This window comes from Stenotrophomonas sp. FR010 (assembly GCF_047520755.2).
GTDB classification, from domain to species: domain Bacteria; phylum Pseudomonadota; class Gammaproteobacteria; order Xanthomonadales; family Xanthomonadaceae; genus Stenotrophomonas; species Stenotrophomonas sepilia.
The window spans coordinates 1-54,118 of record NZ_JAXBQT020000029.1; the positions used below are offsets into that span (position 1 = coordinate 1).

The 54,118-nt window shown below is 67.0% G+C and carries 42 protein-coding genes and 1 riboswitch; of the genes, 26 read left to right on the forward strand and 16 right to left on the reverse strand.

Annotated features, from left to right (window positions below):
* Positions 1–56: 56 nt before the first annotated feature.
* Positions 57–1,640, reverse strand: a complete 1,584-nt coding sequence (prpR, locus tag ACM0PK_RS19505; protein ID WP_414607777.1) for a propionate catabolism operon regulatory protein PrpR — start codon at positions 1,638–1,640, stop codon at positions 57–59.
* Between the two features lie 154 nt (positions 1,641–1,794).
* Here prpR and prpB point away from each other — a divergent pair, with 154 nt between their 5' ends.
* The 9 genes from prpB to pbpC all read left to right on the forward strand — a co-directional run bounded on the left by prpB (position 1,795) and on the right by pbpC (position 17,554).
* Positions 1,795–2,688, forward strand: a complete 894-nt coding sequence (gene prpB, locus ACM0PK_RS19510; protein ID WP_088496824.1) for a methylisocitrate lyase — start codon at positions 1,795–1,797, stop codon at positions 2,686–2,688.
* A gap of 35 nt (positions 2,689–2,723) precedes the next feature.
* On the forward strand, positions 2,724–3,881 hold the full coding sequence (gene prpC / locus ACM0PK_RS19515) for a bifunctional 2-methylcitrate synthase/citrate synthase (RefSeq protein ID WP_005418357.1): 1,158 nt from the start codon (positions 2,724–2,726) through the stop codon (positions 3,879–3,881).
* 97 nt (positions 3,882–3,978) lie between these two features.
* Positions 3,979–6,597 carry a Fe/S-dependent 2-methylisocitrate dehydratase AcnD gene (acnD, locus tag ACM0PK_RS19520; protein WP_414607778.1) on the forward strand — a complete coding sequence of 873 codons (2,619 nt, stop codon included), beginning with the start codon at positions 3,979–3,981 and terminating at the stop codon, positions 6,595–6,597.
* A 100-nt stretch (positions 6,598–6,697) separates the two neighbouring features.
* The gene (locus ACM0PK_RS19525; RefSeq protein WP_111202038.1) at positions 6,698–6,955 is read left to right on the forward strand and encodes a type II toxin-antitoxin system ParD family antitoxin; all 258 of its coding nucleotides are present in this window, start codon (positions 6,698–6,700) and stop codon (positions 6,953–6,955) included.
* A complete protein-coding gene (locus ACM0PK_RS19530; RefSeq protein ID WP_111202037.1) occupies positions 6,942–7,268 on the forward strand; it encodes a type II toxin-antitoxin system RelE/ParE family toxin in 327 nt (108 codons plus the stop codon). Before ACM0PK_RS19525 ends, ACM0PK_RS19530 begins: the two co-directional genes overlap by 14 nt.
* A gap of 23 nt (positions 7,269–7,291) precedes the next feature.
* Positions 7,292–8,470 carry a 2-methylaconitate cis-trans isomerase PrpF gene (prpF, locus tag ACM0PK_RS19535; RefSeq protein ID WP_111202041.1) on the forward strand — a complete coding sequence of 393 codons (1,179 nt, stop codon included), beginning with the start codon at positions 7,292–7,294 and terminating at the stop codon, positions 8,468–8,470.
* A gap of 124 nt (positions 8,471–8,594) precedes the next feature.
* The gene (locus ACM0PK_RS19540; RefSeq protein WP_414607779.1) at positions 8,595–10,055 is read left to right on the forward strand and encodes a bifunctional 2-methylcitrate dehydratase/aconitate hydratase; all 1,461 of its coding nucleotides are present in this window, start codon (positions 8,595–8,597) and stop codon (positions 10,053–10,055) included.
* A gap of 160 nt (positions 10,056–10,215) precedes the next feature.
* Entirely contained in the window at positions 10,216–15,123 is a 4,908-nt protein-coding gene (locus ACM0PK_RS19545; RefSeq protein ID WP_414607780.1) for an alpha-2-macroglobulin family protein, read from the forward strand.
* A gap of 49 nt (positions 15,124–15,172) precedes the next feature.
* On the forward strand, positions 15,173–17,554 hold the full coding sequence (gene pbpC, locus ACM0PK_RS19550; RefSeq protein ID WP_414607781.1) for a penicillin-binding protein 1C: 2,382 nt from the start codon (positions 15,173–15,175) through the stop codon (positions 17,552–17,554).
* Positions 17,555–17,674: 120 nt separating this feature from the next.
* On the opposite strand, the gene ACM0PK_RS19555 is transcribed toward pbpC, so the two are convergent.
* Both ACM0PK_RS19555 and ACM0PK_RS19560 read right to left on the reverse strand, forming a co-directional pair.
* On the reverse strand, positions 17,675–18,250 hold the full coding sequence (locus ACM0PK_RS19555) for a ferritin-like domain-containing protein (RefSeq protein WP_061478851.1): 576 nt from the start codon (positions 18,248–18,250) through the stop codon (positions 17,675–17,677).
* Between the two features lie 29 nt (positions 18,251–18,279).
* Entirely contained in the window at positions 18,280–18,762 is a 483-nt protein-coding gene (locus tag ACM0PK_RS19560) for a peroxiredoxin (RefSeq protein ID WP_049413449.1), read from the reverse strand.
* Between the two features lie 262 nt (positions 18,763–19,024).
* Between ACM0PK_RS19560 and ACM0PK_RS19565 the strand changes: the two genes are divergently transcribed.
* Positions 19,025–19,912: a DnaJ C-terminal domain-containing protein gene (locus ACM0PK_RS19565; RefSeq protein WP_061478849.1), complete on the forward strand. Its 888-nt coding sequence runs from the start codon at positions 19,025–19,027 to the stop codon at positions 19,910–19,912.
* Positions 19,913–19,992: 80 nt separating this feature from the next.
* Here the strand turns inward: ACM0PK_RS19565 and pilH are convergent, their stop codons facing one another.
* Positions 19,993–20,364, reverse strand: coding sequence for a twitching motility response regulator PilH (gene pilH / locus ACM0PK_RS19570; RefSeq protein WP_005410644.1), 372 nt, complete (start codon positions 20,362–20,364; stop codon positions 19,993–19,995).
* Positions 20,365–20,452: 88 nt separating this feature from the next.
* The gene (locus tag ACM0PK_RS19575; protein WP_414607782.1) at positions 20,453–21,448 is read right to left on the reverse strand and encodes a YhdH/YhfP family quinone oxidoreductase; all 996 of its coding nucleotides are present in this window, start codon (positions 21,446–21,448) and stop codon (positions 20,453–20,455) included.
* A 153-nt stretch (positions 21,449–21,601) separates the two neighbouring features.
* Between ACM0PK_RS19575 and hflK the strand changes: the two genes are divergently transcribed.
* The 5 genes from hflK (at position 21,602) to ACM0PK_RS19600 (ending at position 26,259) form a co-directional block, all read left to right on the forward strand.
* The gene (gene hflK, locus ACM0PK_RS19580; RefSeq protein ID WP_005418335.1) at positions 21,602–22,735 is read left to right on the forward strand and encodes an FtsH protease activity modulator HflK; all 1,134 of its coding nucleotides are present in this window, start codon (positions 21,602–21,604) and stop codon (positions 22,733–22,735) included.
* Positions 22,732–23,595 (forward strand): protease modulator HflC, encoded by an 864-nt coding sequence (hflC, locus tag ACM0PK_RS19585; RefSeq protein WP_005414169.1) that lies wholly within the window; start codon positions 22,732–22,734, stop codon positions 23,593–23,595. Before hflK ends, hflC begins: the two co-directional genes overlap by 4 nt.
* 67 nt (positions 23,596–23,662) lie before the next feature.
* On the forward strand, positions 23,663–23,848 hold the full coding sequence (locus ACM0PK_RS19590) for a DUF2065 domain-containing protein (RefSeq protein WP_005410640.1): 186 nt from the start codon (positions 23,663–23,665) through the stop codon (positions 23,846–23,848).
* 317 nt (positions 23,849–24,165) lie between these two features.
* Positions 24,166–25,458 carry an adenylosuccinate synthase gene (locus ACM0PK_RS19595; RefSeq protein ID WP_005418326.1) on the forward strand — a complete coding sequence of 431 codons (1,293 nt, stop codon included), beginning with the start codon at positions 24,166–24,168 and terminating at the stop codon, positions 25,456–25,458.
* A gap of 132 nt (positions 25,459–25,590) precedes the next feature.
* Positions 25,591–26,259, forward strand: a complete 669-nt coding sequence (locus tag ACM0PK_RS19600; RefSeq protein ID WP_065178223.1) for a hypothetical protein — start codon at positions 25,591–25,593, stop codon at positions 26,257–26,259.
* Here the strand turns inward: ACM0PK_RS19600 and ACM0PK_RS19605 are convergent.
* Together ACM0PK_RS19605 and ACM0PK_RS19610 are read right to left on the reverse strand one after the other, a co-directional pair.
* Positions 26,189–26,869 (reverse strand): M23 family metallopeptidase, encoded by a 681-nt coding sequence (locus tag ACM0PK_RS19605; RefSeq protein WP_414607783.1) that lies wholly within the window; start codon positions 26,867–26,869, stop codon positions 26,189–26,191. The genes ACM0PK_RS19600 and ACM0PK_RS19605 overlap by 71 nt on opposite strands.
* A gap of 4 nt (positions 26,870–26,873) precedes the next feature.
* Positions 26,874–27,836 (reverse strand): L,D-transpeptidase family protein, encoded by a 963-nt coding sequence (locus tag ACM0PK_RS19610; protein WP_414607784.1) that lies wholly within the window; start codon positions 27,834–27,836, stop codon positions 26,874–26,876.
* A gap of 233 nt (positions 27,837–28,069) precedes the next feature.
* On the opposite strand from ACM0PK_RS19610, the gene ACM0PK_RS19615 reads away from it, so the two are divergent.
* The gene (locus ACM0PK_RS19615; RefSeq protein ID WP_414607785.1) at positions 28,070–30,196 is read left to right on the forward strand and encodes a methyl-accepting chemotaxis protein; all 2,127 of its coding nucleotides are present in this window, start codon (positions 28,070–28,072) and stop codon (positions 30,194–30,196) included.
* An 88-nt stretch (positions 30,197–30,284) separates the two neighbouring features.
* On the opposite strand, the gene ACM0PK_RS19620 is transcribed toward ACM0PK_RS19615, so the two are convergent.
* Together ACM0PK_RS19620 and ACM0PK_RS19625 are read right to left on the reverse strand one after the other, a co-directional pair.
* Positions 30,285–30,575 (reverse strand): hypothetical protein, encoded by a 291-nt coding sequence (locus ACM0PK_RS19620; RefSeq protein ID WP_032954416.1) that lies wholly within the window; start codon positions 30,573–30,575, stop codon positions 30,285–30,287.
* Between the two features lie 14 nt (positions 30,576–30,589).
* Positions 30,590–31,093 (reverse strand): hypothetical protein, encoded by a 504-nt coding sequence (locus tag ACM0PK_RS19625; RefSeq protein ID WP_414607786.1) that lies wholly within the window; start codon positions 31,091–31,093, stop codon positions 30,590–30,592.
* 176 nt (positions 31,094–31,269) lie between these two features.
* Between ACM0PK_RS19625 and ACM0PK_RS19630 the strand changes: the two genes are divergently transcribed.
* Positions 31,270–32,010 (forward strand): alpha/beta fold hydrolase, encoded by a 741-nt coding sequence (locus ACM0PK_RS19630; protein ID WP_414607787.1) that lies wholly within the window; start codon positions 31,270–31,272, stop codon positions 32,008–32,010.
* Positions 32,011–32,019: 9 nt separating this feature from the next.
* Here the strand turns inward: ACM0PK_RS19630 and ACM0PK_RS19635 are convergent, their stop codons facing one another.
* Both ACM0PK_RS19635 and ACM0PK_RS19640 read right to left on the reverse strand, forming a co-directional pair.
* Positions 32,020–32,481 (reverse strand): hypothetical protein, encoded by a 462-nt coding sequence (locus ACM0PK_RS19635; RefSeq protein ID WP_414607788.1) that lies wholly within the window; start codon positions 32,479–32,481, stop codon positions 32,020–32,022.
* Between the two features lie 22 nt (positions 32,482–32,503).
* On the reverse strand, positions 32,504–34,585 hold the full coding sequence (locus ACM0PK_RS19640; RefSeq protein ID WP_414607789.1) for a catalase: 2,082 nt from the start codon (positions 34,583–34,585) through the stop codon (positions 32,504–32,506).
* Positions 34,586–34,698: 113 nt separating this feature from the next.
* On the opposite strand from ACM0PK_RS19640, the gene ACM0PK_RS19645 reads away from it, so the two are divergent.
* The 3 genes from ACM0PK_RS19645 (at position 34,699) to ACM0PK_RS19655 (ending at position 37,468) form a co-directional block, all read left to right on the forward strand.
* Positions 34,699–35,421: an AraC family transcriptional regulator gene (locus tag ACM0PK_RS19645; RefSeq protein WP_414607790.1), complete on the forward strand. Its 723-nt coding sequence runs from the start codon at positions 34,699–34,701 to the stop codon at positions 35,419–35,421.
* An 82-nt stretch (positions 35,422–35,503) separates the two neighbouring features.
* Positions 35,504–36,871, forward strand: coding sequence for an amino acid permease (locus ACM0PK_RS19650; RefSeq protein ID WP_061478840.1), 1,368 nt, complete (start codon positions 35,504–35,506; stop codon positions 36,869–36,871).
* Between the two features lie 186 nt (positions 36,872–37,057).
* Complete coding sequence (locus ACM0PK_RS19655) at positions 37,058–37,468, forward strand: VOC family protein (protein ID WP_005418291.1); 411 nt, start codon at positions 37,058–37,060, stop codon at positions 37,466–37,468.
* 93 nt (positions 37,469–37,561) lie between these two features.
* Here ACM0PK_RS19655 and gcvP read toward each other — a convergent pair whose 3' ends face one another.
* Positions 37,562–40,429, reverse strand: a complete 2,868-nt coding sequence (gene gcvP, locus ACM0PK_RS19660; RefSeq protein ID WP_353761153.1) for an aminomethyl-transferring glycine dehydrogenase — start codon at positions 40,427–40,429, stop codon at positions 37,562–37,564.
* Between the two features lie 62 nt (positions 40,430–40,491).
* Positions 40,492–40,594: riboswitch (glycine riboswitch) on the reverse strand.
* A gap of 298 nt (positions 40,595–40,892) precedes the next feature.
* Between gcvP and ACM0PK_RS19665 the strand changes: the two genes are divergently transcribed.
* From ACM0PK_RS19665 to ACM0PK_RS19675, 3 genes are all read left to right on the forward strand, one after another.
* Entirely contained in the window at positions 40,893–42,119 is a 1,227-nt protein-coding gene (locus tag ACM0PK_RS19665) for a multidrug effflux MFS transporter (RefSeq protein ID WP_353761152.1), read from the forward strand.
* Positions 42,120–42,260: 141 nt separating this feature from the next.
* Positions 42,261–43,157: a siderophore-interacting protein gene (locus tag ACM0PK_RS19670; RefSeq protein ID WP_414607791.1), complete on the forward strand. Its 897-nt coding sequence runs from the start codon at positions 42,261–42,263 to the stop codon at positions 43,155–43,157.
* A 68-nt stretch (positions 43,158–43,225) separates the two neighbouring features.
* Positions 43,226–43,618: a hypothetical protein gene (locus tag ACM0PK_RS19675; protein ID WP_005418286.1), complete on the forward strand. Its 393-nt coding sequence runs from the start codon at positions 43,226–43,228 to the stop codon at positions 43,616–43,618.
* 82 nt (positions 43,619–43,700) lie between these two features.
* Here ACM0PK_RS19675 and ACM0PK_RS19680 read toward each other — a convergent pair whose 3' ends face one another.
* From ACM0PK_RS19680 to ACM0PK_RS19695, 4 genes are all read right to left on the reverse strand, one after another.
* Complete coding sequence (locus tag ACM0PK_RS19680; protein ID WP_088496823.1) at positions 43,701–45,665, reverse strand: M2 family metallopeptidase; 1,965 nt, start codon at positions 45,663–45,665, stop codon at positions 43,701–43,703.
* A gap of 603 nt (positions 45,666–46,268) precedes the next feature.
* Positions 46,269–47,918 (reverse strand): phosphoethanolamine transferase, encoded by a 1,650-nt coding sequence (locus tag ACM0PK_RS19685; protein ID WP_072169174.1) that lies wholly within the window; start codon positions 47,916–47,918, stop codon positions 46,269–46,271.
* The gene (locus ACM0PK_RS19690; protein ID WP_072169173.1) at positions 47,915–48,682 is read right to left on the reverse strand and encodes a phosphatase PAP2 family protein; all 768 of its coding nucleotides are present in this window, start codon (positions 48,680–48,682) and stop codon (positions 47,915–47,917) included. The genes ACM0PK_RS19685 and ACM0PK_RS19690 overlap by 4 nt, the downstream gene beginning before the upstream one ends.
* Before the next feature lie 113 nt (positions 48,683–48,795).
* Positions 48,796–50,499 (reverse strand): ArnT family glycosyltransferase, encoded by a 1,704-nt coding sequence (locus tag ACM0PK_RS19695; protein WP_414608063.1) that lies wholly within the window; start codon positions 50,497–50,499, stop codon positions 48,796–48,798.
* 132 nt (positions 50,500–50,631) lie between these two features.
* On the opposite strand from ACM0PK_RS19695, the gene ACM0PK_RS19700 reads away from it, so the two are divergent.
* From ACM0PK_RS19700 to ACM0PK_RS19710, 3 genes are all read left to right on the forward strand, one after another.
* A complete protein-coding gene (locus ACM0PK_RS19700) occupies positions 50,632–51,345 on the forward strand; it encodes a response regulator transcription factor (protein WP_072169171.1) in 714 nt (237 codons plus the stop codon).
* Positions 51,332–52,618: a sensor histidine kinase gene (locus ACM0PK_RS19705; protein ID WP_088497636.1), complete on the forward strand. Its 1,287-nt coding sequence runs from the start codon at positions 51,332–51,334 to the stop codon at positions 52,616–52,618. The genes ACM0PK_RS19700 and ACM0PK_RS19705 overlap by 14 nt, the downstream gene beginning before the upstream one ends.
* Positions 52,619–52,738: 120 nt before the next feature.
* Positions 52,739–53,989 (forward strand): DUF819 family protein, encoded by a 1,251-nt coding sequence (locus ACM0PK_RS19710; RefSeq protein ID WP_072169169.1) that lies wholly within the window; start codon positions 52,739–52,741, stop codon positions 53,987–53,989.
* The last annotated feature ends 129 nt before the right edge of the window (positions 53,990–54,118 follow it).

Here is a 54,118-nt window from a genome sequence, read left to right on the forward strand (position 1 = left end):
GCCGAGCCCATGCTCGGCTGTTGTCCCTGCAGAAGCAGCCGAGCATGGGCTCGGCTCTACAGACCCTCCGCGCGTAGCCAGCGCCACAGCGTGGTGCGGGATACCCCCAACGCCTGTGCCATCCCCTCACGGTCATTGCGGTGATCCTGCAACAGCGTTTCCAACTGCGCGCGCGGCGGACGCTTGCCGTTGCTTTCCAGCGGCAACATGGTGGCGCTTTCTTTCACCAGTTCGGGCGCGAGCTGCAGCAGGCGCGCTGCATCGATCAATCCTTCCCCAGGCTGCCAGTGGATGCGTAGTCGATCCACCAGATTGCGCAGTTCGCGCACGTTCCCGGGCCACTCGGCGGCGGTCAACATTGCCATCGCAGCTTCGTCCAATGGCGCGTCGATGCCACGCAGCTGGCGGAAGAAGTGCTGTGCCAGCAGCGGGATGTCACTGCGCCGCGCACGCAGCGGGGGCAGGGCGATGCGTAGTGCGGCCAGCCGGTAATACAGGTCGCGACGGAAGCCGCCGGTCGCCGCGTGCTGTTCCAGCGACTTCAGGGTGGCGGCCACCACGCGCAGGTCCACTGCGGTCGGTTCGGTAGCGCCGACACGCAGCACCTCGCGTTCTTCCAGCACGCGCAGCAGGCGGGTCTGCAACGGCAGCGGCAGTTCGCCGATCTCATCCAGGAACAACGTACCGCCATCGGCGGCCTCGACCAGGCCCACGCGACCACCGCGCCGTGCACCAGTGAAGGCACCATCGCTGTAGCCAAACAGTTCGGCTTCCAGCAGTGATTCGCTGATGGCGCCGCAGTTCAGCGCCACGAAGCGCCCGCGACGGCCGCTGGCGGCGTGCAGTTGACGCGCTACCAGTTCCTTGCCGGTGCCGGTTTCGCCGGTGACCAGCACCGTGCTGTCGTGCGGTGCGTAGAGCGCGATTTGAGCGCGTACCTGCGCCATCGCGTCGCTGTCGCCGAGCAGTTCGTGCGCGTCGCTGCGTACTGTCGGGCGCCGGCGCAGGGGCGGCCGGCTGCCCGTGGAGCGGGCCAGGGTCTGGGTCAGTTCGAGGGCGTGTTCGAACGCCTGCCGTACCGAATCGGCGGAGTACAGCAGCACGCCGGGCAGGCCGGCCTGCTCGGCATGGTCGATGGCCATGCCGGTGCCGACGATCACCTCGATGCCGTTGGCACGCAGGTCGGCAATGCAATCGCGTGCGTCCTCGCGGGTGACGAAGCGACGGTGCTCGATCTCCAGGCCAAAACTCTGCTGGAAGTTGCTGAACACCGGTACGTCGCTGGCGTGGGTGACCAGGCCGATGCGGCTGGCGATCCGCCGCGCGCGCGCCAGTGCTTCCATCAGGTCGAAGCCGTTGGCCTGGATCGGCACCAGTGGCAACTCCAGCCGCCCGCGCAGCCAGGCCGCATTGGAGCCGCCGGCGATGACCACGTCGCAGTGCTCGCGGCGCAGGCGCTGGCCGATCACATCCACCGCTTCCTCGAAGCCGAGGTTGATCTGCTCGATGCGCGCGCGGCGGTCGAACTCGGGAATGACGTCGCCCAACAGGCCGGTCAGGCGAGAGACGCTGACCGTCCAGATCACGGGGCGACCGGGGTCGGCGTCGGCATGGCGCAGGGGTGAGCGGGGCGGGTACATGGCGGCGGGAGGTCGACGGGATGTTTCATGATACATCCGTTTCAGTGTTTCATATGTTTCAATGTTGCGGGGTGGTCATGCCTGGGAAATCAACGGCTTGCAGCTTGGCATGGGGCTTGCGCTGTCTGTCCCGTACTTCAACCTGGATCGCCGCATGACCGCTTCCGCCCCTTTCTCCGCCGGTGCCCGCTTCCGTGAGGCGCTGGCTGCCGAATCGCCGCTGCAGGTGATCGGCGCCATCAACGCCAACCACGCCCTGCTGGCCAAGCGCGCCGGCTTCCGCGCCATCTATCTGTCCGGCGGCGGTGTTGCCGCGGGCTCGCTGGGCCTGCCGGACCTGGGCATCAACACCCTGGAAGACGTGCTGGTGGACGTGCGCCGCATCACCGATGTCTGCGACCTGCCGTTGATGGTGGACATCGACACCGGCTTCGGCCCGAGCGCGTTCAACATCGCGCGCACCGTGAAGTCGCTGATCAAGGCCGGTGCGGCCGCCTGCCACATTGAAGACCAGGTCGGCGCCAAGCGCTGCGGTCACCGTCCGGGCAAGGAGATCGTGTCGCAGGGTGAAATGGTCGACCGCGTGAAGGCTGCCGCCGATGCCAGGACCGATCCGGACTTCTTCCTGATCGCGCGTACCGACGCCATCCAGGTGGACGGGGTGGACAAGGCCATCGAGCGCGCCATCGCCTGTGTCGAGGCTGGTGCCGACGGCATCTTCGCTGAGGCGGCCTACGACCTGGACACCTACCGCCGCTTCGTCGACGCGGTGAAGGTGCCGGTGCTGGCCAACATCACCGAATTCGGTGCCACCCCGCTGTTCAGCCGCGATGAACTGGCTTCGGCCGGTGTTGCGATCCAGCTGTTCCCGCTGTCGGCGTTCCGCGCGGCCAACAAGGCGGCCGAGAACGTCTACCAGGCGGTGCGCCGCGATGGCCACCAGCGCAACGTGGTGGAAACCATGCAGACCCGCGAAGAACTCTACGACCGCATCGGCTACCACGCCTTCGAGCAGCAGCTCGATGCGCTGTTCGCCGCCAAGAAATAAGCAGTACCCTGCACCATCAAGTTTCGGAGGGAAACATGAACGATACGACCGCAACCCCGACCTTCAAGCCGAAGAAGTCCGTCGCCCTGTCCGGCACCGCCGCCGGCAACACCGCGCTGTGCAGCGTGGGCCGCAGTGGCAACGACCTGCATTACCGTGGCTACGACATCCTGGACCTGGCCAACACCAGCGAGTTCGAGGAAATCGCCTACCTGCTGGTGCACGGCAAGCTGCCGACCCGCGCCGAGCTGGTTTCGTACAAGGCCAAGCTGAAGTCGCTGCGTGGCATCCCGGCCGCGGTGAAGGCCGCGCTGGAAGAACTGCCGCCGTCGGCACACCCGATGGACGTGATGCGCACCGGTGTGTCCGTGCTCGGCTGCGTGGCGCCGGAGAAGGATGACCACAACCATCCGGGCGCGCGCGACATTGCCGACAAGCTGATGGCCTGCCTCGGCTCGATGCTGCTGTACTGGTACCACTGGAGCCACAACGGCCGTGCCATCGACGTGGAAACCGACGATGACTCGATCGGTGGCCACTTCCTGCACCTGCTGCACGGCGAGAAGCCGCAGGACTCGTGGGTGAAGGCGATGCACACCTCGCTGATCCTGTACGCCGAGCACGAGTTCAACGCCTCGACCTTCACCTGTCGTGTCATCGCCGGTACCGGCAGCGACATGTACAGCGCGATCTGCGGTGGCATCGGCGCACTGCGTGGCCCGAAGCACGGCGGCGCCAATGAAGTGGCGTTCGAAGTGCAGAAGCGCTACGACAATCCGGATGAGGCCGAGGAAGACATCAAGGCCCGCGTCGAGCGCAAGGAAGTGGTGATCGGCTTCGGCCATCCGGTCTACACCGTGTCCGATCCGCGCAACAAGGTGATCAAGGATGTGGCCCGCGAGCTGTCCGAAGAACAGTCGAGCATGAAGATGTACGACATCGCCGAGCGCCTGGAATCGGTGATGTGGGACATCAAGAAGATGTTCCCGAACCTGGACTGGTTCAGCGCCGTCAGCTACCACATGATGGGCGTGCCGACCGCGATGTTCACTCCGCTGTTCGTGATCGCCCGCACCGCCGGCTGGAGCGCGCACATCATCGAGCAGCGCATCGACGGCAAGATCATCCGCCCGAGCGCCAACTACATCGGTCCGGAAGACCGCGACTTCGTCGCCATCGACAAGCGCGTCTGATCCACCTGCTGTCCCCATCCGGCCGGCCGCGTGCCGGCCGGATGCTTTCGCCGCCGCACCGCCGGCACCCGGCCCGCCCCAAGCATTCCGCCAGCCCATGAATACCGATTACCGCAAGAACCTCCCCGGCAGCGCGCTGGACTATTTCGACGCGCGCGCCGCCGTCGATGCAATCCAGCCCGGCGCCTACGCCACTCTGCCGTACACCTCGCGCGTGCTGGCCGAGAACCTGGTGCGCCGCTGCGATCCGGCCACGCTTGGCGACTCGCTGAAGCAGCTGATCGAGCGCCGCCGCGACCTCGATTTCCCATGGTTCCCCGCGCGTGTGGTCTGCCACGACATCCTCGGCCAGACCGCACTGGTTGACCTGGCCGGCCTGCGCGATGCGATCGCCGACAAGGGCGGTGACCCGGCCAAGGTCAATCCGGTGGTGCCGGTGCAGCTGATCGTCGACCACTCGCTGGCGGTGGAGTGCGGTGGTTTCGACCCGCAGGCGTTCGAGAAAAACCGTGCGATCGAGGATCGCCGCAACGAAGATCGTTTCCACTTCATTGACTGGACCAAGCAGGCGTTCCAGAACGTGGACGTGATTCCGCCGGGCAACGGCATCATGCACCAGATCAACCTGGAGAAGATGTCGCCGGTGGTCTACGTGCAGGACGGCGTGGCGTTCCCCGACACCTGCGTGGGCACCGACAGCCACACCCCGCACGTGGATGCGCTGGGCGTGATCGCGATCGGTGTGGGCGGCCTGGAAGCCGAGAACGTGATGCTCGGTCGTGCCTCGTGGATGCGGCTGCCGGACATCATCGGCGTCGAGCTGTCCGGCAGGCCGCAGCCGGGCATCACCGCCACCGACGTGGTGCTGGCGCTGACCGAATTCCTGCGCAAGGAGCGCGTGGTCGGCGCGTACCTTGAATTCTTCGGCGAGGGGGCGGCGGCACTGACCATCGGTGACCGCGCCACCATCTCCAACATGTGCCCCGAATACGGCGCGACCGCCGCGATGTTCTACATCGACGGGCAGACCATCGATTACCTGCGCCTGACCGGCCGCGAGGAATCGCAGGTGGCGCTGGTGGAGAACTACGCCCGCACCACTGGCCTGTGGGCTGACGACCTGGCCACCGCGCAGTACGAGCGCGTGCTGCGCTTCGACCTGTCCAGCGTGGTGCGCAACATGGCCGGCCCGTCCAACCCGCACAAGCGCGTGGCGACCGCCGAGCTGGCCGAGCGCGGCATCGCCGACGAGGCCAAGCTGGCAGCGGGCAAGGCCGAGCAGGCGCAGGGCCTGATGCCGGATGGCGCGGTGATCATCGCCGCCATCACCAGCTGCACCAACACCTCCAACCCGCGCAACGTGATCGCTGCCGGCCTGCTGGCACGCAAGGCCAACAAGCGCGGCCTGCTGCGCAAGCCGTGGGTGAAGTCATCGCTGGCGCCCGGCTCGAAGGCGGTGCAGCTGTACCTGGAAGAGGCCGGCCTGCTGCCGGACCTGGAAAAGCTGGGCTTCGGCATCGTCGCCTTCGCCTGCACCACCTGCAACGGCATGAGCGGCGCGCTCGATCCGGCCATCCAGCAGGAGATCATCGACCGGGACCTGTACGCCACGGCTGTGCTGTCGGGCAACCGCAACTTCGATGGCCGCATCCACCCGTATGCAAAGCAGGCCTTCCTGGCGTCGCCGCCGCTGGTGATCGCCTATGCCATCGCCGGCACCGTGCGCTTTGACATCGAGAAGGACGTGCTGGGCGTGGACGCCGACGGCAACGAGGTGCGCCTGAAGGACATCTGGCCGAGCGACGCCGAGATCGACGCCGTGGTCAAGGCCTCGGTGAAGCCGGAGCAGTTCCGCCGCGTCTACAACCCGATGTTCAATGTGCGCGTGGAGCACGGCGCGACGGTCAGCCCGCTGTACGACTGGCGCCCGCAGAGCACCTATATCCGTCGCCCGCCGTACTGGGAGGGCGCACTGGCCGGTGAGCGCACGCTGTCGGGCATGCGCCCGCTGGCGGTGCTGCCGGACAACATCACCACCGACCACCTGTCGCCGTCCAACGCGATCCTGGCCTCCAGTGCCGCCGGTGAGTACCTGGCGAAGATGGGCCTGCCCGAAGAGGACTTCAATTCCTACGCGACCCACCGCGGCGACCACCTGACCGCGCAGCGCGCCACTTTCGCCAACCCGAAGCTGTTCAACGAGATGGTGCGCAACGACGACGGCAGCGTGAAGCAGGGTTCGCTGGCGCGCGTGGAGCCGGAAGGCAAGGTGATGCGCATGTGGGAGGCGATCGAAACCTACATGGACCGCAAGCAGCCGCTGATCATCATCGCCGGTGCCGACTACGGCCAGGGCAGCTCGCGTGACTGGGCCGCCAAGGGCGTGCGCCTGGCTGGTGTGGAGGCGATCGTGGCCGAGGGCTTCGAGCGGATTCACCGTACCAACCTGATCGGCATGGGCGTGCTGCCGCTGGAGTTCAAGCCGGGCACCACCCGCCTGACCCTGGGCATCGATGGCACCGAGACCTTCGACGTGGTCGGCGAGCGCACCCCGCGCGCCGAGCTGACGCTGGTCATCCACCGCCGCGACGGCCAGGACGTGATCGTGCCGGTCACCTGCCGCCTGGACAGCGACGAGGAAGTGGCGATCTACGAGGCCGGTGGCGTGTTGCAGCGCTTCGCGCAGGACTTCCTGGAAGGCGCCAAGGTGGCGTGATACCGGCCTGAATGCCTGCCCCCGGAGGCCGGGGGCGGGCTTGTCCGACACCTGGGCAGGGCGCACACTGACTTGGCAAAAACTGCCAATGGAGAGTCTCATGGCCACCATGAACATTTCGCTGACTGATCCGCTCAAGCAGTTCGTGGACGAAGAAGTGCGCGAAGGCGGCTACTCCAGCACGTCGGACTATGTGCGCGACCTGATCCGCCAGCGCCAGCGCAGCAAGGCCGAAGCACTGCTCAAGCAGTTGATTGCCGAGGGGCTGTCTTCTGGGCCTGGCGTCCCGGTGACGGCCGACACATTCGAGCGCATGCGTCGTGAACTGACCGAAAGGATGGAGCGTGAAGGCGATTGAATGGCGACCCAGGGCCGAAGCCGACGCAGCCGATGCCGCACTGTGGTTCGCACGGCAAGGTGGGCTGATACTGGGTCGGCGCTTTCTCGCCGAGTTGGAGGCCACGCTTCAACGCATCGCGGTATGTCCAGGCTCGGGTTCCACCCGGCACGCCGACCTCGCAGCCCAGCTACCGGTGCCGTTGCGGTTCATGCTGGTTCCGGGCTTCGAACGCTACCTCGTCTATTACCTCGATCTACCGGACCGCGTGGACATCATGCGCGTGTGGTGCGTTGATCGTGGTCTTGACGCACTGATGCAAGACATTTCCTGAAATTCAAACGCGTGGATTCGACCATGACCTTCCTCCCGCAACTCCGTATTCCCGCCACCTACATGCGCGGTGGCACCAGCAAAGGCGTGTTCTTCCGCCTGCAGGACCTGCCCGACGCCGCGCAAGTGCCGGGCGCCGCACGCGACGCGCTTTTGATGCGCGTGATCGGCTCGCCCGATCCGTATGGCAAGCAGACTGACGGCATGGGTGGCGCCACCTCCAGCACCAGCAAGTGCGTGATCATCTCCACCTCTTCCGTGCCGGACCACGATGTGGACTACCTGTACGGCCAGGTCTCGATCGATACCGCCTTCGTCGACTGGAGCGGCAACTGCGGCAACCTCAGCACTGCGGTGGGTCCGTTTGCGATCGCCAATGGATTGATCGATCCGGCCCGCGTGCCGCGCGATGGCCTGTGCACCGTGCGCATCTGGCAGGCCAACATCGGCAAGACCATCATCGCCCATGTGCCGATGCGCGATGGCGAAGTGCAGGAGATCGGCGATTTCGAGCTGGACGGCGTGACCTTCCCGGCCGCCGAGATCCAGCTGGAGTTCATCGATCCGTCCGATGACGGCGATGCGGGCGCGATGTTCCCGACCGGCAACCTGGTCGACACCCTGGACGTGCCGGGCGTGGGCAGTTTCGAGGTGACCATGATCACCGCCGGCATTCCGACCATATTCCTCAATGCGGCCGACCTGGGCTACACCGGCACCGAACTGCAGCCTGCGATCAACGAGGACAAGGGGGCGCTGGAGCGCTTCGAGAAGATCCGCGCCTACGGCGCCTTGCGCATGGGGCTGATCAAGAACCTGGAAGATGCGGCGACCCGCCAGCACACGCCGAAGGTGGCCTTCGTGGCACCGGCGCAGGACTACGTGTCGTCCAGTGGCAAGGCCATTCCGGCCTCGGCGATCGACCTGCATGCGCGTGCGTTGTCGATGGGAAAGCTGCACCACGCGATGATGGGTACCGCTGCCGTGGCGATCGGCACCGCGGCAGCGATTCCGGGCACGCTGGTCAATCGCGCTGCTGGAGGCGGCGAACGCGAAGCGGTGACCTTCGGCCATCCCTCCGGCACGTTGCGCGTGGGTGCGCAGGCCGGTCTCGTTGACGGCCAATGGACGGTGACCAAGGCCATCATGAGCCGCAGCGCCCGCGTGCTGATGGAAGGCAAGGTGCGGGTACCGGTAGAGTGATGCGTTGGTGAACGCCAACCAAGGTTGGCGACTACCGGGCCGCAGAGACAGATTGCTTTGGTAGATGCCAACCTTGGTTGGCATGGTGCACGGGCGACCGTGCACCGCAACGAGGAGATCGATAATGTCCGACAGCCACACCCCATCCAACGAGCGTGCAGCGTGGGATGCGCTGCTGGTGGGCATCGTCGACTACGTGCGCGACGCGCGCATCGACTCACCTCTGGCGTTCCAGACCGCGCACCACTGCCTGCTCGACACGCTGGGCTGCGGCCTGGAAGCGCTGTCCTTCCCGGCCTGCAGCAAGCTGCTTGGTCCCCTGGTGCCGGGCATCAGCGTGGTCAACGGCGCGCGCGTTCCGGGTACGCATTACGTGCTGGAGCCGGTGCAGGCCGCCTTCAACATCGGCGCGATGGTGCGCTGGTTGGATTTCAACGATACCTGGCTGGCGGCCGAATGGGGGCACCCTTCGGACAACCTGGGTGGCATCCTTGCCGTCTGCGATTGGCTGGGGCGCAACGCGCAGGCTCTGCGGCGCCCCCCGCCGACCGTGCGCGACGTGCTGCTGGCGATGATCAAGGCGCACGAGATCCAGGGTGTGCTGGCGCTGGAGAATTCCTTCAACCGGGTCGGGCTGGACCACGTGTTGCTGGTCAAAGTGGCCACCACCGCCGTGGTTGCGCAGCTGCTCGGCCTGGATCGCGAGCGCATGCTCAATGCGTTGTCGCTGGCCTGGGTCGATGGCCAGTCCCTGCGCACCTACCGGCACGCACCCAACACCGGCTCGCGCAAGAGCTGGGCCGCCGGCGACGCGACCAGCCGTGGCGTGCGCCTGGCGCTGATGGCGGCCAGTGGCGAGATGGGCTACCCCAGCGTGCTCAGCGCGCCGACCTGGGGCTTTGAAGCGGTGTCGATGCATGGCAAGGCACTGACGCTGGGGCGACCGCTGGGCAGCTACGTGATGGAGAACGTGCTGTTCAAGATCAGCTACCCGGCCGAGTTCCATGGCCAGACCGCGGTGGAGGCGGCCATCACGCTGCACCAGCAGTTGCGTGCGATGGGGCGCCGGGTCGAGGACATCGCGCATATTGCGATCCGGACCCAGGAAGCCTGCATCCGCATCATCGACAAGCAGGGCCAGCTGCATAACCCGGCCGACCGCGACCATTGCGTGCAGTACATGGTCGCCATCGCGCTGCTGCACGGGCGGCTGGTGGCCGAGGACTACGAGGACGACGTTGCAGCTGATCCGCGCATCGATGCCCTGCGGGCGAAGATGGCCTGCCATGAGGATCCGCAACTCAGCGCCGACTACCTGGACCCGGACAAGCGCAGCATCGCCAACGGCCTGGGCGTGCGCTTCAGCGACGGTACTGAGCTGCCCGAGGTACTGGTGGAATACCCGCTCGGCCATGCCCGACGCCGGGAGGAAGGCATTCCGCTGCTGATGGACAAGTTCCGCCGGCACCTGGCCCACCGCTTCCCGACAGTCCAGCAGCAGCGCATCCTGGCGGCATCACTGGATCCGGTGGCGCTGGCGGCAATGCCGGTGACCGACTATGTGGACCTGTACCAGCCGGGGTGAGGCCGCTCTGGTAGATGCCAACCTTGGTTGGCATGTGGGGGGGCGCCAGCCAAGGTTGGCGGCTAGCGGGTCCCGGGCGGAACCGGGTTTCCGACCGCCGGGGCGCCAACGCCTTGACGCGGCCTGCCTATAATGGCCACCTCGATCAAGGAGTGACGACATGAGCGGTCCGGCACGGCGGAAGCGGTGGGGATGGGCGGCGGCGGTACTGGCAGGAGGCCTGTTGCTGGGCCTGGCCGGCTGCCGCAACGACAGCGGGCAGCTGCCCAAGGCCAGTGGCGAGGCGATCACCACCAAGGCCGAGCAGGTGACGGAATTCACCCTGCTGCGGGCCTACCCGGACCAGAAGAATGACGGCCTGTCGCTGGCGCTGGAGTTCTCGCGCCCGCTGGTCGGCACCCAGGATTTCGACACGCTGGTGCGCTTCGAGGAGAAGGTCGGCACCGAAGACAGCAGCTGGACGCTGTCCGATGACGGCCTGACCCTGCGCTACCCGTTTGTCGAGGCCGGCAAGGAGTTCAGCCTGGTGGTCTCGCCGGACCTGCTGGCCGCTGATGGCAGCCGCCTGGGCAAGGAACTGAAGCAGAAGGTGTTCAGCGGCGAGCTGAAGCCGGTGGTTGGCTTCGCCTCGCAGGGCAGCGTGCTGCCTGCCAAGGACAGCCGTGGCCTGCCGGTGGTCTCGGTGAACGTTCCGGAAGTCGACGTCGAATTCCTGCGCGTGCGCGAGAAGGATCTTCCGACCTTCTTCAGCCAGTACCAGCGCGGCGGCCGCCGTGGCAGCTGGGAGCTGAGCAGCGACTACGAGCGCAGCCCGATCAACAAGCTGGCCGAGCCGGTCTACGTCAACCGCTTCATCCTTGGCGGCAAGCAGAACGAGCGGGTGCTGACCTACCTGCCCACCCAGGACATCAAGGAACTGCAGGAGCCGGGCCTGTACTTCGCCCTGCTCAAGCGTACCGGTGACTACGAAGGCGAGTTCGACACCGCGTTCTTCTCGGTCAGCGACATCGGCCTGCATACCCGCGCCTACAAGGACAAGCTGTTCGTGCACACCGCCGGCCTCAAGGACGGCGCGCCACTGAAGGGCATCGACCTGCGCGTGCTCGACGCCAAGGGCGAGGTGGTGCTGAAGGGCAGCACCGACGGCAATGGTAATGCGCTGCTGAACTACACCCTGGATGCCACCCACGTGCTGGTCGCCAGCAGTGGCAAGGACACCAGCTTCCTGCCGTTCAACCAGCCGGCGCTGGACCTGAGCGAATTCGCCGTGGCTGGCCGTGACAACGCCTGGTTCGATGTCTATGCCTGGTCCGGGCGCGACCTGTACCGGCCCGGCGAGACCGTGCGGCTGTCCGCGCTGCTGCGCGACAACGACGGCAAGCCGGTCAAGGCGCAACCGGTGTTCCTGCGCCTGAAACAGCCCGACGGCAAGACCTTCCGCGAGACCCGCCTGCAGCCAGGCGACCAGGGCTACATCAATTTCGAGCAGGTGATCCCAGCCGAGGCGCCGACCGGGCGCTGGCAGGTCGAGTTCCGCACCGACCCGGCCAGCAAGGAAGCGATCCAGGGCATGACCCTGCGCATCGAGGAGTTCCTGCCCGAACGCATGAAGCTGGACCTGGACAGTGCGCAGAAGACGCTGAAGCCGGGTGAGGACCTGCGCCTGCAGGCCAATGGTGCCTACCTGTATGGCGCACCGGCCGATGGCAACCGCTTCACCGCACGCATGGCGGTGGCTGCCGAACAGAAGCCGGTGGACGGCCTGCCGGGCTATTTCTTCGGTGACCCGACCCTGCAGCTGCCGCGCGAGGCCAAGGACGTGATCGATACCACGCTGCCGGCCAATGGCCAGCTGCGTGAGGATGTGGCGTTGCCGGAAGAGGCGGCCAAGGCCAAGGCGCCGATCGCCGTGGTGCTGTCCGGCAGCCTGTATGAAACCGGCGGCCGCACAGTCACCCGCACCCTGAAGCGGGTGATGTGGCCGGCCAATGCGCTGGTCGGCGTGCGGCCGCTGTTCAATCCCGAAGACGGCGCCGATTCCAATGGCAATGCGCGCTTCGAGCTGATGCGCGTGGATGCTGCCGGTACGCCGCAGCCGGCCAAGGGCCTGAAGATCACCCTGGTGCGCGAGCTGCGCGACTACCACTGGACCTTCAACGACAACCGCTGGGACTACGACTTCACCCGCCGTTTCGAGAACAAGGAAACCCGCACCGTCGATGCCGGCAACAGCGCGGTCGCCTTTGATTTCCCGGTGGAGTGGGGCGAGTACCGGGTGGACGTGTTCGATCCGTCCACCGGCCTGACCAGCCGCTATCCGTTCCGTGCCGGCTGGAGCTGGGGCGATGACAACCGTGGCCTGGATGCGCGCCCGGACAAGGTCAAGCTGGGCCTGGACAAGACCGGTTACAAGGCCGGTGACACCCTGGAGGTGACGGTGACCCCGCCGCACGCCGGCAAGGGCATCCTGATGGTCGAGACCGACCGCATGCTGTATGTGCAGGACATCGAGGCCAAGCCGGGTTCGACCTTCAAGATCCCGGTCACCGCCGACTGGGAGCGCCACGACGTCTACATCACCGCGCTGGTGTTCCGTGGCGGCAGTGCGCCGAGCAAGATCACCCCGGCCCGTGCCGTGGGCGTGGTGCACGTGCCGATGGACCGCAAGGGCCGCACCGTGGCCGTCGGCCTGGTCGCGCCCAAGCAGATGCGCCCGGAGCAGGACCTGCCGGTAACCGTCAGTGCGCCGCAGCTGGCCGGCAAGACCGCGCACGTCACCGTTTCGGCGGTGGATGTGGGCATCCTCAACATCACCCGTTTCCCGGTGCCCGATGCCGGTGCACACTTCTTTGCCCAGCGTCGCCTCGGTATCGATGCCTACGACATCTACAGCCGGGTGATCGAGAGCTTCGATGGTGGCAGCGGCAAGCTGAAGTTCGGCGGCGACATGGCGCTGCAGGCATTGCCGCAGGCCAAGCGCCCGACCGCGCGCGTGCAGACCGTGGACCTGTTCTCCGGCCCGGTACAGCTCGATGCCAAGGGCAATGCCCGCATCCGGCTGAAAGTGCCGGACTTCAACGGCACCCTGCGCGTGTCGGCGCTGGTCTACAGCGATGACCAGTACGGCAAGCGCGACGTGGAAACCATAGTGCGCGCACCGATCCTGGCCGAAGCCAGCATGCCGCGCGTGCTGGCCCCGGGCGACCGCAGCACCGTGACCCTGGACGTGCAGAACTTCACCGGCAAGCCGGGCCAGTTCAACGTGAAGGTGGAAACCGAGGGCCCGTTGAACCTGGGCGAGGGCAGCCGCAGCGTGCAGTTGAATGCCGACGCCAAGACCACGCTGAGCTTCCCATTGTCGGCACGCGAAGGCCACAGCGTGGCCAAGGTGAGGGTGCGGGTGGACGGCAACGGCTTCAAGGCCGATCGCCGCTACGACCTGCCGGTGCGTGCGGCGTGGCCGCAGGTGCTACGTTCGCAGGTGCGCACGCTCGATCCGCTGGCGGCGGTCAGCCTCGACAACAGCCTGACCGAGGGCCTGATGTCCGAGTCGGTGAATGCCCGCCTGCTGGTCAGCCCGCTGCCGCCGATCCCGTTCGCCAGTGCACTGCAGGGCGCGCTGAACTATCCATATGGTTGTGCCGAGCAGACCACCAGCAAGGGTTACGCCGCGCTGATCCTGGACCAGGCGACGTCGTCGATGCTCGGCGCCGATGGCTTGGATGCCAAGACCCGCCGCGAGCGCATGGAAGGTGCGTTCGGTCGCCTGGCGTCGATGCAGGTGGCCAACGGCAACTTCTCGATGTGGGGTGACGACGGCTACGTGAACCCGTGGCTGACGCCGTACATCACCGAGTTCCTGCTCGACGCCAAGGACGCCGGTTTTGCGGTGCCCGACAACGTGCTGCAGAAGGCGCTCAACCGGCTCAGCGAGGATCTGCTGTCCGGCGGCAATCAGTTCTACGGCCAGGATGACCGCGAGAAGCTGAAGTTCGCCAACCAGGCCTATTCGGGCTACGTGCTGGCCCGGGTCAACCGTGCGCCGCTGGGCACCCTGCGTACGCTGTACGACAACGAGCGCAGCAAGGCGGTGGGCGGCCTGTCGCTGGTCCACCTGGGCGTGGCGTTGTCACTGCAGGGCGATGCCAAGCGTGGCCAGGCCGCGCTGGCGGCGGCCTTCGCCAAGTCCAGCAGCGAGCGCCCGTCGTACTTCGGCGACTACGGCAGCGCGATCCGCGATGACGCGCTGATGATCGCGCTGACCCACGAGAACAAGCTGGCCAGGCCGGCCTGGGACGCGCGCGCGGTCGACCTCGGTCGTGGCCTGGATGCGCGCCGCAATGCCGGCTGGATGTGGCTGAGCACGCAGGAGCAGGTGGCGATTGCCCGCCTCGGCAAGGCGCTCGCCGCCAATCAGAAGGCACTGGTAGCGGGTGAGCTGGTGATCGGTGGCAGCACCGAAGCGATTGGCGAGCGCAAGCTGTTCGGACGCAACTTCAGCGCCAGCGAGCTGGCCAGTGGCGTGCGCTTCACCCCGCAGGGGCGACCGCCGATGTTCGCCAGCATCGACGTGGCCGGTATCCCGCGCAGTGCGCCCGCACCGGACAACAGCGTAGTGGGTATTGAACGTAGCTACTTCGGTACCGATGGCAAGCCGTGGTCGCCGCGCCCGCTGAAGGAAGGCGAAGCACTGATCGTACGCGTCACCGTCACCGCTGACACCACGATGCCCGATGCACTGCTGACCGACCTGCTGCCGGCGGGCCTGGAGATCGAGAACTTTAACCTGGGCGATGCCAAGCAGTGGGCCGACGTGGTTGTCGATGGCATCACCATCAGCGACCGTGGTGAGGCCGCCGATACCAAGCACGAGGAGTTCCGCGACGACCGCTACGTGGCCGCGCTGAAGCTCTCGCGTGGCAGCAAGGCCAACGTGTTCTACCTGGTCCGCGCGGTGACGCCGGGAACCTACTCGGTGCCGCCGCCGCTGGTGGAGGACATGTACCGGCCGCAGCTGCGCGGCGTCGGCCGCAGCAACCCGACCACGATCACGGTGGTACAGCCGTGACCGCGCGGACGGGCCGCGACGGCGCGGCCCGTCCTGCTGGCAACCCGCAATGAAGAACACGATGACGAACCGGCTGGCGGCCCTGCGCCGCCGGTGGCGGCCGCTGTGGCCATGGCTGCGCTGGGGCATGGCCGCTACGCTGGCGCTGCTGCTGGTGCTGGATTTCGCCTTCCCGCCGCCGCTGCCGAAGCAGCGTGATACCAGCACCCTGGTGGTGGCTGCCGACGGCACGCCATTGCGCGCGTTTGCCGATGCCGAGGGCGTGTGGCGCTATCCAGCCTCGATCGACAGCGTCTCACCGCTGTACCTGCAGGCGTTGCTGACCTATGAAGACCGCTGGTTCTGGCGCCATCCGGGCATCAACCCGCTGGCGATCCTTCGGGCCAGCGGCCAGCTGTTGCGCGGCGGCCGCATCGTGTCCGGCGGTTCGACCCTGACCATGCAGGTCGCGCGCATTCTCGATCCGCACTCACGCACCCCGTGGGGCAAGCTGAAGCAGATGCTGCGTGCGGTGCAGCTTGAGGTGCACCTGAGCAAGCAGCAGATCCTGGCCCTGTACCTGGAGCGTGCACCCTACGGCGGCACCATCGAAGGCGTGGAAGCGGCCAGCTGGGCCTATCTGGGCAAGCCGGCGGCGCAGCTGTCGCATGCCGAGGCTGCGCTGCTGGCGGTGCTGCCACAGGCGCCCAGCCGGCTGCGCCCGGACCGCCATCCGGAAGCTGCGCAGAAGGCGCGCGACAAGGTGCTGTCACGCATGGCCGAGCTGGGCGCGTGGACACCGGAAGAAGTGGAGGATGCGCGCGTCGAGAACGTGGTGGCGCGTTCGCTGCGCCCTCCCTTGCACGCCGCGCTGCTGGCGCAGCGCCTGCACTCGGCGCATCCGGGCCAGGCACGCATCCAGAGCAGCATCGACATCGGCCTGCAGCGCACGCTGGAAGAGCGCGTGGCCAGCTATTTCTCGACGCTGCCCGAGCGTACCTCGGCGGCCCTGCTGGTGGTCGACAACCGGACCCTGCAGGCACGCGCTTATGTCGGCACATTGTCCTTCGGTGACCGCCAGCGGCTGGGTCACGTGGACATGGTGCAGGCCTGGCGTTCGCCAGGCTCCACGCTCAAGCCGTTCCTGTACGCGATGGCGCTGGACGATGGCCTGATCCATTCGGAAAGCCTGCTGGTCGATGCACCGCAGAGTTTCGGCAGCTACCGCCCCGGCAACTTCGACATGGCCTTCAATGGGCCCATCGGTGCCTCTGCCGCATTGCGGCTGTCGCTCAACGTACCGTCGGTGGACCTGCTGCAGCGGGTCGGCGCCGCGCGCTTCGCTGCCCGGCTGTCGCACGCGGGCATCCAGCTGCGCTTCCCGCCGGGCAGTACGCCCAACCTGTCGCTGATCCTGGGCGGCACCGGCGCGCGCCTGGAAGACCTGGTCGGCGCCTTCGCCGCGCTCAACCGGAGCGGTATCGCCGGCCGCGTGCGTTACACCGACGACGAGCCGATGATCGAGCGGCGCCTGGCCTCGCCGGGCGCCAGCTGGATCGTGCGCGAGATGCTCGAATCAAACCCGCGCCCGGGATACAGCGCCGGGACGTTCGATGTCGGTGGCCGCCCGCGCGTGGCGTGGAAGACCGGCACCAGTTACGGGTACCGCGATGCGTGGGCGATCGGCAGTACCCGCCACTACACGGTGGGCGTGTGGGTGGGCCGGCCGGACGGTACTCCGTTGCCGGGCCAGTACGGCGCGGTCACCGCGCTGCCGCTGATGTTCGAAGTGGTGGACAGCCTGCCGCGCCAGCGTGGTGATTCGGCGGCCGCGCCGATGCCGGCCAGTGTCAGCCAGCAAGACATCTGCTGGCCCACTGGCGAACGTGCCGAGGGGCTGCCGGCGGCACTGTGCCAGCGCAGGATGCCAGCCTACCTGCTCGATGGCGCCGCACCGCCGACCTTCCCGGAGCGCGAGGCGCGGCGCTGGCAGCCGGGGCGGCAGCGCTACCTTGCCGACGCGCGCACCGGCTTGCGTGTATCCGCCGATTGCCGCTTGCCGCACGAAGAAGTCGCGCGTGAGATCGCGCGCTGGCCGGCGCTGTTGTCGCCGTGGCTGCCCAAGGCCACACGCGACGCCTCGCAGCTGCCGGCGCTGTCGCCGGACTGCCGTGATGATGGCCGGGAGGCCAGCGTCGCGCTGCACATCGATGGCCTCAATGATGGCGCCGCACTGGCGCGTGCGCCCAACGCCGAACATGGCGTACGCCTGCAGCTGCGCGCGCTGGGCAGCGAGCAGGCGGTGGACTGGTTGCTGGATGGACGCTGGATCGCGCAGACCCGCGGCGCACAGTTGATGCAGCGTGAGTTCGCCGATTCCGGGGCGCATACCCTGACCGCCTTGGCCGCGGACGGCGCGTGGACGCAGGTACGGTTCACTGTCCTCCGGTAGGTGCCGGGCCATGCGCGGCGGGATGGCATTGCTCCGCTTTGGTGGGTGCCAACCTTGGTTGGCACGCGAACGGCAAAGCGCCCACCAAGGTGGGCATCTACCAGAGCATCCGCAGCGCAATCATTCCCCGATCCAGCCATCCAGCAGATCGGCGAACTCGTCGGCGTGTTCCTCTTCCTGCGCCAGGATTTCTTCGAGGATGCGCTTGGTGGTGGTATCGCGGTCGCCGATGAAGTTGATCATCTCGCGGTAGCTGTCGATGGCGATGCGTTCGGCCACCAGGTTCTCGCGGACCATGTCGCGCAGATCGCTGCCTTCCTTGTATTCGGCATGCGAGCGCGCGGTCAGCGTATCCGGGTTGAAGTCGGGCTCGCCGCCGAGCTGCACGATGCGCTCGGCCAGCTTGCCGGCATGCGCCTGTTCCTGCTGTGCATGTTCAAGGAATTCGGCTTTCACCGCGTCGGCCAGCATGCCCTTGGCCATGAAGTAGTGCCGGTAGTAGCGCAACACGCACACGTACTCGGTGGCCAGTGCGTCGTTGAGCAGCTTGATCACCACCTTGCGGTCGGCGCTGTAGCTGTCGGTGATCGCACCATCCTCGATGTTGCGCCGGGCGCGCTCGCGCAGGGCCGTGCGCTCGCTGATGCCGGGAATCTGCGCGGCGGGCTTGGGGGCTTTGGCTGGCTTGCTGGACATGGCTGGCCGTTTCCTCTTGCGGTGGGAGATCAGGTGGGCAGGTGCTCCAGCACGTAGTCGGCCGAAGACACTTCGAATTGACCAGGCTGTTCAACCCAGGCGGCGCGGACCACGCCGTCGACCACGTACAGGGCGAAACGGCGCGAGCGGATGCCCATGCCGGAGGCACTGGCGTCGAGCTCCAGGCCGAGCGCGCGGGTCAGTTCGGCATTGCCGTCGGACAGCATCAGCAGGCCGTCGGGCACGTGCTGATCTGCGGCCCAGGCCTTCATCACGAACGGGTCGTTGACGGCCATGCAGTAGACATCGATGCCGCGCTGGCGGAAGGCCTCGAATTTCTCGACGTAGCCGGGCAGGTGGCGGGCCGAGCACGTCGGCGTGAACGCGCCGGGCACGGCGAACAACACCACCTTGCGCGCGTCGAACAGCGAATGCGTATCGAGCGTTTCAATGCCCTCGCGGATGCGCTTGAGGGTCACTTCCGGAATGCGGTCGCCGACATGGATGGTCATGGGGGAACTCCTTGCTGGGGCAGCGTAGTGGGCCGGATGGGACAGGGACGTCAAGACATTGGAAAACCGGCGTGCAGGCCCCATCTTCAGGCTTTGCGGAGCGGGCTTCCAGCCAAAGCCTGGGGCAGGGCGATGGCAACCGCATTGCGCAGGATCAGTCGGCCTCACCGGCGCCGCACGAGGGGCGGCGTAGCATCGCCGGCGCGTAGAATGAACCCGGGGCGGCGCCACCGGCGCGGCCGAAGCAGATCGAGGTAGCTGGATGGAATTCAAGGATTACTACGCCACCCTGGGGGTGGAACCGAGCGCGGGCGAGGCGGAGATCAAGACCGCCTACCGGCGGCTGGCACGCAAGTACCACCCGGACGTCAGCAAGGAAGCCGGGGCGGAGGACAAGTTCAAGGCGGTCAACGAGGCCTACGAGGCGCTGCGCGATCCGGAAAAGCGTGCAGCCTACGACCAGCTGCGCGCGCAGGGCTATCGCCCGGGCGAGGAGTTCAACGTGCCGCCGAACTACGGCGGCGCCGGTGGTTTCAACTTCGAGGAAGTGTTCGGGGGTGGTGGCGCCAACGGCGGCTTCAGCGACTTCTTCGAAAGCCTGTTCGCGCGCCAGCGCGGCGGTGCCGGTCCTGGCCCGGGGTTCAGCAGCCAGGGCCATGCCCCCAACCGCGACACCCGTGCCAAGCTGTCGGTCCCGCTGGAAGCGGCCTACAGCGGCGACAGCCTGCGCATCACCGTCAACGGCAAGCAGCTGGACGTGCGCGTGCCCAAGGGCATCCGTCCGGGGCAGGTGATCCGCCTGGCGGGGCAGGGCAACCATGGTGGCAACCTGCTGCTGGAAGTGGAGTACGCCGCACACCCGCAGTTCGAGGTCGATGGCCGCAACATCCTCTACACCTTGCCGGTCACGCCGTGGCAGGCCGCGCTGGGTACCAGCATCAGCGTGCCGACCCTGGGCGGCGCGGTGGAACTGAAGATCCCGGCCGACTCCGATGCCGGGCGCAAGCTGCGCCTGCGCGGGCGGGGCCTGCCGGGCAACCCGGAGGGCGACCAGATCGTCGAGATCGAGATCGTGGCCCCGGCCGCGACCGACGAGGCGCAGAAGAAGGCCTACCGGAACCTGGCCAAGGCGTTTGGCGAGACGATCTGAGCACGCCTTCCGGTAGTGCCGGCCGCTGGCCGGCAATGAGCTGTGATTGCCGGCCAGCGGCCGGCACTACCGCGCGCGTCTCAACCCTGCCCGGCGAACACGCGCTCCAACACTTCGGACAGCTCGTCTTCCGAGAACGGCTTGGTGATGTAGGCCTTGGCGCCCTGGCGCATGCCCCACATGCGGTCGGTGTCCTGGTCCTTGGTGGTCACCAGGATCACCGGGATATGCCGGGTCGCCTCGTCGCGGGCGAGGGTGCGGGTGGCCTGGAAGCCGTTGAGATTGGGCATCACCACGTCCATCAGGACCAGGTCGGGCAGCTCGGCCTTGGCGGTTTCGACCCCGGCCGCGCCATCGGTGGCGGTCAGGATCTGGTGCCCGAGCTTCTCGACGATGCGCTGTATCCCCAACAGCTGCGACGGTGAGTCGTCGACGATCAGAATGCGTGCCATGTTGTTCCCCATGTAATGCCCGCAGTGTAGTGCGGGCTCATTACCGGCGGGAGGGGCGCATCTGCCGTCTGTCGCCTGCCTGCGACGTTCAGTCGATCCGCACCACGGTGCGGCCCAGCGATCCGCCCGCCAGCATCCGCTCGAACACGGCCGGCAGGCCATCAAGGCCGACCTCGGCGGTACAGATGCGGTCCAGGTGCTGCGGTTTCCATTCGTTGCCCAGCCGCGCCCAGACGTCCTCGCGCAGCCCGCGTGGCGCATTGGCCGACGACACGCCCAGCAGCGACACACCACGCAGGATGAACGGCATCACCGTCATCTCCAGGGTCGGGCTGGCCGCCAGGCCGGCACTGACCACGCTGCCGTAGGGCGCGGTCTGCGCCAGCAGGCTGGCGAGCATGGCGCCGCCGGCATTGTCCAGGCCCCCACCGAAACGCGCCGATTGCAGTGGGCCGGTGTCGGCCAGGGCCTCACGCGGCAGCACCTCGGTGGCGCCGATGGCGTGCAGGAAACCGGTCTGGTCGGGTTTGCCGCTGATCGCATGCACCGTGTAGCCGGCGCGGCTGAAGATCGACAGTGCCAGCGCACCGACACCGCCGCTGGCGCCGGTGACCGCCAGCGGTCCAAGCTCCGGGCTCTGCCGGTTGTCCTGCATGCGCAGCAGCGCCAACGCCGCGGTGAAGCCGGCGGTGCCCAGCACCATCGCCTCGCGTGGGCTCAGCCCGGCCGGCTGGGCGATCACCGCACGCGATTCCAGCCGCACATACTGGCTGTAGCCGCCGTCGCGGGTCTCGCTGAGGCCGCAGCCGGTGGCCAGCACCGCGTCGCCTTCACGCCATTCCGGATCGGTGCTGGCGACCACGGTGCCGGCTACGTCGATGCCCCCCACCAGCGGGAAGCGGCGCAGGATCTTTCCCTTGCCGGTGCCGGCCAGGGCGTCCTTGTAGTTGACCGAGGACCAGCTGGCGCGGATCAGAACCTGGCCGGGGCTGAGGTCTTCGACCTTGAGCTGGGCCAGGCCGCTGCGGTAACCGGCGTCGTCGTTTTCGATGCGGAAGGCGTTGAATGGGCTGGTGGGGGCCATCGGCATTGCCTGACTTCGAGGAAAACGCCACCTTACCCCGTTGCCCCCCTTTCGATCCTGCCAATCCGCCCCATCTTGTATGATCGGTAATGGTTTCACGGCTGGCGCCGCGGGAAGGGCCCGCGCCGCAGCCCACATCTTGATGGAGCGTGCATGGCCTGGAATACACCCGGCGGCAACAAGGGCGGACAAGGCCCCGAGGACAATCGACGCGGGCCGTTCGGGTCGCGCGGCGGTGGCAATGGTGGTGGCTGGGGCGGATTGCCCGGGCCGCTGAAGGACCTGTTCGACGGCGGCATCGTGCGTTGGGTGGTGGCGGCCGTGGTGCTGCTGGTGCTGTTCTCCAGCTTCCAGCTGATCGGTGAACAGCAGCGTGGCGTGGTCCTGCGCTTCGGCCAGTTCTCGCGCATCCTGCAGCCCGGCCCGAACTTCAAGCTGCCGTGGCCGATCGAATCGGTCACCAAGGTCAACGCCACCGAGATCAAGACGTTCTCGATCCAGGTGCCGGTGCTGACCCGGGACGAGAACATCGTCAACGTCTCGCTGAACGTCCAGTACCGCATCGACGACCCGCAGCAGTACCTGTTCGGCACCGTCGATGCCAACCAGGTGTTGGAGCAGTCGGCGCAGAGCGCGGTGCGCGAGGAAGTCGGCCGTGCCGACCTCAACGCGGTACTGAACAACCGTGGCCCGCTGGCCGTGGCTGCCGAGGAGCGCCTGCAGGCACTGCTGAAGGCGTTCAAGACCGGCCTGACCGTGACCGGCCTGACCCTGCAGGACGCCCGTCCGCCGGAAGAAGTGAAGCCGGCCTTTGACGAGGTCAACGGTGCCCAGCAGGTCAAGGAACGCCTGATCAACGAGGCCCAGGCCTACGCTGCCAAGGTTGTGCCGGAAGCCCGGGGCCAGGCCTCGCGCGCCCGTACCACCGCCGAAGGCTACAAGCAGGCCGTGGTGTCCAAGGCCGAGGGTGACGCGCAGCGCTTCAGCCTGTTGCAGGCCCAGTACAAGGACGCCCCGGAAGTGACCCGCAAGCGCCTGTGGCTGGAGACCGTGCAGCAGGTGCTGAGCGAGAACCGCAAGGTGATCGGCGGCGATGGCCGCCAGCTGATCTACGTGCCGATGACCGGCGATACCCGTCCCACCACCTCGGCCCCGGCCGCAGTGGCGAACCCGGACGTGGTGATGCCGTCGCTGCCGGGTGCAGCGGTGGAAGCTTCCCGTGATCCGGGCCGGCCGGTGGGCCGCCCGACCGGGCGACCGAGCGGCCGTGAGGAGGGCAGCCGATGAAGAGTCCTATCTGGATCGCCGTGATCGTGGCGGTGGTGCTGGGCCTGCTCGGCTCGGTGTACGTGGTCCGTGAGGACCAGACCGCCATGGTGCTGAACCTGGGCAAGGTGGTGCGTTCGGACATCAAGCCGGGCCTGCATTTCAAGGTGCCGGTGGTGGAAACGGTGAAGGTCTTCGACCGCCGCTTCCAGGTGCTCGACACCGCGCCGGCGCGCTACTTCACCGCCGAGCAGAAGGACGTCAGCGTCGACTTCTTCGCCATCGGCTACATCTCCAACGTAGGTGACTACTTCCGTGCCACCGGCGGCGATCCGCGCATCGCCAATGCCCGCCTGGCACCGATCATCACCGACTCGCTGCGCAACCAGATCAACTCGCGCACCCTGCAGCAGCTGGTGTCCGGCGACCGCAGCGAGCTGATCGCCGAGCAGCTGAAGGGGATCAACGAGGCGGTGGCCGGCCTCGGCATGCAGATGATCGACCTGCGCATCAAGCAGGTGGACCTGCCGACTGACAGCCAGGTGATCAACGACGTGTACGAGCGCATGCGCGCCCAGCGCAAGCAGGAAGCGGCCAAGCTGCGTGCGGAGGGCGAGGAGCAGTCGCTGACCATCCGTGCCCAGGCCGACCGCGACAGCACCGTGCTGATCGCCGAGGCCGAGCGTGATGCACAGCGCCTGCGCGGTGAAGGCGATGCCGAGGCGGCCCGCATCTACGGCAAGGCTGGCTCGGCTGATCCGTCGTTCTATGCGTTCTACCGCAGCCTGGAGGCCTACCGTGGCTCCATGACCGACGGCAATGGCGTGATCGTGCTCGACAAGAACGACCCGTTCCTGCAGTACCTCAAGAACGACCGCTGAGGTCGCAGGGCACTACCCCACGGGGCCCGGCCAGACGCCGGGCCCCGTGCTTTTTCCGGAGTCCCCCATGAAAGATCTGTTCGCCGCCGTCTGCCTGGTTGCGGTGCTGGAAGGCCTGTTCCTGTTCGTGGCGCCGTTCGCCTGGAAGCGCATGGCCGAGCGCCTGCTGGACCTGCCCAGCCCGGCCCTGCGCAGCTTCGGCGGGCTGGTGCTGCTGGCCGGCCTGAGCCTGCTGTGGTGGGCACGGCACTGACCCCGCCCTGTAGCGTCCGAGACCATGCTCGGGCGGCGCCGCGCAGCGGCGGGAAGGCAGCCGAGCATGGGCTCGGCTCTACATGAGACGCCGGCCTGACCGGTGGGTGAAGCCGCCGGTCGGAAAGGTGGCAGCGGACCCCGGAAACCCGGATAATGCACAAAAGCCGGACGGGCCTCCCCGTTCGGCTTTTTCCGTGTCTGGGCCTTCCATCGCCGGCCGCTCCCCGTCTGGAGCCGCCCTCCAGGTGCTGGCCAGCCCCGCCACGGTTTACCCGTCCGCGGCCCCGATGGCCGCAACAAATCGAGGAGCCCGTCATGGGTCAGTCTGTCGTAGTGTTGGGTGCCCAGTGGGGCGATGAAGGCAAGGGCAAGATCGTCGATCTGCTCACTGAGGAAATCGGCGCCGTCGTGCGCTTCCAGGGTGGCCACAATGCCGGCCACACCCTGGTCATCAACGGCAAGAAGACCGTCCTGCACCTGATCCCGTCGGGCATCCTGCGTGACGACGCGCTGTGCCTGATCGGCAACGGCGTGGTGATCTCGCCGGCCGCGCTGCAGAAGGAAATCGCCGAGCTGGAAGCCTCCGGCGTGGAAGTACGTTCGCGCCTGAAGATCTCCCCGGCCGCGCCGCTGATCATGCCGTACCACATCGCCCTGGACCAGGCGCGCGAACGCGCTGCCGGTGGCAAGGCGATCGGCACCACCGGCCGTGGCATCGGCCCGGCCTACGAAGACAAGGTGGCGCGTCGCGGCATCCGCATCGCCGACCTGCATTACCCGAAGCAGCTGGAAGAACTGCTGCGCACCGCGCTGGATTACCACAACTTCGTGCTGACCAAGTATCTGAACACCGATGCGGTCGACTTCCAGAAGACCTTCGACGAGGCGCTGGCCTTCGGCGAATACGTGCAGCCGATGAAGTCCGACGTGGCCGGCATCCTGCACGACCTGCGCAAGCAGGGTAAGCGCGTGCTGTTCGAAGGCGCGCAGGGCGCGCTGCTGGACATCGACCACGGCACCTACCCGTACGTCACCAGCTCCAACACCACCGTCGGTGGTGCGCTGGCCGGTTCCGGCGTCGGCGCCGATTCGATCGACTACGTGCTGGGCATCGCCAAGGCCTACGCCACCCGCGTCGGCGGCGGCCCGTTCCCGACCGAACTGGACGACGAAGTCGGCCAGGGCATCCGTGACCGTGGCGCCGAGTATGGCGCATCGACCGGCCGCCCGCGTCGTTGCGGCTGGATGGACATCGTCGCGCTGAAGCGCGCCGTGGCCATCAACGGCATCAGCGGCCTGTGCATCACCAAGCTGGACGTGCTCGATGGCATGGAAAAGCTGAAGGTCTGCATCGCCTACGAATACAACGGCAAGCGCACCGAATATGCTCCGCTGGATGCGCAGGGCTGGGAAGAGTGCACCCCGGTGTACCTGGAGTTCCCGGGCTGGAGCGAGAACACCCACGGCATCACCCAGTGGGACGAGCTGCCGCCGGCGGCACGCGCCTACCTGCGTTCGCTGGAAGAACTGGCCGGCTGCCCGATCAGCATCGTTTCGACCGGCCCGGACCGCGACCACACCATGGTCCTGCAGGATCCGTTTGCCTGAGTGAGAGACCGGTAGCGCTGGGCCCTGCCTGGTGTTGCTGAAGGAAAAGCCCCGCGCAAGCGGGGCTTTTTCGTTTTCGGTACTGTGGCGGCACAGCCGGCAGGGCAGCGCAGCGATGACGGAGACTTCGGTATGAAGGGCGAGACGGTCGCACGGGTGACTCTGTGGCTGCTGTGGAGCCTGTGGACGCTGGCCTGCATCGTGCTGGTGCTGGGCGCGCTCGCCAATTACCTGGCTTCGCGCACGCAGACCCTGCCGCTGGTGCTGCAGCCGGGCGCGACCGCCGAGATCACGGTGTACCGCTTCATCGACGACCCGCTGCGACTGCGTCTGCGTTATGCGGATGACGGCGCCGATCCGGCGGTCGATCCCGAGCTGCGCCTGCGCGCGGAAACCCCAACCGATCGCACCGAGTTCCGCGCGGAGAGCCGCTCGGCGGTGACCGATCCGGAGATCCATCGCGCACTGGAATCGGTCGAGCGAGACCGGGTCGCCGCCTCGTACTTCGGCTACGGCCGCAGTGACGCACTGCCGCGAGGCCGTTCCTCGCTGCGGCTGACCGTGCTGGAGGTCGATCCGGCGTTGGCCGGCCGTGCGGCCTCGGTGGACCTGCTGCCGCCGATGGACGTGCTGAAGCTGACCGACCTCGACTACCTCTGGCTGTGGCCGTTCTTCTTCTGGAAGATGGCGGCGCTGTTCCTGCTGATTCCAGGGGCCGCGTTGGCTGTCTTTACTGTGGCGTTGTGGCGCTGGCAGCGCCGGGCATCATCGCTGCCGACTTCAGCAGTGGATAGGGATTGATCGACTCTCCCTTCCACCACTGCTTCTCTGGCCCCAGCACATGCACCTCGAAATGCAGGTGCGGGGCATGGGCGCTGGCGTTGCCCGTGCTGCCGACGTAGCCGATCACCTCGCCGCGCCTGATCACCTGCTTTTCGGCCAGGCCATCGGCATAGCGCTGCAGATGCGCGTAGTAGTAGCACCAGCGTCCACCGGGCTCGAACTGGTAGATCGTCAGTCCACCGCGCTCGCTGTCGAACAGTTTTTCCACCGTGCCATCCGCCACCGCCAGTACCGGCGTTCCTGCATCGGCCATGATGTCGATGGCATCGTGTACGCGGCCCTCGCTGCGTGCATCGGTGAAGGTATCGCGCAGCTGCGAGGGCAGGATGCCCTGCACCGGCAGCAGCAGGCCGGACGGGGCATCCGGAGCCTGCGCGGCCGGCGGCGCAGTGGAGGCGGGTGGGGCTGTTGCACCTGGCGCTACCGGTTCCGTCACCGGCGCGGCGGCCACCGTCGATGGCGCTTCCGGCAGCGCGTCGGCCACAGGCTCATCCATATCGCGGTGCAGCCACCAACCTGCACCCAATCCCAGCAGAACACCGAGCACAATCAGTTGCGGAAGACGCATCGACTCACTCCTGCATCACGACAGGCACCGAGGTGTCTACTGCGTCGGCCACGCGCAGTGCATCCCAGTTGGTCATGCGTACGCAGCCATGCGACTCGGTCTTGCCCACGTGGCCGGGTTCAGGCGTGCCATGCAGGCCGTAATGCGGCTTGGACAGATCGATCCAGACCCGGCCGACCGGATTGTTCGGGCCGGGCGGCAGCGTGGCCTTCTTTTCACCTTTTCGGGCATCCCAGAACAGCTTCGGGTTGTAGTGGAACTGCGGGTCGCGGTACACACCCAGGATCTTCCATTCGCCGATCGGCAACGGGTCGTGCTGGCTGCCGGACGACACCGGCACCTGCGCGATCACCTTGCCCTGTGCGTCCAGTAGCTGCAGCGTGGAGTCGGATTTGTCGACCACGATCCTGGCGGCCTTCGGCAATGCGGCCGGGGCGATGTTGGGGACCTGGATGCGGCTGCCAGCCCTGGTCAGATCCACGCCGGGATTGAGCATCTTCATCAGCTCTGGGGACGCGTGGAAGCGCTCGCCCAGGGCTTCTTCCACACTACCGTAGCCCAGCGATTTCAGCTTGGCCTGGGCGGCAGGTCCTTTCGGTAGCGTCTGGAACGGGCCGACGACATCCTCAGCAGTCAGCGTGTAGCTGGCCAGCGGCGTGATCGTATCGGCCTGCAGAGCCTTCCAGGTGGCGTCGTCCAGCTCACCCGTTACGGTAAGCCCGTGCGCCGCCTGGAAGCCTGACACCGCCCGCCGCTGGTTGCTGCCTACCTCACCATCAATCTGGCCTGGAGAGAAGTTCGCGCGATCCAGCAGCACCTGGGCATGCAGTGCGGAGCGCACCGCGGTGTCCGGGCCAGCCTTCTCGGCAATCGGGGCGGGCAGGTTGGGCGGCGGCGCCTGCGCGAAGGCCGGGGACGCCAGCAGCGAGATTGCGAGCAGGGTGGATCGGGACACAGATGAGCGCATTGGGATCTCCAGCAGGTACGCCGCCACCTTGCCCGCAGACGGTGCGGAGCCGCCGTGAAAGGGATCTGATACCCGCATGAGCAGGCATGTCATTGCGGCCGGCTGGCACCGGCAGGTGCCGCTGGGACGGGGACTCACCAAGGTGAACGGTGGCCGACGCCGTCGATGGGAGGCGATCAAGATTGCCTGCCGTGCCGCCGATAAGCCCACATCCCCCCGTTTTGGATACCCCCATGAACTACTTGAGGAACGTCAGGGTTGCCTGGCGTCTTGGGCTGGGCTTTGGCCTGTTGCTGCTGCTGGTTGCCGCCGTAGTGGCCACCGGCGCCACCGCCAGCGTCGTGCAGAAGCGCGCGATGCAGCAGGTGGTCGACGTCAGCGTGGCCAAGGTGCGCCTGTTGTCGCAGATGCTCGACGCCAACAACCAGATGATGGTGGTGCGGCGCGAAATGCTGATCCGCCAGGGCGAAGACCGCGGCAGCGATGAGAAGCGCATTGCCGATCTGGTCAAGCGCTATGAGGCCAGCTGGGCCGCCTACCAGGCGCTGCCAGGCGATGCGGAGGGCAAGGCCATCGCGGAAACCATCGCGGCCAAGCGTGCCATCGCGCGCCCGCTCAACAAGCAGACCAGCGAATTGATGGAGCAGGGCGACTACCCGGGTGCCGTGGCATTGACCCTGGGCCCGGTGCAGGAAGCGGCCAACGGCTGGAACAAGGCACTGTCCGATGGCGTGGATTTCGAAGAGAAGGAAAGCCGTGAGGCAGCCGCCGAGGCCATCCGCCTGGGCGAGCGCAGCCTGCTGCAGCTGCTGGTGCTGGGCGGCGTCGCGCTGCTGGTCGGCATCGGTGCCTCGGTGATGATCGGGCGCAGCCTGACCGGTCCGCTGGCGCGCGCGGTGAACCTGGCCGAGCGCCTGTCCAAGGGCCAGCTGGATCAGGAATTCCGCCTCGGCGGCCGTGACGAACTGACCCAGCTGGGCGAGGCGATGGCCAGCGTGCGCCAGAGTGTGCAGGCGGCGATCGGCGCGCAGTTGCAGATGGCCGAGCAGCACGAAGCCGGTGCAATCCGCTATCGCATGGACGCCAGTGCGTTCCCCGGTGATTTCGGCCGCATGGTGCAGGCCACCAACAGCCTGGTCGAGTCGCACGTGCAGGTGGAACTGCTGATGGCCGAGGTGATGCAGCGTTACGCCATGGGTGACCTCAGCCGCGACCTGCCGGACTACCCGGGCGAGAAGGGCACGCTGACCCGCACCCTGGCGGCGGTGAAGCAGAGCCTGATGGCGATCAACGCGCAGATCGATGAACTGGCCCGCGCCGCACGCGCCGGCGATTTCAGCATGCGTGGCGATGCCGCTGCGTTCCAGTACCAGTTCAAGACGATGGTCGAGCACCTCAACGGCATGATGGCCAGTTCGCAGGCCAGCATCGCCGATGTTTCCGACGTGCTGCGCGCGATCTCGCATGGCGACCTGACCGCACGCATGGAGGGCGAGTACGAAGGCGTGTTTGCGCGCATGCGCGACGATGCCAACACCACCACCGCGCAGCTGACCGGCATTGTCCGCGGCATCCAGGTGGCTGCCGACAGCATCAACAACGCGGCCCAGGAACTGGCCGCCGGCAACAACGACCTGTCGCGCCGCACCGAGCAGCAGGCTGCGAATCTGGAAGAAGCGGCCGCGTCGATGGAGGAGCTGACCTCCACCGTACGCCAGAACGCCGAACTGGCGCGTCAGGCCGACAGCGAAGCGCATGCCGCCGGTGCCGCCGTGCGCGAGACCGAGCACGCGATGGCACAGATGGCATCGGTGATGGGCGAGATTGATCAGTCCTCGGCACGCATCTCGGAAATCTCCACGGTGATCGACGGCATCGCGTTCCAGACCAACATCCTGGCGCTGAATGCCGCAGTGGAAGCTGCGCGTGCAGGCGAGCAGGGCCGTGGCTTTGCCGTGGTCGCCAGAGAAGTGCGCACGCTCGCACAGCGTGCCGGTGTCGCCGCCAAGGAGATCAAGGAACTGATCGAGGACGCCGCTTCCAAGGTGAAGAGTGGCCTGGCGGTGACCGTTGAATCGGAAGCCGCGATCGCACGCGTGGCGCAGGCCAGTTCGCGCACCACCCAGCTGATGAGCGATATCGCAGCGGCCAGCAAGGAGCAGGCCGCCGGCATCGAGCAGGTCAACCAGGTGGTGGTGCAGATGGACCAGGTGACCCAGCAGAACGCCGCGCTTGTGGAAGAAGCCACTGCCGCGAGCCGCGCGCTGGAAGAACAGGCGCATGCACTGACCACATCAGTGGCGGTATTCCAGCTGGAGCAGGGGCCGCGCATGCCGGTCATGCCGGCGCGGGCGGCGTAAGCGACCTGTAACTGGATACTGGATGGCGCCCTGCCTGCGATGTCCCGCATGCAGGGCGTCGATGCACCCACCGGAACGATGCCGCGGGCTAGCGCCCGCGGGCTGAGCGTTCGATCAGCCAGCCGGCTGCGTACAGCAACAGCAGTGTCGGTGGAACCAGCACTGCATATGCGGTCGACCAGGGTTTGCCACGCAGCAGGCCGCCTGCGCCGATGGCATCGAGTGCGGCAGACTGCAGGGTGATGGGGAGCGCCATCAGGATATAGGTACCCTTCGGGTCCCCCTCCGACTGCGCGCCGTGAACCAGCCATGCGGTCAACAGCAGGTAGACCACGCAAAGCGCAAGACCGGTCCAGCTCAGGAGTCGCCGCATCTTCATCCGCATGCCCCGGTTCAACGGACGTCGAAGCGGGCCTGCAGCGGCAGGCTCACTTTCCGCAGCAGATCCCGGACCACCACCTGCGCAGTCCACGTGCCTTTCGGATCACCGGCCTCGGCGACGAACCTCAGGTGCAGGTTGGTCATGTACAGCAGGTTTGGCGGGCCGGTCAGGGCGGCGGTGAAACAGGGAACATCGCGTTCGTCGATACTGGTACTGCCGTCCGGGCGCAGCATGCGCAGATCGCAGTGCACCTTGGGTACGCGGTTTTCGTCCAGTTGCGGGTTGGAGAGGAATGTCAGCAGGAACAACTCACCGCCCGGGTGGACTTCGTCGGCCTCGTTGAAGCGGGGAGTGGTCTCCTGCGGGGTCGCCCACTTGGCCCGCCAGTCGGCATCGGAAGTGACCAGCAGCGATGCCGCGAAGCCGCCGCTGGATTTCATGGCATCGGTCTCCGCCAATGCCTTGCCATCCCCATTTATCCAACCATCGCTGGCGGAGCTGTCCAGTGGCAGCATCATGACCATCATGGCCAACGCGCAGGTCCATCGCATCAACGGCTCTCCCGGGTAGCCGCGTCCCGCGGCAGAGCGGGTAGTATTGCCCAACCTTGGCCGGCAAAGCAGCAGGACAGCCGGAGCAGGGGTTCCGTTGCCTGCCGATGTGGGTGATGCTTGCCAGCAAAGGAGGTGGCATGGGAATCGGGAGCGAGGAAACGCCGATCTGTTTCCCTGCATCGGCCGCGCCGCAGCACGTGCTGATGCTGCCCGGTCTGGATGGCTCCAGCAGGCTGTCGCCCCCGTTCCTGTCGGCACTCCAGGCTTATGGTCTGACGACGCAGGCGATCACGCTGCCCGCGCAGGGACCGCAGGATCACGCCACGCTTGCCCAACGGCTGTGGCCGCAGCTGCCCAGTCGTCCCTTCATCCTGCTCGCCGAGTCTTTCTCGGGCCCGTTGGCTGTTGAACTGGCCACGCGCCAACCCACCGGGCTGCGCGGACTGGTGCTTGCCGCGACTTTTGCGCGTCGGCCGGTGCCACTGCCGGCAGCCAGCGCAGCCCTGCTGTCGCCGGCCTGGCCGCTGCCTCCCGTGGCATTGCTGGCGCGCCTGTTGCTGGGGCCGTGGTACACCCGCGGGCACACGTCGATGCTGCGCGAAGCGTTGGCCAGGACTCCGACGAGCACGTTGCGGCAACGCGCCGCAGCGACCCTGCGGGTCGACGTGCGTGCATTGCTGCCGGCAATCCAGGTGCCGACGCTGTGCCTGCACGCGTGCCACGACCGCCTGCTGTGGCCGCCCAGCGTGGCCGAGCTGCAGGCCCTGTTGCCCGATGCCCGCCATGTGTCGTTGGAGGGGCCACATCTGCTGCTGCAGGCACGTGCCGACGCAGCTGCAGCCGAAGTGGCCGCGTGGATGAGGACGTTGCCGCGCTGAACGATGCGCTCAACTGCGGGCGCGGGTACGTGCCGCTTTCCTGGCCGCCACCTTGCGCACGGTCTTCTTCGCCGCACGGGTCTTGGCCGCCTTCTTCGCTGCAGCACTGCGCGAGGCGGCTGTACCGGCCTTCTTGACCGCTGTCTTCTTTGCGGCCTTCTTGGTGGCGGTCTTACGAGCCGGTGCCTTCTTTGCCGCCGCCTTCTTCGCGGCCGTCGCCTTGGTCGTGGCCTTCTTTGCGGCTGACTTCCTGGCAGGCGCCTTGCTGGCCGCCTTCTTGCTCGCCGCCTTCTTCGTACCCTTGCGTGCGCTGCCGCTACGCTTGCCGCCACCGTCCTGCTTGTTCACGGTGGCCCAGGCGATGCGTTCGGCGGTGCTTTCGCTGGCACCGCGCTCGCGCTCGCTTTCCTCGATGTGCTCGGCCTGGCGCTTCTGTTTGTCGGTATATGCGGATTTGTCACCACGGGGCATGACGGATCTCCTGTCGTAGTAGTCAGGCCAGCTGGCGCAGCTTCGGTTCACGCGCCCATTGGCGGGTGGCGGCCGCCGCCAGGAAGGCCTTGGCGTCTTCCGCTTCGACGATGCCGGCGTCGTTGCCGACGCGCGCCGCCTTCAGCAGCGCCTGGCCGCCTGCGTCGCTGGCGATGGCCTTCAGGTGCGCCCACGCCTGGCTGACGAACTCGATGGCTGCACTCTCTTTCGACAAGGCCTTTGCGGCTTCCGGGCTGAGCACCACGGCCACCGCATCGAACACAGCCGATGGCGTGCCCGCCAGTTGCCCATCCGCCGCCTGCATCGCGCCATCGCTCAGCGTGGCGCCGCCTACTTTGGGCGCGACCAGCTTCACGTCTGCACCCGCCTTCCGCGCCGCTTTGCTCAGGCTGGCCAGCACGCGCGCGTCGGAGCCCTCATCAAACAGGATGCCGATGCTGCGCCCTTGCAGGGTGGGCTTGTTGCGCCCAATCACGCGCACCTCGGGAGCGGCAGGCATGTCCTGCGTCGGCGTGGCGGTCGGCGCGGGGTCGGGCAGTGCAGGCAGCGCGAGCCCATCGGCTACGCGCTGCGCCAGTGATTCGTCGATGTTGCGCAGGTGGCTGACGGTACGCACCCGCACCTTGAGTGTTTCCACCTTGGACAATTCGAACACGAGTGCCGATGCCAGATGCGCCTGTTCCGGCTTCTCAAGGCTACGGAAGAACATGCGGGCCTGGCTGTAGTGGTCGGCGAAGCTCTCCGCGCGGGTGCGGCCCTTGCGGCCATCGTCGGCGCTGGCGTGGCTGCGGAAACCTGCGGGCGTCTCGCGCGGCGAGTCCTCCTGCAGCGAGCTGGGATCATAGGCGACGCGGCCCTTGGGCACCTGCATCTGCATGTGGCCGTCGCGCTGGTGATTGGCGAACGGGCACTTCGGGGCATTCACCGGGATCTGGTGGAAGTTCGGGCCGCCAAGCCGCAGCAGCTGGGTGTCCAGATAGGAGAACAGGCGGCCCTGCAGCAGCGGATCGTTGCTGAAATCGATGCCCGGCGGCACGTTGGCCGGGCAGAACGCCACCTGCTCGGTCTCGGCGAAGAAGTTGTCGGGCCAGCGGTCCAGCACCATGCGCCCGATCACCTGCAACGGCACAAGCGATTCGGGAATGATCTTGGTCGGGTCCAGGTGGTCGAACGGAAATGCCTCGGCCTCCTCTTCCGTGAACAGCTGCACCGCCAGTTCCCACTCGGGGAAATCACCGCGCTGGATGGCCTCGAACAGGTCGCGGCGATGGAAGTCATTGTCAGCCGATTGCAGTTTCAACGCTTCGTCCCAGACCGTTGACTGGATGCCCAGCTTGGGTCGCCAGTGGAATTTGACGAACGTCGACTCGCCCGCCTCGTTCAGCAGGCGGAAGCTGTGCACACCGAAGCCCTCGATCATCCGCAGTGAACGCGGGATGGCGCGGTCGCTCATCGCCCACATGATCATGTGCATCGACTCGGGCATCAGCGAAATGAAGTCCCAGAAGGTGTCATGGGCCGAGGCGGCCTGCGGGAACGCACGGTCTGGTTCCATCTTCACCGCATGCACCAGGTCCGGGAATTTCATGGCGTCCTGGATGAAGAACACCGGGATGTTGTTGCCGACCAGATCCCAGTTGCCTTCCTTGGTATAGAACTTGACCGCGAAGCCGCGCACGTCGCGCGGAGTGTCCACCGACCCTGCGCCACCGGCCACGGTCGAGAAGCGGGTAAACACGGGCGTCTTCACGCCTACCTCGGTCAGGATGCGCGCCCGGGTGTGGGCGGCCAGAGACCGGGTCAACTCGAAGTAGCCATGTGCCGCGCTGCCACGTGCGTGCACGATGCGCTCGGGAATGCGTTCGTGATCGAAGTGGGTGATCTTCTCGCGAAGGATGAAGTCTTCCAGCAGCGTGGGTCCTCGAGGTCCCTGCCGCAGGGAGTTCTGGTTGTCTGCCACCGGGATGCCCTGATCGGTGGTCATCGCCGGGTGGCTGCCGCCGGCGCGCGGGTGCAGTTCATCGCCGTTGCCGCGGGGGTGGTTTTCGGTTGCGCGCTTGCCGGTCGGCTTGCTGGCGGCCATGGGGGGAGGCTCCGGATCATCAAGGGAACCACGACACTGGAACCGAACCCGTTAAACCCAGGTTCGGCAAAGGTGAACGTACGGGCAAAAGCAGGCTCGGGTATGCTTGCCCCATGCGAGTCGAGCCCGCCGACATCGAAGCCCTGTTCGACGCCATCCCGGACGTGCTGTTCTTCATCAAGGACCGCCAGGGGCGGTACACCCACGTCAACCAGACCATGCTGCGGCGGCTGGGCCTGCGCGCGCGCAAGGACGTGATCGGGCGCACAGCGGCCGAGATCTACCCGACCGGCCTCAGCGCAGACTATGTCCACCAGGACGCCCGCGTGCTGTCCGGCGAGGTGATCGAGAACCTGATGGAGCTGCACCTGTTCGCCAACCGCGAACCGGGCTGGTGCCTGACCTGCAAGCGCCCGTTGCTGGTCGATGGCGCCATCGAGGGCCTGATCGGCATTTCCCGCGACCTGGGCCAGAAGGACAGCCTGGGCGCCCAGTACGAGCAGCTGCGGCTGGCCCTGGCCCACCTCAACGCGCACTACGCCGAGAACGTGCGCATGCAGACCCTGCTGGACATCACCGGCTTTTCGCTGTCCAAGCTGGAGCGCAGTTTCCGCAAGGTGTTCCAGATGACCCCGCAGCAGGTGCTGACCCGGCTGCGGATCCAGATGGCCATGCACCTGCTGCATGGCGACGACAGCATTGCCTGCATCGGGCAGGCCTGCGGTTTCAGCGACCAGAGCGCCTTCACCCGTAAGTTCAAGGCTGAAACCGGTTTCTCGCCGCGCGCCTATCGCGCCCGGATCGGCGGCAACGTCGGCGAGCCCGCACTGGCCTGAGCCCCCTGCTGCGCTGTGCCTATCCCCGCGGGCCTGGGACAGGGTAAGGTGTCGCCCCTGTAGCCCGCCGCCAGCCCCGCCGATGCCCAATTCGATTCCGACCGCTTCGCCGTCCCGCCTCGGACATTCGCTCAAGCCCCGCCAGCTGATCATGATGGGCCTGGGCAGTGCCATCGGCGCCGGCCTGTTCCTCGGCTCGGGCGTGGGTGTGCAGGCGGCCGGTCCGGCGGTTCTGGTCTCGTATCTGGTCGCTGGCGCGCTGGTGATCATCGTGATGAACGCACTGGGCGAGATGGCGGCGGCCAAACCGACCAGCGGCGCGTTCTCGGTGTACGCCGCCGATGCCATGGGCGCCACCGCTGGCGCCACGGTCGGCTGGTTGTGGTGGGTGCAGCTGGTGATCGTGATCGCCGCCGAGGCGGTCGGTGCGGCCGGGTTGCTTGCCACGGTCTGGCCGGTGGTGCCGGTGCCGATGGCTGCGTTGGCCTTCATGCTGTTCTTCACTGCGATCAACCTGCTCGGGGTGAAGAACTTCGGCGAGTTCGAATTCTGGTTCGCCATCCTGAAAGTGGCGGCGATCCTGGCCTTCATTGCCATCGGCGTGGCACTGCTGATGGGCTGGCTGCCGCAGGTCACCTCACCTGGCCTGAGCAACTTCACCGGACACGGCGGTTTCGCACCGAAGGGCCTGGCCGGGATCGGTGCGGCGCTGCTGGTTGTCGTTTTTGCCTTCGGCGGCACCGAAATCGTCGCCGTTGCGGCGGCCGAAACCGAAGATCCCGAACGCAGCATCGCCCGTGCCATCCGTACTGTGGCCTGGCGCATCCTGGTGTTCTACATCGGCTCGCTGAGCGTGATCATCGCCGTGGTGCCCTGGACCAGCGAAGCACTGAAGTCGCCGTTCGCCGCCGTGCTGGACATAGCGCGCATTCCGGGCGCAGGCACCGCCATCACCCTGATCGCGGTGATCGCGCTGCTGTCGGCACTCAATGCCAACCTCTACGGCGCCTCGCGCATGATGTATTCGCTGGCGCAGCGCCGCGAAGCGCCGGCCGTGCTGGGCTGGACCGATCCGCGGCAGGTGCCGGTCATCGCCGTGCTGGCCAGCGTGCTGTTCGGCTTTGCGGCCACGGTGATGGAGCTGCTGTTCCCGGACCGGGTGCTGCCGGTGCTGCTGAACATCGTCGGTTCCACCTGCCTGCTGGTGTGGACGCTGTCGCTGGTTTCGCAGCTGGTGCTGCGCCGCCGCGCCGATCGCCTGGGTACCCGGCTGCCATTCCGCATGGCCGGTTTCCCGTGGCTGACCTGCTGCGCGCTGGCGATCCTGGCGCTGATCTTCGGCCTGCTGCTGAGCGAGGCGCACACCCGCCTGCAGTTCCTGTCGATGGTGGCGCTGACCGCCACCATCGCCGCCGGCAGCGCCATCGCCCGGCGCATGCGCGAGGCGTGACTGAAGCTGTAGAGCCGACCCTACGGTCGGCTGCGGTTGCTGTAGTTTCTGTAGAGCCGACCCTGTGGTCGGCTGCTGTTCGCGTAGTCGCCAGCCGAGCGCGGGCTCGGCTCTACAGCCGGCATACATCCGCCGTGCCATCCTGATCGTGTGGGCCGCCAGCGGCCCGTCGACCAGGAGTACCGCATGCTGCGCAGCCGTCCCTTCCTGATGTTCACCGGCCAGGCCGAGGCCGCGCTGGCCCTGTACGCCGAAGCCTTTGCCGATTTCCGCCTGCTGGCCCTGCAACGCCACCCCGAGGGGGCCGGCGCCGGCGTACCCGGACAGGTCCGCCAGGCCATCTTCCTGCTCGGTGGCACCCATTACCTGTGCTTCGACAGCCTGGATGTGCACGACTTCACCTTCAGCCCGTCGATCTCGCTGTTCGTCGAGTGTTCCGGTGCCGAGCAGTTCGAGCGTGCGGCACGCGTGCTGGGCGAGGGCGGCCATTGGTTGATGCCGGTGGGTGATTACGACTTCAGCAACCGCTATGGCTGGGTGCAGGACCGCTTCGGCGTATCGTGGCAGTTGAGCCTGGGACAGATGCCGGACCCGTGATCGGGTAACTGTGGGTGTGGACCCTGGTTCACACGCCCTCATGAAAACGGCCCGCTTGCGCGGGCCGTTTTTCTTTATCGATGCAGTGAGGAATCAAGCCTCGACTTCATCATCCTTGTAGGCATCGACCGGGATGCAGGCGCACATCACGTTCTTGTCACCGTACACGTTGTCGACGCGTGCCACCGGCGGCCAGTACTTGCTCTGCTTCAGGCTGGCCAGCGGGAAGGCGGCCAGTTCGCGCGGGTAGGCGTGGGTCCACTCGCTGGCGGTCACCGCGGTGGCGGTGTGCGGCGCGTTCTTCAGCGGGTTGTCCTCGCGGTCCAGGCGGCCGTCTTCGATCGCGCTGATTTCCTCTCGGATCTGGATCATCGCGTTGATGAAGCGATCCAGCTCGTGCAGCGACTCGCTCTCGGTCGGTTCGACCATCAGCGTGCCCGCGACCGGGAAGCTCAGGGTCGGGGCGTGGAAGCCGAAGTCGATCAGGCGCTTGGCGACGTCCTCGGCGCCGATGCCGCTGGTCTTCTCCAGCGGGCGCACGTCCAGGATGCACTCGTGCGCCACCAGGCCGTTACGGCCGGTGTACAGGGTCTTGAAGTGCGGAGCCAGGCGCTTGGCGATGTAGTTGGCGTTGAGCTGCGCGACCTGGGTGGCCTTGCGCAGGCCTTCGCGGCCCATCATCGCGATGTACATCCAGCTGATCGGCAGGATCGAAGCACTGCCGAAGCTGGCCGCGCTGACCATGCCGACCGGGCCGTTGTCACCCAGCTTGCCCGGCAGGAACGGGGCCAGGTGCTCCTTGACCGCGCATGGGCCCACGCCCGGGCCACCACCGCCGTGCGGGATGCAGAAGGTCTTGTGCAGGTTCAGGTGCGAAACGTCCGAACCCCACTTGCCCGGCTTGGCCACGCCGACCAGGGCGTTCATGTTGGCGCCGTCGGTGTACACCTGGCCGCCGTGCTTGTGGATGATCTCGCAGATCTCGACCACCTCTTCCTCGAACACGCCGTGCGTGGACGGGTAGGTCATCATGATCGCGGCCAGGCGGTCGCTGTACTTCTCGGCGTTGAGGCGGATGTCCTCGACGTCGACGTTGCCGTTGGCATCGGTCTTGGTCACCACGACCTTCATGCCGCACATCTGCGCCGAGGCCGGGTTGGTGCCGTGCGCCGAGTCCGGGATCAGGCAGATGTCGCGGTGGCCTTCGCCGCGCGAGCGGTGGTAGGCACGGATCGCCAGCAGGCCGGCGTACTCGCCCTGCGCGCCGGAGTTCGGCTGCAGGCTGACCGCGTCGTAGCCGGTGCATTCGACCAGCATCGCTTCCAGCGTGTCGATCAGTTCCTTGTAGCCCAGCGCCTGGTCGGCCGGCACCAGCGGGTGGATCTGCGAGAACTCCGGCCAGGTCACCGGGATCATCTCGGCGGTGGCGTTGAGCTTCATGGTGCACGAGCCCAGCGGGATCATCGTGCGGTCCATCGCCAGGTCCTTGTCGGCCAGCGAACGCAGGTAGCGCAGCAGTTCGTGCTCGCTGTGGTGGGTGTTGAACACCGGATGGGTCAGGAACGCGGACTGGCGCAGCAGGCCGGCCGGCAGTGCGTCGGCGGTGCTGGCATCCAGCGCCTCGACGTCAGCCTGCGCGCCGAACACGGCGGCCAGCGCGACCACGTCGGCGCGGGTGGCGGTCTCGTCCAGGCTGATGCCGACCGAGTCGCTGTCGATCGCGCGCAGGTTGTAACCGGCGGCGCGTGCCTTGGCGAGGATCTCATCGGCATGCACGCCGGTGATGTGCAGGGTGTCGAAGAAGTCGCCACCGACCTGCACGCCGGCGTTGCGCAGTGCCGCAGCCAGGATCGAGGCCAGGCGGTGGGTGCGCCGGGCGATGCGGGTCAGGCCTTCCGGACCGTGGTAGACCGCATACATCGAGGCCATCACCGCCAGCAGCACCTGTGCGGTACAGATGTTCGACGTCGCCTTCTCGCGGCGGATGTGCTGCTCACGGGTCTGCAGGGTCAGGCGATAGGCCGGGTTGCCCTGGGCATCGATGGAGACACCGATCAGGCGGCCCGGCATCGAGCGCTTGTAGGCGTCACGGCAGGCCATGAACGCGGCGTGCGGGCCGCCGAAGCCGAACGGCACGCCGAAACGCTGGCTGTTGCCGACCACGATGTCCGCGCCCCATTCGCCCGGTGCGGCCAGCAGGGTCAGCGCCAGCAGGTCGGTGGCCACGGCCACCAAGCCGCCGCGTGCGTGCACGGCCTCGACCAGGGCCTTGTAATCGCCGATCTGGCCGAAGGTGTCCGGGTACTGCAGCAGCAGGCCGAAGGCTTCCGCTTCCAGTGCTTCGGCGGGGGTGCCGACGCGCAGCACGATGCCCATCGGTTCTGCGCGGGTACGCAGCAGTTCCAGGGTCTGCGGGTGCACGGCGTCGTGCACGAAGAAGGTGTCCGACTTCGACTTGGCCGAACGCTTGGCCAGGGTCATCGCTTCGGCGGCGGCGGTGGCTTCGTCCAGCAGCGAGGCGTTGGCGATCTCCATGCCGGTGAGGTCGGCGCACAGGGTCTGGAAGTTGATCAGCGCTTCCATGCGGCCCTGCGAGATCTCGGCCTGGTACGGGGTGTAAGCGGTGTACCAGGCCGGGTTTTCCAGGATGTTGCGCAGGATCACGTTCGGGGTGTGGGTACCGTAGTAGCCCTGGCCGATGAAGCTGCGCAGCACGGTGTTCTTGTCGGCGATCGCGCGGATCTTCGCCAGTGCCTGCACTTCAGTCATCGACTCCGGCAGCGCCAGCGGCGCCGGCGACTTGATCTTGGCCGGCACGATGGCATCGGTCATCGCATCCAGCGACGCGTGGCCGACGACGTCGAGCATCTGCGCGATCTCGGCATCGTTGGGGCCGATGTGGCGCTCGACGAACGCATTGTGGTGCTCGAGCTCACGCAGGGAAGGGGTGTTCTGGGACATGGCGAAGGATCCGTCAGGAAAGGGCACACGCACGGGCACAAGCCGCCGGTCGGCGGTCTGCGGGGCGCCCCTCTGTCCTTTTGCCTGAGAGTTTGGAAGCGCGGAAAACCGCGGCTTCGTGCCCCTTCGGCGCCGGATCGAACCGGTCTCTCCAGAGTTCTGTTACGGGTGGTATCGGGCCTGAGCGATTACGGGCGTTGCGCCTTCGGCAGCGGTGTTCCGCTTCTCCCACCGTGTTGCCCGCGGATTATAGCCCGTTGCGGGCCCGCTGGCCGCCTCCCGGCACGGCCCCGCGGCTGAATGGCCGATGGCCCGGCCATGCGTTCTGTGCACCGCTGCATGGCATCGGGCGCAATCCCCACCTATGATGGGCGGATACCTGAATTCATCTGGCGCCCTCCCTGCAGACGGGGACCGGCGCCCGCCGTGCGTGCCGCGCATGGCCCTGCCGGACGCCTTTCCCATGACAGCCGCTGTTGCTCCCTCCACCCGCCGCATGGCCCTGCTGCTTGCCGGCCTGGCCATGTTCGGCCCGTTCTCGATCGACACCATCTTCCCGGCCTTCCCGCAGCTGGCCCGGCGCCTGGCGGTGGACGAGGTGGCGGTGCAGCAGACCATCAGCGTCTACCTGCTGTTCTACGGCCTGATGAGCCTGGCGCACGGTCCGCTGTCCGACGCCTGGGGCCGCAAGCGGGTGATCCTCGGTGGCCTGGTGGTGTTCGTCGGCGCCTCGGTGGGCTGCGCACTGTCCACCGACCTGACCACGCTGCTGGCGTTCCGTGCGCTGCAGGGCCTGTCGGCGGGTGTCGGCATGATCGTCGGCCGCGCGGTGATCCGCGACCTGTACCACGGCCATGACGCGCAGCGGCTGATGAGCCAGGTGTCCATGCTGTTCGGCATCGCCCCGGCCATCGCGCCGATCATCGGTGGCTGGATCCTGCTCAGTGGCGCGGGGTGGCCGCTGATCTTCTGGTTCCTGGTGGTGTTCGGGCTGGTCCTGCTGGCGGCCACTGCACGCTACCTGCCCGAGACCCATCCCGTCGAAGCGCGCGTGCCGTTGTCGCCGCGCGTGCTGCTGCGTGATTACGTGCGCATCGGTTTCAATCCACGCTTCCTGCGCCTGGCGCTGGCCGGCAGCATCGGCTTTGGTGGAATCTTCCTGTACATCTCCTCGGCGCCGGTGTTCGTGATGCAGCACCTGCACCTGGGCGAGGGCGGTTTCGCCTGGTTGTTCATCCCGACCATCGGCGGCATGACCACCGGCTCATTCCTGTCCGGGCGCATGGCCGGGCACACCACGCCCACCCGCCAGGTCTCCATTGGTTTCGGCCTGTGCGCATTGTCAGTGCTGTTGAACGTTGGCTACGTGGTGCTGTCGCCACAGTTCGTGCTGCCATGGGCGGTACTGCCGATCTTCCTGGGTGGCATGGGCATGGCGCTGATCTTCCCGATCCTGGCGCTGGCGGTGCTGGACATGTACCCGCATCAGCGCGGCCTGGCCTCGTCGCTGCAGGCCTTCGTGCAGCTGATGATCAGCACCGTGGTGGCCGGCGTGGTGTCACCACTGCTGAGCGGCAGCCCGCTGCACCTGGCACTGGGCCAGGCGGCGTTCTTCGGCGCCGGTTTCGTGTTCTGGTACTGGGAACACCAGCGCGAGCGCGCGGCGCAGGCAGCCTGCACGGGTCACTGAGCAGCGCGCAGGGGTAGGGTGGGCCGCGATGCCCGAAACACTTGCGGCAGGGAACGGCCGGACTAGGCTGGGCATTCCAGCCAGCCGGTGCGTGGGTGCACGACAGCCAGCCGACCCAATGTCGTTGCATGAGGTTTCGCCATGGCTGCGCAGCAGACCTACCGCCTGTTCGAGGTGGCGCTGAAGGAGCGCCGCGTTCTTTCCCCTTCCCTGGACCGCATGGTGTTCACCGGCGCCGACGTGGCGCGGATGAAGACCGAAGGCCCGGACCAGCGCATCAAGGTATTCTTCCCCTTGCCCGGGCAGGACCTGCCACAGGTGCCCAGCGGCGAGGACTGGTATCCCCGCTACCGGGCGCTGCCGGACGATCAGCGCCCGCCGATGCGCACCTATACCATCCGCCAGCTGCGTGCAGAGCTGGGCGAAGTCGATGTTGATTTCGTGCTGCATGGCGAGACCGGGCCGGCCTCGCGCTGGGCCATCCATGCACGCCCCGGCGACCGTGTGGTGTTGCTGGCTCCCGATGCCGACTGTGCCGACAGCAGCGAAGGTTGGGAATGGAAGCCGCCGGCCGGCGTCGGCCAGATGCTGCTGGTGGCCGATGAAACCGCGTTACCGGCGGTGGCCGGCATTCTTGAGGAACTGGCGGCCATGGTGGATCCGCCGCGTACGCTGGCGCTGCTGGAAGTGGCGCAGGCCGGCGACGCGGTGCCGCTGAAGGCACCGGCTTCCGCCGAGCTGGTCTGGCTGCCGCGCGGGCGCGCGGCGTACGGGGCGCCTCTGTTGCAGGCGGTGCAGGCGCGGCTGGCAGCGGCCTCGGGCGTGGCTGCCGGCGATGCGCCGGAGGAGATCGACGTCGATACGCAGATCCTCTGGGAACAGGCCGATACCCGCGTGGTCGGGCCGCTGTATGCCTGGGTGGCAGGCGAGGCAGCGGCGGTGATGGCGATCCGTCGTCATCTGGTCCGCGACTGCGGGCTGGATCGCCGCGCGATCAGCTTCATGGGCTACTGGCGGCACGGCAAAGTGCTGGATTGAGGGGGTGTGAAGCGGCGTGGCGGGTGGGGTGCGCTATCCTTGCGCCCCCCTCGCAGCGGTATTGCACCATGTCCACCAGCTCCAAGACCCGCCGCGACCAGCGCCGTCGCCAGGAAAAGCAGGCCGCCAACAAGGCCGCTGCCCAGGCCTCGCCGGTGGAGCCGCATGCCGAACTGCGCGACGCGCAGCGCACCCTGCTGGCCGGTGTCGTGCGCCGCGACGGTGAATGGGTGCTGGGCATGGACGGCCGTATCGCCGGCCACAGTGACTCCGCCGCACAGGTACTGGCGCTGATCATGCAGGCCGGTGAACTGCACGAGCGCAACGGCACGCCGGTGCGCCTGATGTACTCCGATGCGCTGCGCGACGCCGCGCACGCCGAAGCGAAAGAGAAGGGCCAGACCTTCGAGGAATTCAAGGCGGAACTGGCCGCGGCGATGGCGGCGAAGAAGGACAGCTGATCGCGCCGAATCTGTAGAGCCGAGCATGGCTCGGCTCTACAACACGGAGAAGGGGCGGATCCTTGCGGATCCGCCCCTTTTCTCATTTCGCCGCCGGGGCCGCGTTGGCCTGCCAGCCACACATCTGGCCTTCGTTCTGCTGCTTCAGCCACTCGTTGACCGGAGTGAAGTACTCGATCATCGGGCCGGCATCGAGCTTGTCGGTGCCGGTCAGCTCCTTCAGCGTGGCCTGCCACGGCTGGCTGGCACCCTTGCTCAGCATCGCCCAGTATTTCTGGCCGGCTTCCTTGTTGCCGTAGAAGGTGCACTCGTGCAGCGGGCCCTTGTAGCCGGCTGCATCGCACAGGCCCTTGTAGAACTGGAACTGCAGGATGCGGGCCAGGAAGTAGCGGGTGTAGGGGGTGTTGCCCGGCACGTGGTACTTCGCGCCCGGATCGAAGAATTCCTCGCCACGGGGGCTGGCCGGGGCCACGCCCTGGTACTTGGCCTTCAGGTCCCACCACGCCTTGTTGTAGTTGTCGGCGGTGATCGAACCATCGAACACGCCCCAGCGCCAGCGGTCGATCATCAGCCCGAACGGCAGGAACGACACGCCCGACAGCGCCATGCGCATCTGGTTGTTGATGACCGCTTCGCGGCTCTCGGTCGGTGCATCGACCAGGCCGATCGAGCTGAGGTACTTGGGCGTCATCGCCAGCACGATGGTGTCGCCGATCGCCTCATGGAAGCCATCGTTGGCACCGCCCTGGAACAGCGGCGGCAGCGGGTTGTAGGCCAGGTCGTAATAGATATGGCCCAGCTCGTGGTAGATGGTGGTGAAGTTCTCTTCGTTCGGCTTGATGCACATCTTGGTGCGCACATCGCCTTCCATGTTCATGTCCCAGGCGCTGGCGTGGCAGACCACATCGCGGTCGTCGGGCTTGATGAACTGGGTGCGTTCCCAGTACGACTGCGGCAGCGACGGCATGCCCAGCGACACATAGAAGTCCTGTGCGCGTTCGGTCATCTGCTTGGCGGTACGCAGTTCGGCTTCGCGCTGGGCCTTGTACTGGGCCGCCACGTTGGCGTCCTTGCCGGCCTTGGCCAGCGCCGCGCTCAGGTTGGCCTGGTACTGCTTTTCCAGTGCAGCGGTGATGTCCAGGCTGCCGGCACCCGGGTACGGTTCCAGCTGGTCCCACAGGTTCGACCAGTCCTGCTGCCACATGTTGCCCAGCAGGTGCGCGGCAATCAGGCCGTTGCCCACTTCGGCCTTGTCCTTGCCGTAGGTCTTGTCCAGCTTGCCGCGTGCATAGCAGTGCAGCTGCTCGTACATCGGCTTGACCTGTTCCCAGAGCCGGTCGGTTTCCGGGCCGATCTGCTCCGGCGGCATGTCGTAGCCGCTGCGCCACATCTGGCCGGCGTCGGCAAAGCCCATGCCCTTGGCGCCTTCGTTCACCAGGCCGACGAACTTCTGGTAGTCGCCGCGCATGCTCTTGGTGGTGCTGTGCCAGCCCTGCCAGGCGTCGAGCTGCTTGTCATAGTCGCGGCTGCGCGCCAGCACCTGTTCCAGCTCGCCCAGCTGGCGGCAGGAGTTCGGATCATTGGCATCGGTGCAGTACTTGCCGGCACCGTAGCTGCCTTCCATGCGCGTGGCGATCTGGGTCAGCTCGGCCAGCTTGGCCGGGTCGCGCGGTGCAGGCATCGAGGACATCAGCTTCAGCAGGTGGATCGCGCGCTTGCTGTCCTCGCTCATCGGCTTGCCGTCGAACTTGGCGGCCTGTTCGATCCAGCTGTTGAGCTGCGTCAGCGAACGCTCGTTGGCCTTGGCCGCAATGCGTTCCGAATCACCGTTGATGTAGGTGGAGGACAGCCACTGCGCCGAGGTCATCTCCGGGTAAGCGGCCTTGAATTCGGCATTGATGCGGGCCACGAACTGGTCGGCGGTTTCACCGGCCGGAGCGCTGCTGCTGGCGGTATCGGTGCCTGGGGCAGCTTCCTTCTTGCAGGCGGCCAGGGCCAGCGTGGCGGCGGCGATTGCCGAGGCCAGCAGGAGATGACGGTGTTTCACGGGCGGTCCTTGGGTGGTGAACGACGGCCGAAGGCTAGTGGGCCGTCGCTGCCACCGCAAGTGGCGGAAGTCGGCCGGGCGGCGCCCGGCACCCGCAGAGGCCAGAGCACAAGCAACAGCAACCGCCGAAGCAACCGCAACAGCGGGGTATCCGTGGGATGGCGCGGCGGTGTGGGCTTGCAGGACACGCCGTAAACCCATCCATGGGGGCTCGATGGCGCCATCCATGGCGCCAACGGTCCTGCAAGCCCACACCGCCCCACGTCTGACAGATCGTGGCGGCTGTTGGTAGGTGTCGACCTTGGTCGACACATCTGTCAGGTATCGACAATCAAAATGGGGTCAGATCCGTTTTCTTCCGGAAAACGGATCTGACCCCAAGATCGTTCCAACAGATCGCGGAAAACTGTCGAAGGCGGGGTGGGTCCGGTTGCGGGGGCGTGAGCCGCATGGATGCGGCGACCGAGCTTACATGGACGTACTTGCAGCGTCCCCCGCAACCGGACCCACCCCGCCACCCCTCAGGAAACCCGCTTCTGCTGTTGCTTCGGCCGTTGCCGTTGCCCCTGCAGGTGCAGGGCTGCAAGCCCTGCCAAACACCCCTCAACCTTCGCAGTTGGCGAACACGTCGCGGTCGCGCTCGTACAGCGCCGTCTTAACCTGCATCAGGCCCAGCACCGACGGGAACAGGTTGTCGTGGTCTGTATAGGCCGCCGAACGCTTGCGCACGCACTGCAGGTCCAACCCACGGCTGCTGGCGAAGCCCGGCGAGAACCACATCGTCATCGGTACGCGGGTCTGCTCGGCCGGTGCGATCGCATACGGCACGCCATGCAGGAACAGGCCCTTCTCGCCCAGCGATTCACCATGGTCGGACAGGTAGATCATCGCCGTGTCGTAATCCTGCATGCCCTGCAGGGTACCAATGGTCTTGCTCAGGAAATGATCGGTGTACAACACCGCGTTGTCATAGCTGTTGGTGATCTCTTCGCGCGAGCAGCGGCCGATGTCACGGGTGTCGCAGGTCGGGGTGAAGCGGCGGAACGCGGGCGGATAGCGCTCGAAATAGGCCGGGCCGTGGTTGCCCAGCTGGTGCAGCACCACCACCCGGTCGCCGGGCTTGGCCCGCACCTGGGTGGCCAGGTCCTGCAGCAGGACCTCGTCCATGCAGCGGCCATCGGCGCACAGGCCGGGTGTGGTGGCGTCGGACAATGACTGGAAGTCCAAGCCCTCGCACACGCCCTTGCAGCCGGACTGGTTGTCACGCCACAGCGGCGCGATGCCGGCGCGGTTCAGTACGTGCAGCAGCGACTGGTGCGCACGGATCTTCTTCTCGTCGTAGTCGTGGCGGCCCCACGGCGAGAACAGGCACGGCAGCGAGACCTCCGTGCTCGTGCCGCACGAATGCATGTCCGGGAAATTGATCACGCTGGCCTGCGCCAGTTCCGGAGTGGTGTTGCGGCCACCGTTGAGGCCCCAGTTCTGCGCACGCACGGTCTCGCCCATGACGATCACCAGCAGGCGCGGCTTGCTGGCCGGCGCTCGCGGAGTGGCCTTGGCGTCGGTGCCGATCGGCAGCTTCGGTGCGCGCTGCACCGGGTTGTCGCCACGCAGCGCACGCGGCATGCCCAGCAGCACGTTGGCCGGGGTGGCGAGGTAACGCACTTCGCGCTGGTTGCGCATCAGTGCTGAAACATCCTGGAACGAGATCAACGCGCCGCCGACGGCGGTTACCGCGGCCACCAGCAGGAAGCCCAGCCGCCACAGCAGGGTGCGGCCCCAGCTGCGGCGACGCAGCTGCACGCGCCACAACACCGCCATCGGCAACACGGCCAGCAACAGTACCGGCCACAGCAGCGACACGGTCATCAGCTCGCGGCTTTCCTTGGGGTCCGTCGCCAGCACGTTGCGCAGCATGTCCGCATCCAGGTAGATGTGGTAGCGACTCATGTAGTGCGCGGCGAATGCGGTCACCAGCAGCAACAGGCTGATCACCACCTTGGCGTTCCAGCGCCAGACCAGGATGCCCAGCAGCACGCCGTGAGCACCCAGCAGCAACAGCAGCAGCGAAAGCGCGTAGCGCAGGCTGCCTGGATGGCTGGCCATCGCGCTGTGCCAGAACAGGCCATTGCCGGCCACCGCGAAGAACAGGCTGGTCAGCGCGATCAGCGCTTCGGTGGACAGCTGCGGCCGCCAGTGGCGCAGACCCGCAAGGGCGGGGAGGCGGGCGGGCCGTTGGACCGATGCGCTCATGCGTTTGCCTCCTGGCGGTTGGCATGGTTCAGTTGACGGTGTGTCAGGACGCGCTTGGCGATCAGATAGAGGCCGAGCGAAAGCAGCCAGCAGATCAATGCAGTGGCGACGTCATGCGAAAGGAAATGCGCACCGCGCAGCTGCTGGCCGATGCCGAACACCAAACCGGCGCCGAGGCCGATCCACAACCCGGCCCAGCGCCACGACGGGCGCCATAGGAGGGCGAAATAGTACAGGCACAGCCAGGCGTAGCCGGCACTGGCGTGCCCGGCCGGGAAGCAGGCCTGCGCGGCCATGCCAGCGGGGCGTGCGGTGAAAAGCCCGATAAATGGCTGGTGGCCGCCGTAGCGCAGCAAGTCCCAAGGGCATTCCATCGGCACCAGTGACTTCAGCAGGGAGATCACGCCGGTGCCCAGCGCCAGGGCAAGTACGACATAAAGCAGCGCCCACCGCAGGGTGTGATCGCGTCCTTTACGCCAGTGGTGGAAGCACAGCAGGAGCACGACCAGCGCCGCCGCAGTGCTCAACCATTTACCGGCCTTGTGCACGACGCTGCGGGTGATCCAGGCGTCCTGTAGCACCCATCGGCTGCCCTCAAGGCGGAACAGGTGATCGGCCACCCACTGGTCGCCGCCGAACCCCATCAGCAGCGCAAACACGGGCAGACCGATTGCGACAGGCAGCCAAAAGTGAGTTACGGCGAATCTTGACGCCAGTGGCGATGACGCAAGCGGCGCGATCGAATCAAGGGGACGAACGGGCATGCTGAGGGAAGGCGGGTTCGGGAATCCGCAGCCATGCTCGTCACCTGCATGTCGGAGAAGGGTCGGACGCTCGTTCGCGCCGGGTTAATGATTTCCCCGGCACGAGTCAACGTTCAGTCTTCTTCGGCGGTCGAGCCGGCCCGTTCGGCGTGGCATTGCGGGTCCCAGGCCGTACCGGGAAGCAGTTGCCAACGATTCCTGTTGGCCATGCCGATGTCGATCACCTTGGCCCGGTCCACGCAGGGACTCATCGCCTCGTCCAGCACCAGCAACCAGCGCTTGTCCGGCGCTTCGGCGAGCCAGGGGCCGGCATCGTGCCATTGCTCGGCCCAGGGCCGCTTGAAGCCGAACTCGCGTACCGGGCGGTCAGCCTGCAGCAGGTTCTGCTCGCGCCAGGCGACCAGCGCCAATTCGGCGTCCGGACCGATCCGCGCGCCGACGCGGCGCATCAGCGCCGATGCCGATGCGTAGGGATCCAGTGCCGGGATCAGCACCAGGCCGTAGAGCATCCACAGCATGCCGTGGGTCAGCAGCACCAGGGTCGTGGCGCGGCGCACCCGCAACCAGACGGCCAACGTGGCCAGCGCGATGGCGAAGGTCAGCAGGCCATCACCCAGCACCGGCAGCAGCGTATCGGGCATGGCCCGGCGTTCCAGTTGCGCCAAGGCCCACGGGTGCTCGGTCATCAGCATCACGCCGAGCACGCCGGTGGCCAGCATCAGCACCACGCTGTAGCCGAACAAATAGCGGCGCACGCACAGCCGGCGCAGCAAGCCCGGCAACAACGGCGCAACGGCCAGTGCCATCGCAGGCAGCATCGGCAGCACATAGACCTCGCGCTTGCCCGGGCTGGCGCTGAAGAACACCAGCACCAGCAGCGCCCAACCCAGCAGCAGCCACTGCCGGCGGTCGCCCCGGCGGATGCGGCGCCACCACGGCTTGAACAGCAGCGGCAGCAGCAGGCTGCCCGGCAGCCACAGGGTCAGGATCACCTGCAGGTAGTACCAGGCCGGTTGGCGATGGTGCCAGGCGTTGGCATAGCGGGTACCGGTCTGCTTGAACAACAGCTCATGCGCGTAGGCCTGCAGTTCGGCGCTGGGCGTGTGCAGCAGGGCCCAGCCCAGCGGCGCAAGCCACACCGACACGCCCAGCAGGAAGGCCGGGATCAGCCACAGCAGCGTTGCCGGGTGGGGGCCGTCAACGCTGCGCCCGCGGCGACGCTGGTACAGCCACCAGCCGAACCACGGCAGGACCATCAGCAGCGGCAGGAAACCCACGCCTTTGGTCACCGTGCCGAGGCCAGCGGCGAACCCCGCCAGCCACAAGGCAGCCAGGTTGCGGCGTTCGCACAGGTGGCGCATCAAGCCCCACAGGGCCACCGTGGTCATGCCGACCAGCACCATGTCGATCTGCGCGCGCTTGGCCATCAGGCCAAACTGCAGGGTGCAGAACAGCGCCGCCAGGGCGTACAGGGAATGCCGCGGTGACCACAGTCGGCGTGCCAGATCCGACACCAACCACAGGCTGAGCAGGGCGCCCAGCAGCGATGGCAGCAGGAACGACCACTGCCAGCTGCCGACGATCTCGTAGGCCGCCGCCTGCAGCCACATGAAGACCGGTGGCTTCTCCGCATACAGCTCCACGCCCCGGTGCGGCAGCAGCCATTGCCCACTCTCGACCATGGTGCGGGCCGCCAGCACGAAGCGCGGCTCGTCCGGTGGCTGCGGCTGCCGAAGGCCGATCCCCGCTGCCAGCGCAGCAACGATCAACAGCCACAACAGGGGCAGGCGCCAACGGCGGGGCAGGGCAACGGGCACGGCAGGCTCCGGGAGCAAAAACGGCCATTCTGAGGTGGCGGGGGTTGGAAAAGCGTCAGAGGAGGCCGGGGGCGACCGCATTCCGACATGGGCAGCGCTACCATGGTACGAACTTCCGTGGATGTTTCGTGCATGCGTCTGTTGGTGATCGAGGACAACCGCCAGCTGGTGGCCAACCTGTTCGACTACTTCGAGTCGCGCGGGCACGTGCTCGACGTGGCCCCGGACGGCATCACCGGCCTGCACCTGGCCGGCAGCCATCCCTACGACGCGGTGATCCTGGACTGGATGCTGCCGCGCATGGAGGGGCCGGAGGTGCTGCGTCGCCTGCGCGCCGAGCAGGCTTCGGAGGTGCCGGTGATCATGCTGACCGCGCGCGACGAACTGCCGGACAAGATCACCGGCTTCCGCGCGGGTGCCGACGATTACCTGACCAAGCCGTTCGCCCTGCCCGAGCTGGAAGTTCGGCTGGAGGCGCTGCTGCTGCGTGCGCAGGGCCGGAACCCGCGCAAGCGCCTGCAGGTGGGCGACCTGGTGCTGGACCTGGCGACCCTCGAAGCCCAGCGGGGTGGTCAGGTGCTCCACCTCTACCCGGCCTGCCGGAAGCTGCTGGAGGTGCTGATGCGCGCCAGCCCCGGTGCGGTCACCCGCCAACAGCTGGAGTTCGCCCTGTGGGGCGACGAGCCACCGGATGGTGACCTGCTGCGCTCGCATGTCTATGAGCTGCGCCGCAGCGTCGATGGTCCGTTTGCCGACAAGCTGATCCACACCCTGCCGCGGGTTGGTTACCGCCTTGCGGTGACCGCGGCCGCCGATGCAGGCAAGGATGATGATGAAGGCGCGTAGGCCGGGCCCGCTGTACCGGCGCGTGGTGTGGTGGTTGCTGGGCTACCTGGCCCTGCTGTCGATCGCTGTGTTCAGCGTCGGCAACTACGTGCACGAACACGCCGAACATGCCGCCTGGCGTGCGCTGCTCAACTCCGAACTGGACAGCATCGTCGAGCACGTCGAGCATGAACCGCACTATCGCTGGCAGGATTCGGACACGCTCAGCCTGTACCGCTTCGATGCAGTCAACCTGCCTGACAGCCTGCGTACGCTGCATCCGGGCCTTCACGACGGCGTGATGATCAAAGGCCGGGAGACGGCGGTGATGGTGCGCGAGACCCGGTCGATGGGACGGGTCGCGCTGGCGCTGGACATCTCCGACTTCCATGACCTGGAGCAGTTCGCCACGCGCTGGGTGATGCTGGCCGGGGTGATCATGATCTTCGTCACCGTGCTGATGGCGTCCTTCGGCATGGAACGCATGGTGCGCCCGTTGAGCCTGCTGGCCCAGCACATCGGCGCATTGCGGCCGGGCGTTCAGGGCCAGCGCATCGAGGTCGACCCGCGCGGCAGTTCCGAGCTGCACACCATCGCCGATGCGCTGAACGACTACCTGGACCGCAACGAGCAGTTCGTCGAGCGTGAGCGGGTCTTCATCAGTACCGCCAGCCACGAACTGCGCACGCCGATCGCAGTGATGACCGGTGCAGCCGAGCTGGCGCTGGAGCAACCGGGCCTGCCCGAACGTGCCCGCCAACAGATGCAGCGGGTCCTGCGCACGGCACAGAGCGTGGAGCAGCTGATCGAGCTGCTGCTGGTGCTGGCGCGTGATCCTGCGCGCCTGGCCGCGCGTGCCGAGCGCATCGCACTGGACCAGCTGCTGCCGGAGATCGTCGACGACCATCGCCACCTGCTCGGCGACAAGGACCTGAGCATCGGCATCCAGGCTGCGCCGGTGGATATCGTCGCGCCGCTGGCGGTGGTGCAGGCGGCGATCGGCAACCTGCTGCGCAATGCCATCGAAAACAGCGGCCGCGGCCATATCGAGTTGCAGCTGAGTTCGTCGGCGGTACTGACCCTGCAGGACCCCGGGCATGGGATGAGCCCGGAGGAGATCGCGGCGATCCACGCGCGCATGGCCCGCGGCGAGCGTGCCGATCGAGGCAGTGGCATCGGCCTGGACCTGATCGCGCGGCTGTGCGAGCACCTGGGCTGGACGCTGCAGTTGCAGCCCCGCCAACCGCGCGGGACGCGTGTCACCCTGGACTTCGGCGCTTCGCGCCCCGCTTGATCGGACGGCCGACCTGCTCCGCGCTGCGGCATGACCCGACGTGAAGACAATGTTAATCTCGACCTGCGCCGCTTCATGCGGCGCTTTTTTTTCCCGCTCCTTCGATCGACAGAGGATCCCATGCCGACCGAACCCGCTACTGCCCTGATCAGCAACGATATCGTTGGACTGGGCCTGATTGCCGCCACCCTGGCCCTGATCTTCTGGGCCGCCAGTGGTCCGACCCCGCTGTTGAAGAAGATCTTCGCCTGGGTGCCGGCACTGCTGCTGTGCTACTTCATCCCCGCCATCTACAACACCGCCGGTGTCATCGATGGCCACAACACCTCGCTGTACAACCCGGTCGCGCGTGACGTGCTGCTGCCGGCCGCGCTGGTCCTGCTGACGCTGTCGATCGACCTCAAGGGCGTCATCAAGCTGGGGCCGAAGCTGTTGCTTGTGTTCTGTGCCGGTACCGCTGGCATCATGCTCGGTGCGATCGTCTCCTTCCAGCTGATGAAGCTGATCCATCCGGAAACGGTGGCCGGTGATACCTGGGCCGGCATGGCCGCGCTGGCCGGCAGCTGGATCGGTGGCGGCGCCAACATGGTCGCCATGCGCGAAGTGTTCGGCACCGATGCCACCACCTTCGGGCAGTTCGCCGTGGTCGACGTGGCCTGCGCCAGCCTGTGGATGGCGATCCTGCTGTTCCTGGCCAACCGCGCGCAGCAGATCGACACCCGCAACGGGGCCGATACGCGTGCCATCGACGAGATGAAGGCACGCATCAGCGCCTACGAGGCACAGAACGCGCGCATTCCCAGCATGACCGACCTGATGGTGATCGTCGGCGTGGCACTGGGTGGCGTCGGCCTGGCCCACGCCATCGCCGCACCGCTGTCGGGCTGGTTCAAGGCCAACGTCAGCTGGGCCAGCCAGTTCAGCCTGGACAGCCAGTTCGTGTGGGTGATCCTGCTGTCCACGGCGATGGGTCTGGGCCTGAGCTTCACCCGTGCGCGCCGGCTGGAAGCCGCAGGCGCTTCGCGGTTGGGCACGGTGTTCCTGTACTTCCTGATCGCCTGCATCGGCATGCAGATGAACCTGCTGTCGCTGCTGGATCGGCCTTGGCTGTTCCTGCTCGGCGCGATCTGGATGGCCACGCACGTGCTGGTGCTGTGGGGGGTGGCCAAGCTGCTGCGCGCGCCGTTGTTCTTTTTCGCGATCGGTTCGCAGGGCAACATCGGGGCGGCCGCCTCGGCTCCCGTGGTGGCCGCGGCCTTCCATCCGACGCTGGCGCCTGTGGGGGTGCTGCTGGGGACGGTGGGCTATGCCACCGGTACCGGGTTGGCCTATGTCACCGGCCTGATCCTGAAGTGGATGGCCGGCGCCTGAGTTCTGACCGGACGTTCCTGTTGCGGGGGGGGGGGGGGGGGGGCGGCCCCCCCCCCCCCACGCCGGCGGGGGGACCGGCACGGGGATGAAGGGCGCGCCGTGGCGTGGGGCCACGGCAGGCCGGTACTG

Coding starts and splice junctions, on each gene's coding strand:
- prpC (WP_005418357.1), top strand. CDS start 2,724: ATGAACGATACGACCGCAACCCCGACCTTCAAGCCGAAGAAGTCCGTC.
- hflK (WP_005418335.1), top strand. CDS start 21,602: ATGGCCTGGAATACACCCGGCGGCAACAAGGGCGGACAAGGCCCCGAG.
- ACM0PK_RS19670 (WP_414607791.1), top strand. CDS start 42,261: ATGGCTGCGCAGCAGACCTACCGCCTGTTCGAGGTGGCGCTGAAGGAG.
- ACM0PK_RS19525 (WP_111202038.1), top strand. CDS start 6,698: ATGGCCACCATGAACATTTCGCTGACTGATCCGCTCAAGCAGTTCGTG.
- ACM0PK_RS19615 (WP_414607785.1), top strand. CDS start 28,070: ATGAACTACTTGAGGAACGTCAGGGTTGCCTGGCGTCTTGGGCTGGGC.
- ACM0PK_RS19590 (WP_005410640.1), top strand. CDS start 23,663: ATGAAAGATCTGTTCGCCGCCGTCTGCCTGGTTGCGGTGCTGGAAGGC.
- ACM0PK_RS19700 (WP_072169171.1), top strand. CDS start 50,632: ATGCGTCTGTTGGTGATCGAGGACAACCGCCAGCTGGTGGCCAACCTG.
- ACM0PK_RS19685 (WP_072169174.1), bottom strand. CDS start 47,918: ATGAGCGCATCGGTCCAACGGCCCGCCCGCCTCCCCGCCCTTGCGGGT.
- ACM0PK_RS19540 (WP_414607779.1), top strand. CDS start 8,595: ATGTCCGACAGCCACACCCCATCCAACGAGCGTGCAGCGTGGGATGCG.
- pbpC (WP_414607781.1), top strand. CDS start 15,173: ATGAAGAACACGATGACGAACCGGCTGGCGGCCCTGCGCCGCCGGTGG.
- prpF (WP_111202041.1), top strand. CDS start 7,292: ATGACCTTCCTCCCGCAACTCCGTATTCCCGCCACCTACATGCGCGGT.
- ACM0PK_RS19705 (WP_088497636.1), top strand. CDS start 51,332: ATGAAGGCGCGTAGGCCGGGCCCGCTGTACCGGCGCGTGGTGTGGTGG.
- ACM0PK_RS19675 (WP_005418286.1), top strand. CDS start 43,226: ATGTCCACCAGCTCCAAGACCCGCCGCGACCAGCGCCGTCGCCAGGAA.
- ACM0PK_RS19565 (WP_061478849.1), top strand. CDS start 19,025: ATGGAATTCAAGGATTACTACGCCACCCTGGGGGTGGAACCGAGCGCG.
- ACM0PK_RS19560 (WP_049413449.1), bottom strand. CDS start 18,762: ATGACCATCCATGTCGGCGACCGCATTCCGGAAGTGACCCTCAAGCGC.
- acnD (WP_414607778.1), top strand. CDS start 3,979: ATGAATACCGATTACCGCAAGAACCTCCCCGGCAGCGCGCTGGACTAT.
- ACM0PK_RS19605 (WP_414607783.1), bottom strand. CDS start 26,869: ATGCGTCTTCCGCAACTGATTGTGCTCGGTGTTCTGCTGGGATTGGGT.
- ACM0PK_RS19625 (WP_414607786.1), bottom strand. CDS start 31,093: ATGCTGCCACTGGACAGCTCCGCCAGCGATGGTTGGATAAATGGGGAT.
- hflC (WP_005414169.1), top strand. CDS start 22,732: ATGAAGAGTCCTATCTGGATCGCCGTGATCGTGGCGGTGGTGCTGGGC.
- prpB (WP_088496824.1), top strand. CDS start 1,795: ATGACCGCTTCCGCCCCTTTCTCCGCCGGTGCCCGCTTCCGTGAGGCG.
- ACM0PK_RS19655 (WP_005418291.1), top strand. CDS start 37,058: ATGCTGCGCAGCCGTCCCTTCCTGATGTTCACCGGCCAGGCCGAGGCC.
- ACM0PK_RS19640 (WP_414607789.1), bottom strand. CDS start 34,585: ATGGCCGCCAGCAAGCCGACCGGCAAGCGCGCAACCGAAAACCACCCC.
- ACM0PK_RS19630 (WP_414607787.1), top strand. CDS start 31,270: ATGGGAATCGGGAGCGAGGAAACGCCGATCTGTTTCCCTGCATCGGCC.
- ACM0PK_RS19575 (WP_414607782.1), bottom strand. CDS start 21,448: ATGGCCCCCACCAGCCCATTCAACGCCTTCCGCATCGAAAACGACGAC.
- ACM0PK_RS19690 (WP_072169173.1), bottom strand. CDS start 48,682: ATGCCCGTTCGTCCCCTTGATTCGATCGCGCCGCTTGCGTCATCGCCA.
- ACM0PK_RS19545 (WP_414607780.1), top strand. CDS start 10,216: ATGAGCGGTCCGGCACGGCGGAAGCGGTGGGGATGGGCGGCGGCGGTA.
- ACM0PK_RS19635 (WP_414607788.1), bottom strand. CDS start 32,481: ATGCCCCGTGGTGACAAATCCGCATATACCGACAAACAGAAGCGCCAG.
- ACM0PK_RS19595 (WP_005418326.1), top strand. CDS start 24,166: ATGGGTCAGTCTGTCGTAGTGTTGGGTGCCCAGTGGGGCGATGAAGGC.
- ACM0PK_RS19650 (WP_061478840.1), top strand. CDS start 35,504: ATGCCCAATTCGATTCCGACCGCTTCGCCGTCCCGCCTCGGACATTCG.
- pilH (WP_005410644.1), bottom strand. CDS start 20,364: ATGGCACGCATTCTGATCGTCGACGACTCACCGTCGCAGCTGTTGGGG.
- ACM0PK_RS19600 (WP_065178223.1), top strand. CDS start 25,591: ATGAAGGGCGAGACGGTCGCACGGGTGACTCTGTGGCTGCTGTGGAGC.
- ACM0PK_RS19610 (WP_414607784.1), bottom strand. CDS start 27,836: ATGCGCTCATCTGTGTCCCGATCCACCCTGCTCGCAATCTCGCTGCTG.
- gcvP (WP_353761153.1), bottom strand. CDS start 40,429: ATGTCCCAGAACACCCCTTCCCTGCGTGAGCTCGAGCACCACAATGCG.
- ACM0PK_RS19645 (WP_414607790.1), top strand. CDS start 34,699: ATGCGAGTCGAGCCCGCCGACATCGAAGCCCTGTTCGACGCCATCCCG.
- ACM0PK_RS19555 (WP_061478851.1), bottom strand. CDS start 18,250: ATGTCCAGCAAGCCAGCCAAAGCCCCCAAGCCCGCCGCGCAGATTCCC.
- ACM0PK_RS19665 (WP_353761152.1), top strand. CDS start 40,893: ATGACAGCCGCTGTTGCTCCCTCCACCCGCCGCATGGCCCTGCTGCTT.
- ACM0PK_RS19710 (WP_072169169.1), top strand. CDS start 52,739: ATGCCGACCGAACCCGCTACTGCCCTGATCAGCAACGATATCGTTGGA.
- prpR (WP_414607777.1), bottom strand. CDS start 1,640: ATGTACCCGCCCCGCTCACCCCTGCGCCATGCCGACGCCGACCCCGGT.
- ACM0PK_RS19620 (WP_032954416.1), bottom strand. CDS start 30,575: ATGAAGATGCGGCGACTCCTGAGCTGGACCGGTCTTGCGCTTTGCGTG.